Genomic DNA, 54,288 nt, shown 5'->3' with positions numbered 1-54,288 from the left:
ACCTCTTCTACGCCGACGACTTCGACGGCAACGGCTACCACGAGATCTTCTGGCTGTCCGGCCTGAAGAACACCGGCATGGCGCCCTGACACACCTGGGCGGCCCGCCCGGCAGCCAGGCAGGTAGGGCGAGGGCAGCGAGTCCTGCCCTGCCGAATCCGATAAGGGTGCAGTGAGCTTTTTCAGAGTGGCCTCTGATCGGGTGACGGCCGGTGTCCCGCAACGCACGAGGCTCCTGTGCCGTTGAGAGAGGTGTTCGACGTCTCAACTCAGTAGCACAGGAGCCTCGTTGGTTCCCTATCCTGCCGCACTCGACCTGCCTCACGCCCTGGTCGAGTGGGTATCCATGCTCATCATCACCCGTGAGGGTGACCGCCGCTGCAAGCTCCGACCTCACCAGCGTGCGCTCGTCGGCCTGGTCTACCTGCGCCGGCATGACACGCTCGCGCAGATCGCCGCCAGCTTCGGGAAATATCCGTCGGCACCGCCCACGCCTACGTCACGGCCGTCGTCGGCCACCTCTCCCCGCGGGCGCCTGGACTGCTGCGGATCCTGCGGGAAACCGATCCTGATCACATTCTGCTCGACGGGACGCTCGTCGAGTGCGACCGTGTCGGCGACAGCCGGGCTGACCTTTCCCACAAGCATCGCCGTCACGGCGTGAACGTGCAGGTCGTCGCCGGCCCCACCGGCAAGCTGCTGTGGGTCTCACCCGCGCTGCCCGGTCGCAGCCATGACCTGACCGCGGCCCGCACCCACCGCATCATCCGGATCTGCGAACGCCATGTCATTGTCAGGTCGATCCCTGTGGTGGTCGGGTGGCGGTGATGTGGACCTCGGTCGCGCCGAGAATGCGCCCGTTGGCTTGGATCTCGATACGGTGCGGTCCGGGGCGGATCGTGCGGACCGAGAGGTTCGCGAAGCGGTGCTGGCGTGAGAAGTGGACCGCCTGGCCCGCGGGGAGGTTGCGGACGGTCAGCTTGAACACCTTTCCCGCCTTGGGACCGCGCACCCCTTGGTAGTGGACCAGGTAGTCGATCGCCGCGGTTGCCGTGTCGGTGGCGTGCAGCGTGAAGGTGATGGTGGTCGCTTCCCCGACGGAGATGGTGGAAGGTGAGCAGGCGAGGTCGGTGATCTCGATCGGAGCCTGGTGATCGAATCCGAGGATCGCGAGCGCCTGTGGGTGTCCTCGTTTAACGAGGGTCCTCAGACCGTGGCGCACGACGAAGTCACCGTGCGTGCTGCTGCCAGACCACCGCCGGGCGGTCTCCAGGACTACTTCGGGGTGGTCCTTGCTGATGTCGTTGAGGTGGTTGGCCACGGACCGGCGCACGTAGAGAGACTCGTCGTCGGCGAGGGGCTCCAGGAGCGCCAGAGCGGGAGCCGGGTCGGCGATGAACCGCGGGATTCTCTGTGCCCAGGGCAGCCGGGGCCGTGTGCCCTCCGAGACGAGCCTGCGAACGTGTTCGTCCGGGTCGTTGGTCCAGGTCCTGAGCTGGTTCATCGTGTGCTCGTAGTGGGCGTCGACGAACGGGCGGATCGCGAACTCGGCGGTGTAGTGGGGGGTGAGCGCGGCCAGCAGCGGCAGCGCGACATCGGGCCGCTCCAGCATGACCGAGGCGACGTAGGCGTTGACGGGCATGGACGCCCACCCCCTCAGCCCCCCTCGGTCGAGGGCGGCACGGATCAGCCGGTCAGCCTCCTCGGGCCCGGCCGGCAGCGTCGCCGCGAGGGCCTGGGCGATCCAGTCGATCCGGGCCTTCAGCTCCAGGTCACCGAGGCCGGTACATGCCCGCTGCTCGAACGCCATCCGGTCGAAGGAGGCCGAGACCATCGCGAGGTCGCCCGCGAGACGCCTGATGAGATCCGGAGAGAGCTCATCCTTGAAATCGGCCATCTCATCCCCCGCTCACGGTCACGCCGAAGCCCCCGGCTGCCCGCCCCGTACGGCTTTCGGACGGCGGGGGGAAGGGCTCGGTGTACTCCTGCCGTACGTTCGGGCGCGGTGTGAATCTCGACCTGGGCATCATGGCCCTGAGTCTGCCACGCACCACTGACACCCGGCCGGGGCCGCATCCATCCTGAACTGCGACGACGCTGCGCTTCGCATAGCCTGCGGGGCATGAACGACACCCACGCAGCAGAACTGGAAGCTGAGGTCGTCGCTGCCAACCAGCTCCTCGCGGCCTGGTTCGGAACCGACGACGCAGACCCGGAGATCCTCGACCGCGTCGCCGCGACCCAGTCCGAGACGTTCACGATGCTGAGCATCGACCGCGTCCCCGTCACCAAGTCCCAGCTGCTGGACGGACTACGGCAAAAACGCAACTCCCAGCCCGGCCTCCGCATCGAGATCACCGACTTCGAGGTGCTGTTCGCCGAGGGCGACGTCAGGGGGATCCGCTGTATGGAGCGCCACCACCTCAACGGAGAGCGCAGCGATCGCTGGACGACCGCAGTGCTGACCGTCCAGGCGAACCAGCCCCGATTCCGCTGGCACGCACTGCACGAATCCGCAGCCGGCTGAGCAACACGCCGCGATGCCGGGACGGCCAGCGCCACGCGGATACCTGGAGAGGAACCAGGTCAGGGGAGGGATACGAGAGAGGCAGGAGGTGTGGGGTCGTGGATTTACTCACCTCCGCGTCGTTTCGGGCTATTCCGCCCGCTACGGCGCCTCTCTGCCCCGCGCCCTCGTCCAGCGTGCCGCCGAGCGCGGCATGTCGACGCTGGCGCTGACCGACCGGGACACCGTCGCTGGGACGGTCCGCTTCGCCGCAAGCGCAGCTACCGCCGGAATCCGGCCGATCCTGGGGGTCGACGTCGCCGTTGCCCCACTGCGCGCACCGGACCCGGCTGCCGGCCGGGCGCGGACGCCCGTGCGTGGAGGTGCGCACGTACTCGAGCCCCGGTTGCGGATCGCGCTGCTCGCTCAGACCGCGGCCGGCTGGGCGAGGCTGTGCCGTCTGGTGTCCGCCGCGCACGCCGAGAGCGGTGGCGGCCTGCCGGTGGTGTCCTGGACGGTCCGGGTCGCGGTGACCGGCAAGCATGGCGAGAGCGAGGCGACGCTGAGGCGGGTGCGGCACCTGTTCGTCAACCGCGCCAACATGCGCGCGGCCTTGCGGAAGCTGGTGAACGCCACCTTCGCCATCCGGGATGAGCTGTGGTGGGGCACCGGTACGGCGTGTGCCTCCGACAGCCGCAAGTTCGGCGCCTGGTCCAGCAACCTGATGACCGAGTGGCACCAGCGCTACCGGGGCCCCGGGGTGATGATCTACTGGCATATCGAGCGAAAGTCGGTCTGCATCTACTCCCAGCTCAAGTCATGTTCGGCCTCCGAGGTCGCCTCGATGATCGAGGGCGTGTTGCGGCACTGCACCGACATGGAGGTGGACCGGCAGTACACCGACACGCACGGTGCCTCCATCGTCGGGTTCGCCTTCGCCCACATGCTCGACTTCAAGCTGATGCCGCGACTGAAGAACATCGGCTCGGCGAAGCTGTACCGGTTGGCGGCCGGTCAGGACGAGCAGTGGCCGAACCTGGGCCCGGTGCTCTCCACCAAGACGATCGACTGGGACCTGATCGCCCAGCAGTACGACCAGATCGTGCAGTACACCGCCGCCCTGCGGCTGGGCACCGCCGAGGCCGAGCAGGTCCTGCGCCGCTTCACCCGTGGAGGGCCCAAGCACCCGACGCACCGGGCGATCGAGGAGCTGGGTCGGGCGGTGCGGACCTCGTTCGTATGCGACTACCTCGCGGACGTCGAGATGCGCCAAGAGATCCACGAGGGGTTGCAGGTGGTGGAGAACTGGAACTCCGCGAACAAGGACCTCTTCTACGGCAAGGATGGCGATCTGGCAGGTGCGGACAAGGAGTCCCAGGAGGTCAGCATGCTCGTGCTGCATCTGCTCCAGTCCGCTCTGGTGCACGTCAACACGCTGCTGATGCAGGAGACCCTGGCCGATCCGAAGTGGGCGGACAAACTCACCGACGCGGACCGCAGGGCGCTGTCGCCGCTGTTCTGGACCCATGTGAATCCGTACGGCAGGTTCGAGCTGGACATGAACAGCCGCCTCGATTTGGACCTGTCCATCCGGGCGGCGGTGCCCAGGCCGCGCACTCCACAGAGGGAAGCAGCAAGCACCCCGACGTGACGGTCCGGGCCTGGCCGGAACCGCGGTGAAGACGAATGAGCTGGTTGCCAGCGGCGGGTGGAGTAGGTGATGCGGAGGCGGCACGACACTCCTGCCTTCCGCCAAGGAACCCAGGGACCCGGTCAACCGGGCAGAGTGACGAGCCCCATCTCATAGGCGGTGATGACGAGCTGGACCCGGTCCCGGGCACCCAGTTTGGTGAGCAGGCGTGACACATGTGATTTGGCCGTGGCCACCGTGATGAAGAGGCCCTCCGCAATCTCGGTGTTCGACAGGCCGCGCCCGACCAGGGTCAGGACCTCCCGTTCCCGCTCGGTGATGCCCTCGACCGGCCTCGGGGATCGCTTCGGGGCGGCTTCGGGGCGCCCGGCGAACTCCGCGATCAGGCGGCGCGTGACACCCGGCGCGATCAGCGCGTCGCCGGCGGCGACCACGCGGATCGCCGCGAGGATGTCGTCGAGCGCCATGTCCTTGACCATGAAGCCGCTCGCTCCGGCCCGGAGCGCGCCGTAGACGTAGTCGTCCTCGTCGAAGGTGGTCAGGACGAGGACGCGGGTGGTCGCCGGGCCGTTGGTGATCAGGCGAGTGGCCTCGATCCCGTCCATTCCGGGCATCCGGATGTCCATCACCACGACGTCGGGGTGGATGTCCCCAGCCAGTTGGACCGCCTCGGCGCCGGTGGCGGCTTCACCGACGACCTCCAGGTCGGGGTGATCGGCCATGATCACGCGCAGGCCGGACCGCACCAGCGGCTGGTCGTCGACGAGCAGGACACGTACGGGACCGCCGGTCATCGGGCCTCCACCGGAATTCCGACGGGTTCGGGCAGCGGCAGCCGCGCCGCCACCCGGAAGCCGCCCTCCGGGCGCGGTCCGGCACTGATGCGGCCGTGCAGCAGGGCGACCCGCTCGCGCATGCCTACGATGCCGAAGCCGTGGGCCGGGCCGTCCTCGGTGGCGCCGCGCCCGTCGTCGACGATTTCCACGGACAGCTCCTCGTCCCCGTAGTTGACGGCCACCCGGCAGTGCCCGGTGCCCGCGTGGCGGACCACGTTGGTCAGCGCCTCCTGGACGATACGGTAGGCCGACAGGTCGATGTCGGCCGGCAGCGGGCGCTGTTCCCCGCTGCGGCGCACGTCGACCCGTACCCCGGCGTCCGCCGTCGTCGCCGCCAGCCGTTCGAGGTCCGCCAGACCGGGCGAGGGCGCGAGCGGTGCCCGCCCCGAAGCCCCCGCGTCCGGGTCGGCCTGACGGAGCGCCACCAGCGTGCGCCGGAGGCCCGACAAGGTCTCCCTGCTGGTGGCTTCGATGGCTTGCAGCGCCTCGTGGGCCTCCTCGGGCTGCGTCTGGATAACCCGGCTCCCCACCCCGGCCTGGATGGCGATGATGCCGATGCTGTGCGCGACCATGTCGTGCAACTCCCGGGCAATCCGCAGCCGTTCGGCGACGACGGCCTCGGCCACCTCCTGTGCGCGCAGCGCCACCGCGTGCTCGCGGCGCTCACGGATGAGCAGACCGGCCGTGCAGGCCGCGGCCATCGCCAGGAGGGCGATCACGAGGTTGACGGTCAGACCGTCCCCGTGCGCGAAGCCGCCGACGCACAGCACCTGGACGACGAGGGAGGTGGCCACGGCGACGGCCGAAGCCCGCCGTGCGCGGGTGGCGACGATGAACCCCAGGATGAGGTCCACCGCCAGGAACGGCAGGAACTGGTTCTGGTACGAAGCCGACAGGTCCACCGGGGCGGAGCTCGGGGGGCCCACCACCACGGCGATGGATCCGAAGAGCGCCATGGCCAGAGCCAGGATCGGCCCGCGTCGCAGGACGCCGACGAGCAGGCTCGCCGCCAGCAGTGCCCCGATGCCGTGGACCGTGCCCGAAGCCCGCGGCGCACCTCCTACGAGCAGACCCACCGCGAGGACGTAGAGGACACCCCCCACCCAGGCCATGACCTTCGTTCTCGTCATCGCAGATGTGCCCTCTCAAGGCGGTGCGCCCTCTCCAGAGGAAGGCCGCGCGGTGCGACGCGCGCGGGCGAGGCGGTGGTCGGTATGGCATCCATCCCGCGAGACTATCCAGCCCTGAGACCTGCGGCGTCCGCCCACGGGCGTCCGCCCACGGGCGAACACCCGGGCGCGCGATTGCCGCCTGCGGCCCCATGACCGGCCGGGGTCCCTCCCGGCAGTGTTGTCCACATGATCGAAGTACATGAACTCACCAAGCGCTACGGCGGCAAGACCGCCGTCGACCAGCTGTCCTTCACCGTGCGACCGGGCCAGGTCACCGGTTTCCTCGGTCCCAACGGAGCCGGCAAGTCCACCACCTTGAGGATGATCCTCGGCCTGGAGGCGCCCACCGGCGGCGCCGCCACCGTCAGCGGCATCCCCTTCCGCAGCCACCCGCGCGGACTGCGGCACGTCGGCGCCCTCCTCGACGCAGGCCAGGTCCACGGCGGACGCACCGCCGCGGCCCACCTGTCCGCCCTGGCCCGCAGCAACGGGATCTCCCTGCGCCGGGTGGAGGAGGTGCTGCACGAGGTGGGCCTGGCCGAGGCGGCGGGCCGCCGCATCGGCGGCTTCTCGCTCGGCATGAAGCAGCGTCTGGGGGTCGCCACCGCCCTGCTCGGCGACCCGCCGGTGCTGATGTTCGACGAGCCGGTCAACGGCATGGACCCCGAAGGCGTGCTCTGGATGCGCCGCCTCTTCCGGCGCCTCGCGGCCGAGGGCCGTACGGTCTTCCTCTCCAGCCACCTCATGTCGGAGATGGAGAACACCGCCGACCAGCTCGTCGTCATCGGCCGGGGCCGGCTCATCGCCGCCGAGTCGGTGCGGGAGTTCGCGGCCCGCGGCGCCGGCCTCGGCGTGGTGGTGGGCACGCGGCAGGCAGCCGAGCTGACGGCGGTGCTGACCGCCGCCGGCGCATCGGTCGAGCCGGAGGGGTCTGCGGGTACCGAGAAGCTCGTCGTGACCGGACTGCCGTCGGACCGGATCGCCGCGCTCGCCTTCGAGAACGGGATCCTGCTCAACGAACTCACAACCCGGGCGGCCTCATTGGAAGAGGCCTTCATGGAACTGACCGCCGACAGCGTCGAATACCAGGCAGGACAGCCCCGATGACCACACTCGCCCCTGCCCCCGCGACCACCTCGGCCGCCTCCCTCGCCGAGCCGCCCGCCCGCTTCCGCGACCTGATCGCCTCCGAGTGGATCAAGATACGGTCCCTGCGCTCCACCCCGTGGACCCTCGCGCTCATCACCCTGTTCGTCATCGGGTCCGCGGCCGTGGCCACGCTCTCCGACAAGGCCGCGGGCTCCGAACCCACCAGTTTCCTGGCCTACGACACCTTCTCCTCGCCCGGCTACATGACGCTGATGCTCGTCGCCGGAAGCATGGGCGCCCTCACCGTCGTCAGCGAGTTCAGCAGCGGCCTGATCCGCACCACCCTCGCGGCCGTCCCCGCCCGCGGCGCGGTCGTGCTGGCCAAGGCGGTCGTCACCGCCTTGCTGTGGACCGCGGTCGGCACGGCCGCCGCCATCGGCTCCTTCCTCGTCTCCCAGGCCATCCTGGACGGGCACGGTGCCGCCGTCCCGATCACCCACCCCGATGTGCTCCGCCCGCTGGTGGCATCCGCGCTGCTGGCTCCGGTGTGCGCCCTGACCGGCCTGGGCCTCGCCGTCCTGCTCCGCCATGCCGCCGCCACCATGCTCACCAGCGCCTTCACCCTGCTGATGCTGTCCACCATGTTCTCCGAGAGCAACCGCTGGTCCGCCGACATCAAACACACAATGATCTCCGCCGCCTGGACCCGCCTCGTCCAGACCTGGGAGCCCGATCCCGCATCCCTGGGCTACACCGCCACCCTCCCCGGCTGCTGGATCGTCTACGCGCTCTGGCCGCTGGCCGCGGTCGCCCTCGCGGTGATCGTCGTACGGCACCGCGACGTGTGAACGTGCCTCCGAGACGCGCGTATCGTGCCCCGGGGCACAGGGGCAAGGCCCTCGATGCTCACCTACCACACCGGGCGCTTCACCAAGGTGCCCCGGCTCGCCAAGCTCCTGCGCGTGCCCACCCCCGCCGACCGCGGACCCGGACAGCCGTGGCGCCCCGGCACCCTGGTTCCGCTCGCCCTCGCGCCGGACACCCCGAACGCCGACATCCGCATCGGGTACGCCCGGTGCTCGACGCTCACCCAGGAACTCCAGTCCCAGCTCGACGCCCTCGCGGGGCACGGCATCCCTCGCGACAAGGTGTTCTCCGAGAAGATCAGCACCCGCGTACGGGTCCGGCCCCAGTTCGAGGCCGCGCTCGCGCTCGCCCGCCAGATCAAGGCCCACGCCCCGCACTGCCGTGTCATCTTCACCGTCTACGAGATGAAGCGCCTGGGCCGCGACGCCGCCGAACTCACCGCGCTCGCCGACCACCTGACTGCCCACGGCCTAGTGCTGGAGATGCTCGCAGGGCCGCTGCCCGGGATGTACGACCCCAGCGGGCCCGGACGCCTGCTGTTCGCGTTCTTCGCGGCGATGGCGGAGACCGAACGGGAGAACATTCGGGAGTCGCCCCTCGAAGGGCTCGACGCGGCGGCCCGCAAGGGCAAGCACGGCGGCCGGCCGCCCGTCATCACCGACGACATGCTGCACACCGTGCTCCGGCGCCGTGCGAACGGCGAGTCGGTCGATCAGATCCAGTCCGACCTGATCATTCCCACCGGCAAGCGCAGGGGCCAGCCCCCCAGCGTCGCGAGCATCTACCGCGCGCTCGCGGGGCACGAGAAGACTCAGGCGTACCCGGAGGCCGTCGAGACGGCGCACGCCGACTTCGCCGCCCTTCAGCAGCGCGACCACAGCCCCAAGTAATTACTCAGCGCTCCAAGCCACCTGGCGGTAGCTATACGAGAACAGGGCCGTCTCCCTCGGGGCGACACCGCTCTTGATGGCCTTCTGACCAGACGCCCGCATCAGCCAGGGCCCTGACGCCATCTTCTCGATCAGGTGACCGTGATGCGCAGGACGTACTGCCTGCCGGCGCTGATCGCTTCGGCCTGCTCGATCAGGTCGTCGTGTGTGAACCCCAGCCGGACCTGGTCCGCCGCCCGGTGCAGTGGCTTTGTTCACGAGAGCGGGCGGCAGATGTTCACCACTTCGGGAGGCACCACTGGTGTGTGGGTGTTCGAATGGGCGGTTCCGGAGCGTGTGCCGACGATGTCTAGCAGTCGGCTAGAAGAGGCCGGCGCGCATGTGTCCGGTGAGGTTGTCGAGAATCTCCCGCAGCCATGGGATGCGGACGGCCGGAAGTCGGATCAGGGTGTGCTCAAAGATTCCGGAGTCGGCTCGGAACATGCAGTACGGGCGTGGCAGGGGCGGGTCGTCGCGGAGTACGCCGTCGGGCATGGTTCCCGAGGTCGGCAGGCGAAGGTGCGGTTGGGGGAAGGCCATCCACATCCATATCCCGAAGGGCAGCGGCACAGGATGTGCTGACGCCGGTCCGGCCGGGCGCCATGTTGCCCCCGTCTGTGGGTGCGTCGGCACGAGCATGATGTCAGCGTCCGGGCACGGTGCGGCCAGTCCAGGTCCGGCCAGGACGGCGCGTCGCCCCGGCTGGTCCGTGGGCAGCAGGGCGTCGAGGGCGCGTTGGAACATCTCCGTGGTCAAGCCGTGCGGGACGGTCACCGGTCGGCCGTCGGAGGCTGCCAGCAAGTGGGCCAAGGCCCGGCCGCCTGCTGCTTCCCACTGCGGGCTCCATGACCACCAATGGTCCAGCCCGCCGCCCGAGCCCCATCTGGTGATCGGCTCGACCGGGGGCGTGGCTTTCCCCTCCTTCAGAAGCTCCGCCCAGGAGAGGACTGCGGTTTCGCAGGTGGTACCGTCGATGGGGAGGCGGTGCACGGCATCCGGCGACAACCAGACCGCCTGCCAGAGCGAGCAGTCGTCGATCCGGCTCGCTACAGGCAGGCCACACGCCTCACAGGCCATGTTGGGGCCGTCACCCCAGTCGAGGCCGCAGCAGTATCCACCGGCCTTGTCCGGGACAAGTACGGTGCCGCGGGCATCCCCGGGGGCGATGACGACGGCGCCGGGTGCGCTGTCGGACAAGGCGAAGAGGGGGGCATAGATGCCGCGGGCCGCCGCCTCGTCCGGGTCAACGTCCTCCCACCTCCGCCATGGCGGCCCCCAGCGCTCGGGTTCCACGGCGAACGTGCCCGACTCCATCAGCACCGGGAGCTGGACCCCGTTCCCGAACTTCTGATGGGCATGGGCCGGCAGCGCGACCGGGGACAGCGGGATGGTCAACTCAGCGCCACACCCCGCACACACGAAAACGAACAAATATCCTCCGAGAAGAAGCGGGGGCATCGTCGCATCTCCAGGGCGGGCCGGCCAACGTGTTTTCATCCGCAGCGCGAGACCGCGCACCGCCACACCGCGCAGCATCCCGTTCGAATTCTCGACCTGCCGGGTGCCTCCCGAAGTGGTGAACATCCACTGCCCGTTCTCGTGAACAAAGCCAGTGCAGGAGCGGAAGGATGTCGGCGGCGGGCCAGCCGCGGTGTGAGTCAGCCAGCTGGATGAATGTCTGCTGGTAGGAAGCTCCGTAGGCGCTGGCGCTGTCCGTCAGCAGCCGGTCCAGGTCCGTGCTGCCGATGTTGATCTCACCCATGGGCTGCTCCCCTGCACAAGAGGCCCGGCCGCTCCAGGCCCACATTCACGACGCTACGGGCGGGGTCTGACAGTCGGGTCCACCCGGACTCGGAACGAGCCGGTTGAACTGATCGGCAAGGGCGCGTCAGGCCGTTACCTGGCGGGTGATCTTTCAGTGTGGGCCGTGATGTGTCCCCGTGCTCGTGGCGTTGATCCGCTCATGCGGCGATTCATCTCTCTGACGGCAGCGACACTCCTGGCCACAACACTGGTGCAGGCAGTCGCCGTGGCAGCACCGGCCCGCGGGGGCTACCGGTGCACAACGAGCTCACGGACGCTGGACATGCCGCAGTATTCCGGGCCCTGGCCGGATAACTTCACGTTCACCGTGACCATCTGTGCCCGGCGCAGCGGGAACGCCGTCACCGCGTACTCCTCCGTGCGGTGGCAGGCTCCCTACGCGGCACACCAGGTCAATACGTTCGATTCCGTCGGACTCCAGACGGAGATCAAGCGCTCCGTCCGTGGCACGGACCCCATCGTCTCGTCACGCGAATTCGATCTGCATGAGCGGATGGAGCGCGGCAGCGGCTCGTACACCACACCCGCGCTCACTCACCAGGTGAGCGGGCCGAGCCTGGGCGACGCCACCTTGTTCCTGAACTGGAACAACGACGGGAAGGGCGTGTACAGCTACTCCTTCGCGGCTTCGCCACTGGTGCCTATCCCCAACAGCGTCTTGCCCACCATCCGTCGTCGGGCGAGGCGAAGGGGTCGGGCCAGGTTTTGGTGATGTAGAGGTCGTCGAGCGGTTTCACCAGACGCCGCAGTTCACGCGCCGTCTTTCGCGGAAGAGCGTGCATGGCTGCTTCCAGAACGCCCCGCTCGTCGGTTGTGTAGAAGGGGTTGCACAAAGGGCAACCGCAACCGCCGGCGAGAGCACGACTGGGGCGGTGGGCTGTTCGCGACCACTGCTGCAAGGCCTGGGCTATCGCCCCAGGCCAGAGCCGATCGTGCTCGAGGCGGGAAACCGCTCCGGCAAGCTTGCCCGAGCCACGCGGCAGCCCAGGTGCTGGTGTTTCATGCGCCTGCCGCCTCCAGTGACGTCCGCAGGTGCGGACTTGGGACGGCCGACTACGCGGCATCGCCCTTTCTGATCTTGTTGTTCACGGGGCCAGCATGCCAGATCCGGGGACGGCTTCGCGCCCAGGATTAGGCGTCGGAACGGGTCGTCTCGCCAGTGCGCCGGGGCTTGGTTCCTTGCTTGTGGTGCGCGGGGCGGGTGTAGGACTCGGCGGTGGCGAGGACTCGTCCGACGTCGTAGCGGGTGGCGGGTTGTGGGTTCTTCGAGCCGAGCGGGCGGCCGTGCCTAGGAGGCGCTGCGCCTGATCAGCGGATACAGGGGGTCGGCCTGGGGATTGGGCCCCTCGGTGGTCAACTCCTCGGCGCGCTCCTGCCACCAGGAGGCGCGGCTTTCGTGTTCGTCGGCGAAGACGGGCTCGGCTTCGGCTAGTTCACGGTAGACAGCAACGAGCTGGTTGATCACTTCAACGCTGGCCGCGGTCGCCGGGTGGGCGGCGCCGGAGTCGTCGTCCGCGAAGTCCACCCCCGCCAGTACCTGCCAGGCAGCGTCTTGGTCCGCCTGCAGTTGCTTCAGCCGCGCGTGGAGCGGGTCACCCGCTTGCCGGCGGTGGTTCTCGTAGGTGTCCGAGCCCGGAAAGCGGGTGGCGTCCAGGGCATCGGTGACCGCGCGCTCGCGGTCGGGGTGGCGGTGGGCATACCAGGCGTCCAGGTCTGCTGCCAGGGCAGGCCCCGCGATGTCCTGGGTGTTGCGCCGCCCGGCCAGTACCCACTCGTCGACGGCCTCCGCCCTGGTGCGGTGATTCGGTGCGGGGTAGCGGTGGGGAGAGTGCTCGAGGTGGCGGTGAGCTACACCGCGTTCCCGCTCGGCCACAATCGCGGCTTTGATCCATTTTTCCAAGTGTCCGTGGAGGGCCACTGCGTCGTTGAGCAGGGCGCCGGGTTCGGGGTCGGTGGCGACAGGGACGAGCTCGGCAACGGCATCGGCGAGCTGGCGGGCCATCGCGGCCAGCTGGAGCCGGGACTCGTCACGCGGAGACAGGAGAGAACCTGCGGGGGACTGGGACTTGGCCATGTCGCCACGCTAGGACTGCTCACACGAGCGTGTCCGGAAAACCTCGCAATCCGGCCGGATCGCAGCATCCGCCCCAGGGCGCGGCTGCCTGGGGATCGGGCGCAGCCTCGCATTAATGCGCACGGGCAGGGCGGGGCGGCAGATTCTGCGGCTACAGCTGCTGATGGGGAACCGGCGGGCGGCTGAGTGCTGTGGCGCCATGTGGGGAGTGAGTCGGCTTCTCACCGGTGCCCCCTTGTGTCCGGGCGGGGGCAGAGCCTGGTTCTGTGGCTGAGGCGAGCGGGGCCGTAACGAGCGGGGCGGGCCGGGGCGCGGGAAGGTCGGTGAGGGTGCCGTGAGCGGTGATGTGGGCGGGGCCTGTGAGGGTGATGCGGCCGCTGGTGTGGACGGTGACATGGAGCTGTCCTCCGGGGAGGTCGACGCGGTAGTCGGCGGGGCGGCGCATCTGTGTGCGCAGGCGATGGGCGGCGACCGCCGCGCAGGCTCCGGTGCCGCAGGCCCTGGTCTCCCCGACCCGCGTTGGCTCGCCTGCGACCTCCTATCACGGGCCCGTTCCCTTCCTGAGCCGACGCGTCGAGACGACCGCGCCCGGCTACCCGCGCGACCGACTCCACGCCGTCCTCGACCTGGCCGACACCGTCCACAAGTGCGGCCACGACGACCAGGTCGTGAACTCCTCGACCAGGCCGAAGGACTCATCGGCACCGTCAGCTCCCACCGCATGGCCCACCGGTACCAAGCCCTTTCATCGACCGTCATCAAAGCGTGAAAGCCCGGTCCGGCATCCACAGCATTGCGGCGCCCGTGCTATCTCCGCACTCTGGACCGAACCGGCGAACTCGCATCCCCACAGACTGATGAAACGGCTCCCGGCCGAAACCGCGAAACGGACATCAATCCCCGGTCCTGGCCTGGATCCGCTGTTGTTCTGCGTCGTCCGGGTGGGTCGCGTCCTGGTGAAGGTCGGCGAAGTGCCGCACCATGGCGAGCAGTTCGTCGCGTGCGGCGATTCCCTCCGCGCCGGCTCGTGCCAGTGCTTCGTGCAGTGCCTGTCCGAGGGCTTCGCGTACGGCCGGCCATGCGCCGCTGAGGGGGCGGCCATCCTCGATCAGCCGGGCCAGCAGGTCCAGTCGGGTGTTGCTTTCTTCACGGATGCCGCGAAGAGGTGACGTCCGCAGCGCCTGCACCAGCTGGTAGTCGAGTTCGGCTGGGAGGATTACGGGCGTCGGTGCGGCCTCGTCGATGCGTTGGGCGAGCCCCTTGAGGAGTGCGGCACCGGCTGGTTCGAAGCAGTACGGCACCGCGTTTCGGATGTCCCTCAGGAGGTCGCCGAGGTCGGCCGTGGGCAGCGACAGGGTCATGCCCTCCCGTCCGGGGTCGGCGAAGGCCGCGGCGATGCGTTGCGGCTCTTCCCGCAGGCGTTGCTCGGTATGGTGCGGCCACTCGTGCCGAAGCGGCAACTCGAAGCCCTCACTGATCGCCGACGGCAGTCGACTGTATCCGTTCACGAAGTAGCCCAGGTATCTGATCGCCTTGTTGACGTGGTAATCAGAGGGCGGAAAGGCGGGGTCGCGGTAGGCCCGCACCACGCCGTCGGTCTCGCCGCTGTCGTAGACCACAGCGGTTTCGATGTGCCCGTTGGGGTGGGTGACCTCGATACGCCACGGGTCGCCGGGCACAACCCGGACCCTGGCCACCACCTCTTCGGCGTCCTCATCCATCAAGGTCGGGGTTCCGTTCAGGCGAGCTGTGTGCGCACGCGGTGCAAGTAGCTGAAGTCGTGGCGCTGCGCGGCGTTGGTGACCGGACGGATCTCGCGGGTCGCCACGTTGAGAGCATAGGCACCGACGGTGCCCAGGACCCAGCCCAGGTCGGGCACGAGGAGGGACCCTGCAGCCGCCGCACCCAGCGCGACTGCCGCGGTCACCGAGCGGTTGATCCACACTATGCGGGAGCCCTTGGCCGCGGCCTGGAAATCCTCCACCGCCTCCGTCAATTCACGGCGGAGCTGTGCAAGGACGTCGGCTGGATGCTCGTAGTCCCGCCGCAGGTCACCGAGCAGCCGGTGGACTGCCCGCATCAGCCGTATCCGCTCGTCCGTGTACCGTTCGCGGAAGGCGAGCACGTCGCCCGTTGATGTGCCGGGTACGGGCAGCGGGAGAAGCCGCCCGATCTCCACCTCCCAGGAGAGGCTGCGCGCCTGGCCCAGTGGCTGATGGGCGAGGCGATAAGCATCCTCCCGGTCCGTACAAGGGAAATAGGCTCGTCGTCCCGAAGCGCCGCCGTCCGGGGGTGACAGGGCCAGGTGGCGCGCGATGGTGCCGATGACCGTCTGCTGGACCTCCTGCGCCACCGCAACCGCGGAGAACGACTGGGGCAGCGGCTCCGCGAGTCCGAGCTGGATAAGCCGCCGGATCAGCAACTCGTTCACTTTACTCCGGTAGATGAAGCTGTCGGGCGGGGAAGCCGGCCGCGGCGGCTGCGGCCTGGAAGCCATGCGCTCCAGCTCACGTACCAGCACCGACGACGCGCCCCAGTCGCGCATCAGACGTGCATAGTCGGAGTCGCCCGAATACCCGGTCCAATCGCCGAAGACCACGGGCGAATACAGCTCCCGCTGCTGGAGTTCGAGCAACTCCGCAGAGACCGCCGCCTGGAACACCTCAGGATCACGCGGAACGACCGACGAGATCCCGTCCCAGTACAGCAGCGCCTGGTGCACGATCTCCACTGGCGGAACCACCAGCGGATAGTAGAGCAGGACGGCCATTGCGTCTCTCCCCAGGTACGACCTGATCGACGAGCCAACGGTACTGTCCGCCGTCACCAGGCAAGAGCCAGTCTGGCGCACAGATGGCGGCCCGTACATGCGTCGCTGCGGTCTCGCCACCGACCTGGGCCGACTCCTGGAGGCGCCACCCCCTGAAGCGCAGGACTACTTCCCGGGGGTGCACTCACCGCCGGCGAACCAACTCACGGACCGCCCCTGTCAGGGCTGTGTGGCGGTCTGCGGGGCGACATTCATCCGATTGCCGCCTCGCTGTACGCGAACGGCTGCGCGCCGACCGGGCCGTCGACGCCAGCATCATCTCCGCGGTTGCCGCCCTAGTCACAGGGAGCCGGAGTGGGCGGTCGTCGGATGTGGAGGTCGAGAGACGTTCGACCGAATTATTTCCACGTACAGGCCCCACGTTGTACACACGGTCCCTCTGGACTGTGTCCATCAGCAGTGCCCATGCGATCACTGGCCAGCCGGGAGGATCACCGTGGCAGCCAGCACCCCGGCCAGGGCACCGCCCATGAGGAACGGGCCGTAAGGCCGTGCACTGGCTTTCCGCGGGGCCATCAGGACCAGGCCGTACACGGCGGCGAGGACCTGCCCGGCGAGAGTGGCGAGAACGAGGGCGCCCCAGCCATACCAGCCGAGCACAGCCCCGCGTGGGAGCGACAGCTTGACGTCTCCGAACCCAAGACTGCGGGGACTGATCAGGAAAAGCGTGGAGTATCCGCCGCCGAGCGCGAGCGCGCCCTCCAGCGCCGTCATTAACGAGCCGGCCGCCGCGGGAGCCGAGCTTCTGGCGGTTGCGGGCGTGGTCGGCCTTGTCGGGGAGGGCGCAGCGGATTCCGCAGCGGCGCAAGTAGGCGCGGTTCTTGCGGGAGGCATACGACTTGTCCGCGCGGACCCGGTTGGGGCGGACGCGTCGCCGGCCCGGCCCGATGCGGGGCACGCGGACCTTGGCCAGGACGGGCTCGAACTGCGGTGAGTCCCCGCGCTGCCCGGCGGTCACCACGATCGCCATGGGCTTCTGGTCCTGCTCGACGGCCAGGTGCAGCTTGGTGGTGAACCCGCCGCGCGACCGTTCCGGTCCATTATCTCCGGGCTCTTCATGGACACCGCCTGGTGGTTCCTTCTGCAGGTCACCCTGCCTTCGGGCTCCGGCCGCGTGCTGGTGGGCACGGCAGACCGTGGAGTCGACGTTAGGTCCCACACGATCGCACTCTCTGCGTCGGTCAGGACTGGAGCCGGGTAAGGATGCGTGCCAGGTGCCGTTCCGCTGCCACGGACAAAACAGGTCGAGACCCGGCCCCACGGCCCGTAGTCGACAGGCACGTCTCGCCACGGAACACCGGTCCGGCTCCGGAACCATATGCCGTCGATCAGCTGTCGTCGCGGCCAGACAGGTGGCCGCGCCTTCGCCCCCAACAACGGCTCCAGCACTGCCCACTGCTAGTCCGTGAGATCTCCCCGACGCATGAACCGTGATCATTCACAGTCCAAGATCCAATTTCGATAGACGGCCTAATGCCGCATCAGGCGCCGTCTGTTTTGTCGACGACGGCCTCTCTGGCCCGGTCCGCCGCGCAGGGAAGCATCCACGCGGCAGACCGTCACGAGGTAAACGTTGTCAGCGCGCGGGTCAGTGCGGCGTCGTATTGCTCCGCGTCGAAGTGAAAAGCCGGAGGGCGCGCCTCGTTAACGGGCACCTGCCAGTCGCACCACTCCACGATCCCGCCGTGACGCTGCACGAACACGGACAGGTAGCCACAGCATCCACCCGTGCACTCGGGCTCACCCAGCTCTACACGTCGTCCCTCGCCGGTTGCCCACAGGGAATCCTGGCCATCGACCGGCAATACCTTCTCGGCAAACGGGGCCGCGGCCTCCCTCTCCGATCGCGGCTGCCAGCACTTCCTCGCCATCGATCCGGAAAGACAGCTGGGCAGCCCATCGGGGGCCTGGCGGCAACACGCTGATCTCAAGCCAATTGAACGCTCCTGGCGGGCCCCCCGGGGTGGTACTGGTGCGGCTGTGGCCTGTCGGGCGATCTTGAGACTGCCCGGACGGAAGCCCTGCGAGAAGGCAGGTTCACGGGACGACGCAAGGGCAGCTAGCTAGCCAGTAGGTTCATGCGCCGGGTCAGACCGGCAGGGCGGTGGGCGGCTACACCTGACCGGGCGGCAGCAGCACGGTGATGGTGTGAGACACGAGAACGACGGTGGTGTTGACCGTGTCGTGGATGACGGAGCCGACGGGATCGTTGATGCCGTCGGCTGCCTGGGCAGGGAAGGCGAAGGCTCCAAGAGCGACGGTGGCGAAGGCCGCAGTAGCGGCGATGTACTTGATCACGTCTCCATAACCGTCAGAAGGTACAACGGTTACGCCGTCCCATCCCATCCCGCACCGCCACCACACCAGGCCATCCAGCAACAACGTCGGCCCCATTTGCCAATAAGCGTGCCAATTTGCCAACTGAGCTGCGCGGTGGCCGGCGTCTTCCTCGACTCTCTCGGCAACCCGAACACGGTCCGCAACTACGGGATCAGAGTGGGCGAGACCACCGAACAGCTCGGCAGGGGTCGGCCGCTGGCATCCGTCGCGGACGACGAGATCGGCGAGGCCCTGGAACTGCGGTGGGCAGCTCCCCGGCGAACAAAAAGGCATCGAGTCCAGCGAGCGACTCGGGCGCCGCAGGTGGGTCATCGAGCGGAAACCGGTGATCGTCGCGACCATCGAAAGCTCACTCGCCGTTCCCGAGCCCCTCGTGGAGAAGATGGACAACGCAGATGTCGCCGACGGGGACGTCGGTGATCTCGCTGATGATCTCGGCGAGCGCGGCGGTGACGTCGGCTCGGGCGATGGTGGGCATGGCGGTGCTTCCTTCGACAGTGGGGAGATGGGCGGGGGGTGTCACAGGGTGCGGACGAGGCCGCCGTCACAGCGCAGGGCGACTCCGGTCACGTACGACGCAGGGGCGCTGCACAGGAACGCGGCGGCAGCGGCGAACCCGGCGGGGTGACCGTAGCGGCCGGCGGGCATCGCGGCGACCGATTCGCGTTCCACGTCCGCCACGGTGCGGCGCGTGCGGTGCGGTTCGGCGGAGAAGTACGCCTGAGCGGCAGTGAAGTGGGGCACCGCCAGGCCCACCCCGGCCCGTCGAGGTCCTGAAAGAGGCTGCGGGCCCGGCTTCCGCAAGCGCCGTACATCGCGGAGGTGATCCTTGCCAGGAACCCGTGCAGGAACAGGACGTGGCGCGGCGGCGCCTGGGGACGTATCGAGCTCGGCCACCCGGGTCATCTACGCCGTGCGCTCTGCGCTGCTGGGCCTCGATGTTCTCGGGGGTCATGGTGCCGACCTTGCGGGCCACGGCTTCGGCGTGCTCGGGGGAAGGCGCGAAGGGCCTCCTCCTACTAGGCGGGTGTCAGACCCGCGACCAGTTCTCCGGCCGGTGGATGCTCATGGGCCTGCCGTCCTTCCTGGACTGTTGCCCCGGCGCCCCCCTGTTGGCCTCGACCTGAGGCATAACGCGTCACCGCTGTTCTCGCGGCGACGGTAATGCGGTTGCCCTGCCGAATGGAGCAGCAGGGCAACCGCCGGAGAAGGGTCAGCGCCAGTCGAAGGAATAGCGGTTGGCCACCCGGTCGAACGATGCGTCGACCCGGCGTGGAGGAAGACTGAACTCCTCCTCCGCCCAACCGCACATCGCCACCGGGACACCCTCTTCCTGGAAGTCCGACTCGACATAGGACATCCGGTGGATGACTACGGTGGCAGGGGCGCCTCCCACGCTGTCCGACACCTCGGACGCGACCGCCGCGAGGCCGTCACGCAATCCCGTCTTGACGGCTTCGTCGAGTCCGGAAGCCGTTTCCTCGAAGGCGATCCACACAGGTACCTCGGCGGACACGCGCTCACCTTCCGAGGGCTCTGCGTGCACCACCTGCGCTGTGAGCGAGATCCTGACGCCCCAGGGCCCTTTGAGGAGCTTGTAGATATAGGTTCTGGGTTCTGTCATCAGTCGAATTTCAGCATAAGGAAGACCGTGGACGCGAAGTAGTTCTCCGTGCCCTTGGCCGTCGGTCGGGTGATGTAACTCAGGCCGTGGGTGGGTTTTCCGTCCCAGAGAAGACTGTACTTCTCCATGAACTCCGTCGCGGCGTCGTCCGACATGAGACCCAGGTGGGCCTGCGGGAACATGGCCAGGGCCACGTTGCTGACCGTGAACCGCATGATCTCGGAGCCCGGCTTGTTGGCCGCGTAGGCCACGGCTTCGGCCCGGCTCCCCCATGCATAGACGCCGGGGCCGAAGTGCGCCCGGTGCGGCTCGGTGGGGAACGGGTTGCCGCCGGCCCGGAGTCGAGCCGCGTCCGCCTTGTCCTGGACGGTGAAGAACTCCATCCCGCCGCACGCGATGTCCTTCACCGCGTCGTTTGCGCCGCCGCTGCGGGCGAGTCTGGCGATCCCCTTGCCCTTGGGCTTCGGCTTGTCGCGGTCGCAGTCCGGAATCTTCTTCTGCACCCGCTCGACGGCTTCCTCGACCTTCTTGAGCCGCTTCTTCGCCGCGGCGATCTTGTCGAGGAACTTATTGATGCCCCAGATGGCCTTCGTGATCTTCGGGAGCTTGCTGCCGATCTTGAGCAGCTTGCCGGGCCCGATGTTCTGGACGATCGCCCACAGGCACGTCGGGATGTCGGGGTCGTCGATGCAGGCCTTGATGTCCTCCAGGAAGAGCTCGACCAGGAGCTCGGCCCCGTTCTCCATCAAGTAGTCGATGAGATCCTTGCCCGCGAGGTCCTTGGCCTCCTTGTACTGCTCGGGAGTGAGGTTGAGCTCCTTGAGCGCCTGGTCCAGCTCCGACCCCGACGCGGACACGTCGTGGGTCTCCGACGCCTTCCGGGCGGCTTCCTCGCGCGCCTTGCGCTCCTGCTCGCGCTGGTACTGCTCGGCGTTCTTGGCCGCCTCGTCGGCCTCCTTGGCGTAGGTGTCGGCGTTCTTCGCTGCTGTCTCCGCCGACTTGGCGTGCTCCTCAGCGGAATCGGCCAGCCTGCTCGCGTCGGCGGCGTCCTTCTCCGCCTGCTTGGCCGCGCCCTGGGCGATGGCCGCTTGCTTCTCCGCCATGGTGTCGGCGCTGTTGGCGGCGGCTGCCTCGTTCTCCGCCCGGGTGGCGGCGTCGCCGGCACGCTGGGCGTCCGCCTCGGCAGCCGTGGCAGCGTTACGGGCCGCGTTCGCATCCCCGTATGCGTCATTGGCCGCCTGGCGGGCGTCACGGGCGTCCGCCTGCGCCTGAGCGTCTGCCTGGTTGGCGCGGGCTGCGGCCGCACGGGCCTGCGCTGCCTCCTCGGCCGCCTGGGCCGCCGACTTGAGGGCGGCGGCGGAGGAACGGGCCGCGTCCGCCGCCGAGCGCGCAGCGTTGGCCGCGGCCTTGAAGGCCGGTGCCACCTGGGCGTTGGCACGGCTGGCCGCCGCCTCGGCGGCTTCGGCGGCCTTGACCGCCTCGTTGGCCTTGGCCTCGGCCGACTTGACCTGCTCCGCGCCCATCTCCACAGCGGCCCTGGCCACCGTTGCGGCGAAGTCCGCGTCGAGGTCCTGGCCGGAGAAGGGAGCTGTCAGTTCGATGGCTGTGTTCGCCGGATCGGCGATACCCGCGGCCATCGAACGCGCCGACATCGATGCCTGCACCGCGACCGTGGCCTGGACCTGCGCCATCGCCGCCTCGCGGTTGGCGCCGTCCACTTCGTCCTTCGTACGGTTGGCCGCCTGCAGGGCACCATTGGCCTCGACTGCCGCGAGACCTGCCAGGCGGGCCGCCTCGTGCCCGGCCATGCCCGCACGGGCTTCCTGAGCTGTCGCCTCGGCAGCCTTGTGGTCGGCCCGCAGGGCGGCGGCGTGCGTGGCCGACGCCTCGTAAGCGGCCCTCGTCGCGGCCTGATTGGCTGCGGCAGCGGCGGCCTCCGCGTTGTTCGCCGCCTCGTTCGCCCGCGCGGCATGCGCGGACGCCTCGGCGGCCGCGGCCCGCGCACGGGCGGCGGCACCCTCGGCCGCGATGGCGGCGGAGCGCGACCGCGTGGCCGCACCGCTCGCCTCGTCGGCAGTGGTTCGGGCCCGCACGGCAGCCTGGCCCGCGGCATTGGCCGCGGTCCGCGCCTCGGTTGCCGCGGTCCGTGCGGCCGCGGCGTCCTGCGTGCCCTGGGCCGCAGCGGCGTACGCCTCGGTCGCCCGGGCCCGGGCCTCCTCGGCCTTGTGCTCGCGCTCGGCGTCGAACGCCTTGTTCCGCGCCTCGCGCGCCTTCTCCTCGTCGCCGCGAGCGGCTTCGTCCGCGGTGGCAGACTTGCCCTCCTGGACGGAGGCCCGCTCCCGCGCGGCAGCGGCCTCAGCAGCGGCCGCCTGGGCCTCCGCACGCTTGGCCGCGGCCGTACGAGCCTCGGCATCGGCCCGCGCCCGCGCCGCGGAGGCATTGTTCCGCTCGCGCTCCGCCCGCCCACGGGCTTCCGCGGCCAGAGTGCGCTCGTGCTCGGCGATTGCCCGCTGCTCCATGGCGATCTTCGCCTGGCGCTGTGCCTCAACGCGGGCCTCGCGGGTCTTCCTGGCTTGGTCCCAGGCTTCCTTCTCGGCCTTCTCTGCGTCGATGCGCGCCTGCCTGCTCTTCGTGGCGGCGTCATCGGCGACCTTCGCCTGACGACCGGCCGCTTCGGCCAGCTGCGCCGCGGCCTTCGCGTGCTCCTCGGCGTTCGCACGCCACTGCTTGGCCTGCTCCTCGTGCAACTCCGCCTGGTTTTCCGCCCCCAGGCCTGCCGCGTCGGCAGCCGTCGCCTCCACCGCGTGCTGAGCGGTCTGCGTGGCCTTGACCGCGGCAGCGGCCGCCGACGCGATGCCCGCGGCGACCTCCGCCCACTGCGCGCCGCGCGTCAGACCGGTCTCCACCAGGACGTCGGCCTGCGCCCTCGCGCGGCCTGCGGCGACCTGCGCCTGCTTGGCCGCCTCGTCCGCGTTCTTGACCTGCCGGGCGATCTCGGCCTTGACCGGGCCGTAGTCCGACGACCGCTTGCCGGCCCGGTCGGCAGCCAGCATCCGGTCGGCCTGGCGTGCCTGTGCGGCCGCCGAACTCATGGCGTTCGAGGCGTTCTTGAGGGCCTTGACCGCATCACCGTGGGCAGCGATCAGCTTCGTACGGGCCTCTGCGGCGCGCGCGGTGTTCTCCGCCAGCTTCCGCAACTTCTCGGCGGCCTCCTGGGCCTCCTTCTGGGCCTTCTCCTCGGCGGCCCGCCGCTCGGCATCCTTCTGCGCGGCGGCCTGATAGCCCTTCTCCAAGAACTCCGCGATCACCTTGTCGTCTTTGGTCGCGAGGGCCGCCAGAGCGGCTTTCTTGACCTCCGGACCGCCGGACGTCGCCAGCATCTCGACCCGCTTACGGTTCTCTTCCGCGCGCTTCTTGTCGTTCTGCCCGGTCTGCTTGTCCCGCTGCCGCGCGATCTCCGCGCCAAAGGCGATGAAGTCGGCCCGGTCCTGCCGCGACCCCTTCAGAACCCGGTCGATCTCCTGCTCCAAGAAGGAGCCGCCCGTGCCGCGCATCGCCTCGATCGTCCGACGGTTCTCGGCGTCCGCGGCGTCCTTCTTCTCCTTGGCGCGTTGACGGGCCTCGGCCTCGCCGTGCTCCAGAAACGCCCGGATCGCCTGCGGATCGGTGCTCTCCAGAGCCTTCTTGGCGGCCTCTCTCACCTCCTCTTCCTCGTCGAACTGCGCATAGATGTCGACCAGTTCACGATCACGTTCGTCACTCGCCTGCTCGGCCGCGGTCCTGGCGACAGCGGCCGGCGCGCCTGCCGTGCGCGGGGCCAGGGCCGACAGCGGCCGCGTCGCGGGCTGGTCGGTGGCGGCGACGGCCTGCTGCATCGTGCCGCCCAGCAGCGCCACGACGACCGCCGTGGTCACCGTCTTTCCCACCACCGCGCCCGCGGCGCCGCGTCTTCTTCCGCCCCATAGCCGTAATCTGCGCATAACGAGAAATCCTCCTGAAAAAAGGGAAAAAGAAGCCCCTGCCCGCACACACGGGCAGGGGCATGGGGGAGCGAGAGAAACCGCGGGGACCATCACGGGGCCCGGGCGACGGGTTACCCGGCCGACCGCGCCTCGTCAGCCCTTGACGCGGCTCTCTCCGTCCTGGGCTCGGTCGTACATGTCCTTCCAGAACGCCGCCGTACCGGCCGCGTCCGCCTGTTCCTTCGCCCAGGAATCCTGGTTGGCCTCGGCTGGCTCAGCGATGTGCTTCCAGAGGCTGTCGGCACTGTCATCCGCCAACCTGGCGATGTTCCGCCAGTTCTCGGCCTGCGCCCGTGCCGCCTCCTGCTCGCCCAGCCACCTCTGACGGGCCGTATCCGAGTGGTCGGCCACCGTCTTCCACGCCGCCTCCGCCTCGTCCCGCGCCTGCGCGGCGTCGGCCGCATCCTTCAACGCGGCCTCGGCAGCCACGGCCTTCTCCACCAACCGGGACAAGGTGTAGTGCCGTACGGTCTCAGCCTCCGCGCCCCTCAGCCGGTAACCCTCGAGATCCAGGGCCGCGCCCGACGCCCAGCCATACCCGAAGAACTCCGCGACGTCCGCATCGGTCGCCGACGGCCGCAACGCCCATCGAGCCGCGACCCTTACGTTCTCCCCCGGGTCCCGCTCGGCGACGTCCTGTACGAACTCCTTGTCATGGGCCGTGATGTCCCGCCGGTGCTGGGCATCCGCCTCCCGAACCGACCTGTCGCGCTTCTGAGCCTCGGCATATCCAGACTTGACGAAGAGCGCCCGGTCCACATCCGATCCCTTCACGGCGCGTTCCGCGGCCGCGTGCACTTCCGGGGCGAAGGTCGCGGTGTGAGTTCGTGCCACCCGCTCGCAGAACGCGCGGTTACGGCTCCGCGTCTCCTTCATCCGCTGCATGGCCAGCTCGAACCCACCGCCCGGCGCCAGCCACTCCGTGATCGCCTCGTCGCCGCGCGAGCTGCGCAGCGCGAGCCAGGCCGACACGCGGATCTCGGACGGCAGATTCGACATCGCCATCCTCAGAACGCGGTCCCGGGCCGCCTGGGCCGCTACGGACCTGACCGGCAAGGGCTGGTCGGCCGCCTCGTCGCCCGCAGCGGTGACCGTGGCCCGGGCCGGCCCGGCCTCGGCGACCACTCCCCCGCCCGCCAGCAATCCGGCCGTCAGGACGGGCACGAGCCACCGATGTGCGCGGACGGTCACTTGACCGCCTTGATCTGCCAGAGCTGGGCGTCGCTCTGGTTGCAGGACCACGACTGCGCGCCCACGCCGTTGGTCCGCACGCCGTTCAGGAAGCCGCCGTTGTTGATGTCCAGGCAGCGCCCGCTCGTGTGGGTGACCCGGAACTCGTAGCTCTTGTTGGTGAAGTCGACCAGGGCGGCCTGCCAGCGCATCTGCTTGCCCTCGGTGCAGTCCCACACCTGCACAGCGGCTCCGATCTGCGTACCGCTGTTCTCGACTTCGAGACACCTGCCGCTGCGCATCGACCGGAGTTCGAAGGAGGAGTTGTCCACGGGGATCATGCGCCACTGCTGGGTGTCGGTCCCGTCGCAGGTCCACTGGATGGCCTTCGCACCATTTTCAGCGACACCCAAGAGGTCCAGACACATGTCGCTGCCCACCAGCTGGAGGGTGACGATCGTCCCGGCGGACGCGGGTGCACCGGTGTTCGCCGAGGCGTGTGCGGTGGGCGCGCCGGCGGCCACCGCGGCAGCACCGGCACAAACGGCCAGCGCGCGACGGAGGAGTCTTGCCATCGTGATTCCGTTTCTTCTAGGTGGTGGGCGTCAGGCCGGCAGCAGGCGCCAGCGGGCGAGGTCACGGCCGCATTCCCAGATCATCGCGCGCGTGCCGTCCTCCTCGGGCTGCCAGAAATGGATGCTCAGGCAGCGGTCGGGAGCCGACATAGGCCTCAGCTCGTACAGGTCCTTGGCGACCTCGACGAGCATCACCCGCCAGCGCTGGCTGGAATCGTCGAAACACCACTGCTGACCGACCTCGATGTCAGAGTCGGCCAGGCATCGGCCACTGTGCTGGGCCTGCAGTTCGAAGGTCCCCGACCCGACGGGCTTCAGACTGAAGAGCTGGTGGTCCGCGTCAGCGTCGCAGGTGGACTGCACCGCGTAGGCGCCATTGCCGATGGCGCCGTCCTGGATGGTGAGGCACTTGCCGCTACGTTCGACCTGCAGCCGTATGTAGGACGGCGCACCGGCCGAGGCGTGGGACGTGGACGGATCCGCCTGGGCGGTGGTAGCGCTGCCGACCAGGGCGGCGACGCTGGCACCGACGGCCAGCGTGGCTCTGACGGTCCGGAACATGTGGAGTCCGTTCATCTCTGTGGAGGGTTCGGGAGCAGAAAGCAAGCAGAAGGCGCTCAGTCCGCGTACGGCTCGATGACCAGCCAGGTGGAGTCCCGGTCGAAGTCCGTGCCGGACTGGGTGTTCGCGTAGAGGCGCCCCTGGACGTTCCGCAGCCAGACACCCGGCTTACTCGCGAGCTCGAAGGACTTGCCGTACCCGTTGAAGCCCTTGCGCGGACACCAGGAGGCGTCCGCCCGGAACTCGGCACTGCCGTCGTCCCCGGCGACCAGCACGTTCTCGCCCTGGTGCTCGTTCCTCAGGTAGTACCCGGGCTTGCTCACCGACTCGAAGGAGAAGCAGCCGGGGTTGCTGGCCAACGCTGGCACGATGACCCAGGTGGCGTCCTCACGGTCGGCCTGCTTGAACCCGTGGCTCATCGGGGCAATGAACACCTTGTCGCCATCGGCGGCATTCCTGCGGATGTACCAGCCGATGTCGGTGACGTAGGACGACATGAAGGACTGCCGCCGGGCCCGGTGCTGGTTCTCGTCCTTCAGGAACGTGGCGACGTCCTCGTCCGTCCCGGCCAGCGCCCTCTTCGCGGCGGCCACCAGATTGGGGTTCACACCGCCGTTCTCCGCTGCGGCCTGGATGCGCCGGGCGAGCTGACGGTTCTCCTCGGCGATCTTCTTTCGGCGGTTCTCGTCGTCACGCTTGTACGCCTCGTCGGCCCCGGCGTCGATGTACTTCTTCCACGTGGCCGGGTCGGAGCTGAGCAGTGCCCGCTGGGCGGCCGCGAAGAGTTCGGTGCCCTTGACGTCGGCAGGGGCAGCACGTAGCAGTTCGCGGATGAAGTTGTCGTCGGGAAGGCCGAGCATGGCCTCACTCGGCGTCACGCGGAAGAGCGCCGCCACGTTCTTGCGGGCGGCCAGCTGCCGCTGGCGCTCGGCTTCCTGGCGGTTCTTCTCCTCGATCTCCTTGAGCTCGTTCGCCACGTCGCGCTTGTGGGCCTCACGGGCGCCGTTCACGATGAACTCGTGCCAGTCGGGCGCGTCACCTGCCAGCGCGCGGGCACCCGCCGACCGCACCTCCGGCCCCGAAGCCGAGTGCCTCACGATGGCGCGCACGAAGTTGTCATCGCTGAGCTCCAGCAGCTCCGGACTGCTTGGGATACCAACCGCCAGCAACGCCTGGGACTTGGCGAGCCTGGCCGCACGGTCGGCCTCCGCCTTGTCTCGCTCGCGCTTCTGGTCGGTCTTGCGCGCTTCACCGATGCCCGTCGTGATGAACCGCACGTGATCCTCGGACTTGGAGCTGAGCATCGCCTCCTCCGCGGCGGTACGCACCGTCGCCATGCGCTCGCCCGCGTCCCTGGCCTTCTGCCACAGCACGTGGATGAAGTCGTAGTCGCTGAGCAGGAGCACCTCCGACGGCGGATCGAAGTCGACCTTCGACGCCGCCTCGATACGCTGCTCGGCAGTTGTGCCCACGGCACCGGCCTGGGCACTCGTCTTCGCGGGCTGCTCGGCGGCGGTGGCCGGTACGACGGCTCCGGTCACGGCGGCCAGCGCGGTAGTGGCCACGATGCCGCGAGTGACGATCTTCCGCAAACGCGCGGAGGTGATGTGGCTGTTGTGCATGCTGTGTCAGAAACCCCTCTGGTCCCAATGCTGGGTGACCCGATATATGGAGAGTGGTCACGGCGAAGTAGGCACCTCACCAGTGGCCCACCGAGCGGAATTCGTAGTTCTCGGACGCGCGGTGAAATCAGCCCGCACGACCAGGACGCGTGATACTGCTTCCCGGAAGGCCTGACTGGCCGCTGAGCAATGTCTCGCCGATGAAAGAGCGCTTCAGCGCCTCACGGGGGTATCGAGTACTGCGGCCCGGACGTCGCCGGGGCCGTTGCCGACGTCGCTCGTGTTCCGAGCCGACAGGCCAGGACTCTGCCCGGTGAACGTGGCATGAGCGCGATTAATATTGGCAGGCGGCCGATTCTGCGTGGCCAGGGTCACGGCACTGACCTGCGGGAAACCCGAGTTCGGCTGCACTATCCGTGTGGCAACAGCCGCCACCGCACGCATGGACTCCCCGCTCAGGGTCATCCCCCATACCCCCGTCAACGAACTTCAGGACGGGCGCACACAGCATGAAGGGGCGCAACCGCCCCGCTCACCCCGTACCCCCCGTCAACCGGATGAACCAGTCGCCATGACCGTATCCGCCATATGTCGAGTAATGGTCTTCTTCAGGCCAGCGGAATCCACTATTCCAAATGGAACATGACAGCAGCTCGACCAAGCGGCAAGGCCGACGACCACAGCCCCACGAGCGGCAAAAGTCAGAATCAAGTGAAGGGAACGTAAAGTGAGTTGACCAACGGAGAGGCTCATGGCCGGAACCACCCGCCACTCGTCGCGCAGCCCCGAACCCAGCCTCAACACAGACACAGACAGCCAAGGCTGTCACTCCAGAGTGATGACTCCCCTACGGAACGAACCCACTCGCTTGGCTGGATCGGTCCAGTAATCGTCAGCAGGGAAACGCTCCCCCGCTAGACCGGCTGCGCACCGGCACCCGTGTCTCCTAGCGCTACGACCAGGAACGGAAGTCGACGACGACGCAACCAACCTGTCCGTCATCGGTGCGGCCGGTCCAGACGGGGTAGGCCCCGTCGCCCTGGCCGGCACGGAAGGCGATGAGGTTCGGCTCGGGCTCTGTGCCGGGGAGTTCCACGCTGAAATGGCTGTCGCTGTCGAGGGGTATGAAAAGGTCCTCGTCCAGCTGGCTTTCGATCACCGTCCTCGGGCAGCCGCCTACCGGGCCCTCGAACTCGTCCTGGACATCCAGACAGCCGGCGGGATCACCACCCGCGACCTCGCCCGGCGCACCGGCATCAGCATGGCCGACACCTCCTGGCTCCTGCACTGGCTGCGCGCCCAGTTCTTCATCAAAACCGTCAGCGGAGCCCACTTCGCCGGGCCCGTCCTGGAGATGGCCGCCCGCACCGACCATCATGAGCAGCTGATGCAGCAGGTCCTCGACAGCCTGCGTGATCAGATCGGCGCCATCGGTTTATCTGGCCAGATATACGGATGGCGAGATCGACGTGCTGCAGTCCTCCCACAGCACCACCGCTCCCCCGGTACGGCTCAAAGCGCCCTTCCCCCAGGCCGGCCATGCCAGCGCGGTGGGCAAAGCCCTCCTGGCCGACCTCGACTTCACCGCCCGGATGCAACACCTCGCCCGCTACGCACCCGTGCCGCTGACGGAGCGCACCATCACCAATCCGCGGTTACTCTTCGACGCCCTCGACCGCCACGGTAGCTGGACGGGGTTATGTGACCTGTGTGGGGGGCAGCCCCAAGGTGTCTCGGCTCTTCTCGGTCGCTGCCGGAGCCCATGCCGGCGGCGTCCACCGCGAGCCCCGAGCTTCCGCCGGCGGTGCAGCTCCCACAGACGAGACGTGACGGGCGTCGCGGCCACGTGCCCCTGCGGCCGCTCAGAGGTGGCCGTCCAGGAATTTACGTACCTCGGCGATGGTCATAGGCCCCGTGCCGTGCGCCACCGCCTCTCCCTCCTTCAGCAGGACGCAGGACGGGGCTCCGGTGATCCCGTATCGCTCGGTTGTGGCCGGACAACGCGTGATCTCGACGCGGACGGCCGTCAGGCGGCCCATGTAGTCGTCGGCGATGCTACCCACGACGAGGTCCATCACCCGGCAGGGCTCGATTGCCTTGGGCCATGTCCCGGCGAAGTACGCGAGGACCGGGACTCCGCTCATCCCGAGGATGAAATTGAACTCCGCGTCCTCACGGGGTCGGTGCACCCGCTTCGCCATGCAAGCTCCTGACCTCGCGTTCCGTCATTCCATCCCCCATCATCCCTCGCGCGGAGTGCCAGGCCGACACGGGCGGCCGTCCGGTTGACCTGTCGGAAGGCAGGCACGGGGCCTTCGCAGGACCACGGCGGTCCCCGGCGCGAGCGGGCCCGGTCCCCTGGGGACCCGGCGTGGCCGCCCCACGGTCACCCAGCTGCAGCCCGCCGCGCGTCCGTGGGTCAGTTCGTGCCAGGGCAGCGCCCTTCACGACGACATGAAAGCCGTTTCCAGAGCCTCGGAGTCCGGATCAACGACCAGATGCTCGATGAGCGCGTCGACAAGCGGGCCGGTGCGCATCGTCCACCGGATCCAGTCGAGCCGTATCCACCACCGCGCTTCTCAGGGACAGCGCCCCCGACGGGCTTCCCGAGGCCTTGTCTGGTCTTCACCCTCAACATCCGGTCTCAGCTGGCTCATACCGCTCTCCCCGGGGCCGTATGAGCCAGTAGATGACACGGAGAACGAGGCACGATTCCTGGCCGCGCGCGGACGCGGTCGTGGACGGTCGAAGTACGCGTCAGCTGACCCGAAGACCGACCGCGAGCGTCAGTTCAAGGACCCGGTGTGGCGATGCGAGATCCGGAAACAGCTCCCGCAGCTGCGACATCCGGTACCGGACGGTCTGGGGATGGACGAACAACGCCGCCGCCACCTCATCCCGCCTGCCCTGGTGCAGCAGCCACGCCCGCAACGTCTCCTCCAGCCGCCGCGCGGTCGCGACAGGCAAGGTCCGCAACGGTGCGAGGGCTCGGGCACGTAGGTCTGCGAACGCGTCCGCGTCGGCGCTCAGCACCAGCTCGGGCAGGTGTTCCTCGGTGTCGCGTATATCGGAGGACAGGGAGCGCGCGCGTGCGGCTCGTGCGTACGAGGCGGACGCACGAGTCCATGGCCGGGCCGGGCCGACCACGGCTGTGCGATCGGTCAGCTGCCGCAAGAGATGTGATCGGTCCGCATCGGGGACGAGCAGCACACCGGTGGCGTCCGGCTGATCGTCGAGGACGAGGGTGCTCGGGTCGAGCGTGCGGTAGGCGGGGTGGGCTTGCGCGGCGGGCAGCAGGACCGCGGTCAGCGAGGCCGGAGGCTGCCACCCGGCCCGTTGAGCAGAGGCCAGCAGCACGTCCGGGCTCGCGCCGACGAGGAGGTCGCGGGCCAGGTGTTCCAGGTGACGCTCGTGGGCCCTGCCCCGGGCGGCCAGTTCGTCGGCGTGGCCAGCGGCGCTCGCGGCGGAGAGCTCGTCGATGTAGGCGAAGGTCAGCTCGGCGAACTTGGCGACCTCGGCGGCGGGCAGACCTGCGGGCACGGCACCCGCTGCCAGGCATCGCCAGGCCACGCGGGCGCCGACCCGGTAGGCGCTGAGCAGGGCGTCCATCGAACGGCCGTCGCGCACCTCGCCCCGGCCCAGTTCGTAGGCTGCGTCACCGGCGTCACCGCCGGTGGCGTTTCCGCTCGCGAGGTCCAGGTAGTGCCCCAGGGCGGTGCGGACGGCTCGGCGGATGGTGGCGCCCATGTGGCCCGAAAGGGCGTTGGCGTAGGAAGGGACCTCGTCGATGATCGCCTGGACGACCTCGTCGGCGGTGGTCTTCAGCGCGGCCCGCAGTGCTGTGACCGTCGTCTCATCCAGGGTCAGTTCGCTGGCTCTTTGGATTGCATGGCTCATGTTTTTGTTCCCTGTGAACAATTCAGCCGACCAGATTCACGTCCTACGGTCAGGACTTTACGCCCTGAGGCGCAGCAAGCTGGAGTCATGACGAGCGCAGCCCTTCGCAGCAGGGCGTGGAAACTGCTGGAGATGGTCACGACGCCGCTGCTGCCGTCGGACTACCTCGACCTGGTCAGTCCGTTGCGTGCGGGCGCTGACCTGCGTGGGCGCATCGAGGCCGTGCACCCCGAGACGGGTGACGCCGCGACCATCGTGATCAGGCCGGGACGGGACTGGCGCGGCCACACAGCCGGTCAGTACGTGCGGATCGGAGTCGACATCAACGGGGTGCGCCTGTGGCGTGCCTACTCCATCACCTCACCGCCAAACCGCCAGGACGGCCGCCTGACGATCACCGTGAAGGCGATCCCGGACGGCAAGGTCAGCAATCACCTGGTCCGCAGGGCGAAACCAGGCACGCTGATCCAGCTCGACCAGCCGACCGGTGACTTCGTGCTGCCGCAGACCAAGCCCGCCAAGGTGCTCTACCTGACGGCCGGCAGCGGCATCACGCCCGTGATGGGCATGCTGCGCAACACCGAGCTCGACGACGTCGTCATGGTCCACTGCGCGCCACAGCCGCAGGATGTGATCTTCCGCAACGAACTGCACGACCTGGTCGCGGACGAGAAGCTGCGGCTCACCGAGGTGCACACCGACACACACGGCATGCTCGACATCGCCCGTCTCGACGAACTCGTGCCCGACTGGGCAGACCGCGAGACCTGGGCTTGCGGGCCCGCGGGCCTGCTCGACGCCGCCGAAAAGCACTGGAGCGAATACGGCGTACAAGAGCGCCTGCACACCGAACGCTTCCGCCCCAGCATCGTCGTCGCCGGCGACGGCGGCGAGGTCACGTTCAGCGCCTCCGGCAAGACCGTCGACGCGGACGGCGCCACGCCGTTGCTGGACATCGGTGAGGAGGCCGGCGTGCTCATGCCCTCCGGGTGCCGCATGGGCATCTGCTTCGGCTGCGTCTCGCCGCTCAAGGCGGGCGCCGTCCGCGACCTGCGCACCGGCGAGATCACCGAGGCAGAGCCGGGCGTCCTCATCCAGACCTGCGTGTCCGCCGCCGCGGGCCCCTGCGACATCGAACGGTAGGAGCACCTTGACCGCCATCGACCCCACCGCCCACCTGACCGCGGAGCAGATCGAGGAGCTCGGCCGCGAGCTGGACACGATCCGCGACCAGGTGATCGCCGACCGCGGCGAGAAGGACGCCGCCTACATCCGTAGGGTCATCTCGGCGCAGCGCAAGCTCGAGCTGGTCAGCCGGGGCGTGCTGCTGTTCTCGATCTTCCCGCCCGCATGGCTGATCGGCACCGCAGGGCTGTCCGTGGCGAAGATCATGGACAACATGGAGATCGGCCACAACGTCCTGCACGGCCAATGGGACTGGATGCGGGACCCGAAGATCCACTCCACCACCTGGGAGTGGGATCACGTCTCGCCGTCCGAGCAGTGGAAGCACTCGCACAACGAGCTGCACCACACGTACACCAACGTGATCGGCAAGGACAACGACCTCGGTTACGGCATCATGCGCGTTGACGAGGACCAGAAGTGGTACCCGTTCCACCTCGGCCAGCCTCTGTGGAACTTCCTCAACGCCTGCTTCTTCGAGTACGGCATCGCAGCGTACGACCTGGAGCTCGGCAATAACCTCAACAAGCGTCGCCGCAAGAACCCGGAGTTCCGCGCGCAGGCCAAGGCCGTGGGCCGCAAGATCCGCAAGCAGGTGCTCAAGGACTACGTGATCCACCCGCTGCTGTCGGGCCCGTCGTTCCTCACCACTCTCGGCGCCACGTTCACCGCGAACCTGGTCCGCAACATCTGGTCCCACTCGGTGATCATGTGCGGGCACTTCCCCGAGGGCGTGCAGGTCTTCGAGCGCCGGTCGATCAAGGGCGAGACGCGCGGCCAGTGGTACCTGCGCCAGATGATGGGCTCCGCGAACATCAGCGGCAGCAAGGCCATGCACTTCATGACCGGCAACCTCTCACACCAGATCGAGCACCACCTGTTCCCGGACCTGCCGAGCAACCGGTACGCCGAGGTCGCGGTGAAGGTGCGCGCGCTGTTCGAGAAGTACGAGCTGCAGTACGTCACCGGGCCGCTGCCCAAGCAAGTGTTCTCCGCGTGGCACAAGGTCTTCCGGCTTTCCCTGCCGAACAAGAAGCCCAAGGTCAAGACGCCGGACCGCGAGCAGGAGCTCGTCGCGGCCTGATTTTCGGTATGGGTTCAGATCTTTCGGCCATACCGGCGGCACCCCTGGATTCGGTGAGATCCGTTGCGGACGGGGGGCGGCCGCGACATCAGACCGTACGAGACGGGATCCGAGCAGCCCGGTGCCACAACCAGCCCGCATCATCCTCAACGTGGTCGACGGTCGGGAAACGGCGGAGGGGCTGGCATCGCTCCCTCGGACCGGATGTGCGGACTGGGAGATGCACCCAGGGACAGCCATGACGCGCAGCGCGCGTACCACTGGTGGTAGAGCCCGGCCATCAGCAGGAAACCGCAGGTAGGGGGTATGAACCCCGAGCGACCCGTTCCCGCAGCCCGAACACGCCGAACCCCTCGTTGTGCTGCGGGCCTCGACTCCCAGGAGCCCCCATACGACCACGAACCGTGACTCGGAAGCTTCCTTGTATCGGAAGGCCATCGGAAGGCCAGTTGAGAGGAGGCGCCCTCCCCCAAGGCAGACACTGGTCTTCGGAACGGCAGGGCAATTCCGTGGCGGGCCCGCCCCTGGTCCGCCTTCTCCGGCTCCGGGCCTTCCTCCCCGTACCTACCGAGCGGTTCCGCCCAGTCGGGGGTGCTGCTGGTGGCGGGTGTCGTCCTGTGGCGGGGTCGCAGGCGGACGGTCTGAGGGCGTTCGGCGCCGGTCGTTATCCGGCGATGCAGTCGACCTCGGGGTAGCGCGGCGAAGCCCCCCACAGCAGGTGCCCGGCATCCGGGCGGCCGCGCAGGTGGAGATCGAAGAAGGCCCGCACGGTCGCTCGTACGGCAGCCACCGCCCGGTCGGCGGGGATCGTGCCGGTCTGCAGCGTCTTGCGCACCGGCTCGGGGATTTGCGGGGCGATGGCCACGATGTCGGTGAAGCAGTTGTGGTCGGCGTCCGCGAGCCGCAGACAGCGGTGCCAGTCGCTCAGATGCGCCCAGAACGGCGGCCAGGACCCGTCTTTGTTCAGCCCGTCGTGGACCGCCGTGTCCATCAGCAGGAACGGCCGGTCGAGACCGTGCTCAACCACCGGCCCGTACAGCGCGCCGTCCAGATCGATGCCGGCCCGCACCCGCTCGTCCAGATACATCAGCGCCGCCGACGCGGCGCCGCCCCGGGAGTGCCCGAAAGCGCCGACCCGCGTGAGGTCCAGCATCCCGCGCAGCCCGGGTGGGAGCGGACGCCCCTCGACGTCGGGGTTGCCGCCCCGCTGCAGCACGGTCAGCTGGTCGAGGACGAACCGCAGATCGGCGGCGCGCACCGCGACCGCGGCCGTGCGGGCCTCGTGGCTCGCGTCGTCGGGGCGGTTGACGACCACGCGGCCGTCCGGGAACTCCACCTCGCCCGAGTCGTAGGGATGGTCGACCGCGACCACGACATAGCCCCAGGACGCCAGCTCCTCGATGACCAGCGTGTTGAACGTGCGGTCCGAGGCGTATCCCGGCGAGTGGAGCAGCAAGGGCCGGCGGCCGGGCCGGACCGGCGCGCGGTCCGCGCTGTGGGTTACCGGGAGCGCGTAGCCGTCCACCGCGCCTCCGAAGCGGGCCTTCAGGGCCCGCTCGGCACCAGACGGCAGCCAGGGCAGCATCGCGCGGCCACGCACGTCGGCGGCCGGGTACGTCACGGTCACCATCACCTCGCGCGGCTGCCCCGACCAGGGGTCGGTCCGCGACGGGTCGACCAGATGCAGCTCTACGGCGCCCACCGGCGCGGGACCGGTCGGCCCGGCCAGCCGGATGGGGATGAGACCGGCCGCCACTGCGGGCGTGGACACCGGCAGGGGAACGGCGGCTGCGGCGGCTACTGCGAGGCCACCGGCTATGAGGGAACGGCGATTCGGGCGTACGGGAGGCACTGCGCTCCTTCCGTGGCCGGCCCCGGGGCGCACAGCGAAAATGGTAAAGGAAACGCCATCGTCCGGCCTGCTTATCGTCAAGTCCCTCAAAGCCTAGACCACTTGGTGCCGGAAGCCCGATCATTTATCGGTTCTTACCGTTCACCTACCGGTGAACGCCGCCTTCGCCGCCGTCCCGACCAGTGCGATGCCTTCGCCCGGCTCCCGGCGCCGCTGCGGAAATGGCTGTGGGGCAAACACATCGGCGTCCGCATCACCCGCAAAGGCATCGAGGCCAGTGCACGCCTCGGCCGCCGCAGAAGGGTGATCGAACGCACCCTCTCGCGACTCTCGGGCTACCGCGGGCTCAGCCCACGCTACGCGCGCCAACCCCGCAACTACCTGGGCCTTTCTCGGCTTCGCCGCCGCACTGTGCTGCCACAAACGCCTCGTCCGCCTCACCATATGGGACACCGTCCAAACGGCCGTGACAGTCGATCAGGCCCTCTGTACCGTCGCGAGGACCGCGCCCGGCCGGGCGCGCGACGGGAGGGATCAGCAGATGATCCGCCGCGACAGCGTCTGGGTCCTACAAGGACGCCGACCCGACGCGGGGACTGTGCCACGCCCACCCGAACCGGGGCCTGCGCGACCACCCGGGCTGGGGGTGCGCTCTGCCCCGCACCGAGCGCCGACCCGCACCGAGCGCTGACCCGGCGCGCACCGCCGCGCAGAAGATCGCGGCCTCGACCACCGGACCCGCCCGGGTCGTCGAACCGGCCGGACTCCTCACCGCCGACGACCGGTGGTACCTCATCTCCTGATGCCGTACGCGACGGGCCGGCCGGGGTTTCCGGCTGGACCGGATCGCGGCCGCGGCTCCCAGTGGTGAGCGCTTCCACCGCACAACCTGGCCGGACTGTTGCTCCGCTCGGCCGCGGCCGTCGCGGTACGCACCACCGCGCTGGCCGCGCTCACGACTGGGCCGTGAGGTTCCGAAGCCGCCAACCCGCCTGGCCCTTCGGGCTGCCTGGGGCCGTGGAGCCGCAGTCGGCGGCCAACTTCCGCGTGGTCCAGACCTATTGACAGGTCTGGACCAATCCGCTTGAGTGCCCGGTGCCCCACTTCCCCCACACAAGGAGTGGCACATGCCCAAGCGCCGGATCTTCGCGATGCTGGCCTCGGCGGCCTCCGCCGTCGGCCTCCTCTCCCTCGTCCCGCTCGCCTCGCCCGCCCACGCGGCGAGCTGCGCCGCCCCCTACACGGCCTCCGCCGTCTACACCGGGGGCATGACCGCCTCGTACAACGGTCACAATTGGTCGGCCAAGTGGTGGACCCAGGGCGAGACACCCAGCACCGGCGGCTCGGGCGTCTGGGCCGACCAGGGTGGCTGTGGCGGCTCCACCACCCCGACCACCCCACCGACCAACCCCAGTGGGTTCGTCGTCTCCGAAGCCCAGTTCGACCAGATGTTCCCGAACAGGAACCCCTTCTACACCTACGCCGGACTGACCGCCGCACTCAGCGCCTACCCCGGCTTCACGAACACCGGCAGCGACACGGGCAAGAAACAGGAGGCCGCGGCCTTCCTCGCCAACGTCAGCCACGAGACCGGCGGACTGGTCTACATAGTCGAGCAGAACACCGCCAACTACCCGCACTACTGCGACACCACCCAGCCCTATGGGTGCCCGGCCGGTCAGGCCTCGTACTACGGGCGCGGCCCCATCCAGCTCAGCTGGAACTTCAACTACAAGGCGGCCGGCGACGCGCTCGGGATCGACCTCCTCCACAACCCCAACCTGGTGCAGACCGACTCCGCCGTTGCCTGGAAGACGGGCCTTTGGTACTGGAACACCCAGAACGGCCCCGGCACCATGACCGCGCACAACGCGATGGTCAACGGCGCGGGCTTCGGCGAGACGATCCGCAGCATCAACGGCTCACTGGAGTGCAACGGCAGGAACCCTGCCCAGGTGCAGAGCCGGATCAACGCCTACCGGAGCTTCACCTCGATCCTGGGTGTTCCGACCGGCTCCAACCTGTCCTGCTGACAGCGCCCAACAGGCGGCCGGGCCGACGGGTTCACACCCCGTCGCCCCGGCCGGGCAGCGCGGTCAGCGCACCCTTCCGTCCCACTGCCACTCCGTGCGCCGGGGCAGGCCGGGAAGCGGGGTGCGGCCCGTACACCACAGCAGGGTGTCGGACGGACAGTGCCCGGGCGGGGCGCCGGGGAAGAGGCGGGCGAGGACGGCCGCGCTGAGGTCGTCGGGCGCAGTCCAGGGCAGGCCGAGGGTGCGGGTGATGTCGTAGGTGTGGACGATCAGTTCGGTGATGCCCATGGCGGCGAATCCGGTGGCATCGGAGTGGCCCCAGGGGTGCCAGGCCCGTACCTCGGCAGGTGTGTCGCGGACGGTGGCGGCGAGGAGCGACGAGGCGATACCTAGGCCGTCCAGGCAGGCGGGGACGGGGGCCTGGGGATCGAGCGAGGCGAAGAGGGTGATGTAACGGTCGGCGGGGCGGGCGATGAGCAGTCCGGTGTAGCCGACCAGACCGAGGGCGAGATGGTCGAGGGTCTGACGGCAGGTCCAGTCGAGGCCGTCGGCGCGGCGCGACCAGTCCTGGCCGTCTCCCTTGACGAGGACGCCCAGGCAGTCGTCGGTGGCGGCGGCCAGGAGGTCCGTCCACGGCGCGGTGGCGAAGGGAGTCGTCGGGGCCGGTAGGGGGTGAGTGGTGGCTGTGGGGGTCATGGTCACTTGTCGTCCGCCGGGCTCTTCAGGACCTCGATCACGCTCGCGAAGCTGTCGGAGCCGTGGCCCGCCGCCTTGGTGCGCTGCATGGCGGACTTCAGGAGTTCGGGGAGGGCGTTGTCGATACCGCGGGCCGCCGCGGCATGGATGAGATGGTCGATGGCCGCGATCTGTACGTTGACGGTGGCGTCGTCACCCGGATAGCGGCCGGCGTCCACCTGGGGCGCGTAGGTGGTCAGGAAACCGGCCACGGTGCTCAGCCAGCGGATCGCGATCGGGGTGAAGGCCGCGGCCGGTGTCTTCTCCGCGCCGACCAGCGCGGTGCCGTGCAGCCAGCCGGTCATGGTGGACCACATCAGGCCGAGCAGGGCGGCGTCGTAGAGGGACGCCAGGCCCGGGTCGGCGCCCAGATACAAGGTGTCCCCCAGGGATGCCAAGGTGGGACGGTGGGTTTCGAAGACGGCGTGTGAACCGCTGTAGAGGAACATCATCTCCGGGTCGCCAACCCCCGGCGGGGTGGTCATGATGGCGCCGTCGAGGTAGTCGGCGGCGTGCGACCGGGTCCACGCGTCGGCCTCGTGGGCCTGCTCCGGGGAACCGGAGGTCAGGTTGACCAGCGTCTTGCCCGCGAGGGAACCCGCGACGGGGTCGAGGACGGTGTGCAGCGCCTGGTAGTCCAGTACGCAGACGATGGTGAGCGGGCTCGCCGCGATCGCCTCCCGAGGTGTCGCGGCCAGCCGGGCACCGCGCTCGACCAGCGCCTGCGCACGGTGGGCCGAGCGATTCCACACCGTGGTGCGGTGGCCCCGCTCCAGCAACACGGCGGCCAGTGCCGTGCCCATCGAGCCCAGGCCCATGACGGTTACCGCCGGACGGTCAGAATGCATGCCACAACTCCCTGTAGGTCCGCCTGCGGCGGTCGGTCACGTAGGACCAAGATCGCAGCGGGCGTCGGCCGAGCACAGTGACCCGGATGACGGCGTCCACCAAATTCCTGCCATACCCTTCGAGGTATGAACCCTGGTTCCGTAGCTGTGGTCGTGACCGAGGACATCGCACTCCCCTCGTGGGACCTGTACGAGCTGAGCATCCCCTGCACCGTCTTCGGCAAGCCGCAACCAGACCTGGCCGACCCCTGGTACGACCTGCGGCTGTGCAGTACAGGCCAGAGTCAGCAGGACGGTTCCGCGACGGTGAACGGGCTGTCGCTGCGAACCCGCTACGGGCTCGATGACCTCGTCGGCGCCGACACGGTCGTCGTGCCCTCGGTGCCCGATGACTGCGTCGAGGAGGGCAGACCCCTGCCGCCGACCCTGATCGCAGCCCTGCGCCGCGCCTACGACGCCGGGGCCCGTATGGTCTCCCTGTGCACCGGCGCCTTCGCCCTGGCCGAAGCGGGGCTCCTGGACGGAAGGCGGGCCACCGCCCACTGGATGCACACCGCTCAACTGGCCGAGCGCTACCCGAAGGTGGACGTCGACGACTCGGTGCTGTACGTGGATGACGGCGATGTGCTCACCAGTGCCGGACTCACCGCCGGACTCGACCTCTGCCTCCACCTGGTGCGCCGCGACCTGGGGGCCCACGTCGCGAACCAGCTGGCCCGCCGGATGGTGGTACCCGCCCACCGGCCCGGCGGCCAGGCCCAGTTCATCGACATGTCCGTTCCCACCACCGACGACACGAGCCTGGCGCCCGTCCTGGACTGGGCCCGTGCCCACCTGGACCAGCCCCTGACGGTCGAAGACCTGGCCCAGCGCGCGGCGATGAGCCCGCGAACCCTGTACCGACGCCTCCAGGCGGTCACCGGCACCACCCCCCTGCAGTGGCTCCTCAACCAGCGCCTGGGGCGGGCCCAAAGCCTGCTGGAGTCAACGGACTTGCCGATCGAGAAGGTCGGAGAGCTGAGCGGCCTCGGCACGGCGAACAACCTCCGCCACCACTTCCTCAAACAGATCGGAGTCTCACCGAGCCACTACCGGCGAGCCTTTCCGCGAGCGGAGCCCGTGCCGGCTTCGTCGGTTGATAGCCGGGAGCGGCGCGTCAAGACCAACGGCGCGACCGCCGCGCATGACTGACTTCGGCTCGTCAGGGTGATCATCGGTGAAGCCAGTGGCAGCAACTGTGGCGGCAGGACGGAGCTGACACGCTTGGTTCACGAGGCCCCTGTGGCGACCGGTGCCGCTGGTCCGCCCGGTGTCTGGAGAGACTTGCCGCGTCTCTGGGGGAAGGTCCGGCGCTCACGGCTGGATGGAGGATCAAGTGTGGACCGCGGCGCGGGCGGCCTGGGCAGAGGTAAACGAGCCCGGGCGGGCCTGCGGGGGTTACCTCTGCTTCGAGGACGAAGCCGGGTTTGATTGGCAGACCGCACAAGGGGCGCACTTGGGGTCGACGCGGATGACTCCGGTGGTGACGGTCAGCGGACGACGCTCGGGGCGACTGTCGGTAGCCGGGCTGATGGCGGTGCCGCCCGGCTCGCGGACCCGGCTGGGCCACCGGTCGCTCTCTCACCCGGCGGGACACAAGGGCAGGCGTCGCAGTATGAGCGAGCGCGACTCCCTTGCGCTGATCAATGGGGCCCACCAGCTCGTCAAGACGCCACAGCCGCGGTGGGTGGACCACTGGCCGCTGGTGTGGCCGCGTTCGACGCCGAAGGGGTCGCTCTTCTGGCGTTGGATTTGCCGGCCGGCAGCGAGAGTGATGGAGGCTATGGCGGTGCCGTGGTGGTCGGTTGCCAGGGCGGTGAGGGTGGTGGTGGCGGAGCCGTGCAGGGACTGGCGCATGACGGTGGCGCCGACGTTGCCGTAGTAGCGCTGGCAGTAGGACACGCCCCTGCGGCGCCGGTGCTCAGTTCGTTGTCGTCGAGGTAGAGGGTGTGGGCGCCCCGGGCCGAGGCGATTAGACGGCTGCCAGTGGCGTCGTAGACGTACCTCGTCTCATCGGCGAACGACCACTGTTGTCCGGAGCTGCCGTTGCAGGTGGCGAGCTGGAGGATGGCGCCGTCGTCTCTGTTGGCGCCCAGGACGTCCAGGCACAGGCCCGAGGCGGTGTGCTTGAGGGTGCCGCCGGGGGGTCTTGGTCCAGTTCTGGTTCGCGGCGCCGGTGCAGGCGGCGAGGGCGACCTGCGTGCCGGGGGGTGGTGCCGCCGCTGGTGGGCATCACACAGTTGGCGAGAATCTTCAGCGCACCCGTGGTGGCGCCGCTGGTGGTGGCGAGGTCGAGCTGGAAGCGCTGGGACTTCATGCCATGGCACGAGGACAGCTCCAGGTCGAGGTCGAGGCACTTGCCTGCCAAGCCGACGACCTGACCCTCGCCGTCCTTGCCGAAGCCCGATACCTTTTCGACCTTGCCGTCCCAGGTCCAGGCAAGGGTCTGGATGTCGCCTCCGTACATCCTGCTCGTGGTGTTGCCGGACTAGTCGTAGCCGAGGCTGGCAGCGCTGTCGATGGCCTTGCTGTTGCTGGTGATACCGGTGACGCGTGGGGCTGCTTGCGCACCCCCGAGCCGGGCGGGTCGATGCCGTAGGCGTAGGCGCTGGTGACGTCGCTCGTGGTGTCGACCTTGCCGCCGCTGATGGCGGGGGCAGCCTTGTGCTCGGCCAGCTTGGTGCGGTTGCCCAGCGCGTCGTAGCTGTAGGTCTGCCAGTAACCGTCGCCTGCGTCGGTGACGTTGGTCCCGGTCACCGCGCCGGAGGCGTCCTTGACGAGCGGGGCTCGCGTGGTCTGCCCGGAGGCGAGGCAGCCTGGGTTGGGGGAGGTCCAGGCCTCGGTGAGCTGTCCCATGGCGTCGTAGGTGAAGCACTGGCGGTCGGTGGTGAGGGGTGCGTCGGGTGCATCGGAGGTGGGGCGCCGCACACCAGTTCAAAGCCGGACCCCGCAGCGTGGCCGAATCACGCGCATTCATCTTGGGCTGCCTCACCCGCTGGAGGCTCTCCCCGCACGAGCCCGACGACGGCCATCTCGCCCACCACACTCAACTCGTCGTCAGCGAACTCATGACCAACGCCCTGCGCCATGCAAGCCCCACGGCACAATGCCTCACAACCCCCTTCTGGCTAACCCTGCACCTAGGTGTCTCCGACCTGATCTGCGCAGTCAGCGACCCCAGCCCCCCCCCGCCTCCTACCGCCCCCACGTCACGGCGGCCCCCCGCACGGGCTGCAGATCGTCGCCGCACTCAGCTCCGCCTGGGGGCGGGCCCCCCGCCACCGGGAAAGACCGTCTGGTCCCGCATCCCGCTCAGTCCCTGAACCTCACTGCCCTCCTCGCGGTCCCACAGGAGAGCCGCTTGGCCGGGAGCAACACTCGCGACGGGCTGCCCCGAGCCCGAACACCGCTTAGCCGCAACGCCCTTGGACGTCCCGGCGGGCGCCATTCAGGCCGTGTCTGGGCTGGCGAGGGGATGCTCACGAGGCGAGGGGGTGCCCTCAGCCGCTCGTGGTTGTGGGCGGGTGCCGACGTAAGACGATTCGTCGTTGGCGAGTTCTCGCCGAACGACGGACGCGAACGCCCCCACCCGGACTGCACGCCTCGCGACTAGGAGCTTGTCCCGAAGTACATCCACACTGTGCTGAGAACCGGTATTGACAGTGAAGAACCACTCCGTGCCAGCATCATCCATCGCATGCAGTTGGGCCAGCAGTACGTCAGCGGCCTCCGCGACACTCGCTGGCCCAGCGATCGCCGCTCGGCTGTGTGCCGCGGTCACCTCGGTCCACAGCGCCGCACTACCGTCGAACAGTTCCTGATCGGCGACTCCCCTGTCCAACTTGAGGTTCAACTGCCACCAGCGCATCCGATACTGGTGCGCTGCGTTGGCCAAGGCGTTGCATGCTTCACGCCGCAGGTCATCTCTGCGGCGCCGCTCCTCCACCTCACGCTGGGCTCGCGCCTGCCGACTGCTGAGGAAGGCGGTGAAGAGCCCACCGGCCAGCCCGCCGATCGTGCCGATGGAGGTACCGATCAGGGTTGCTGTAGTTCCGTCCATGCTGGGATTACACCAGTGGCGCGGCCCTGTGTGGACGGTCAGGTCGACCTCCAGCGTCACCGGGTGTGGCTGGGCGCCGCCGGTGAAGCGGACAGCTAACAGCGAACTGGCGAGAAGAAGATCGTCAACTCGCGGTCGGTAGCGAGAGGCGTAACCACTTGGTGTCAACAAGCAGGTTCCACCGACGAGAAGCCACCAGGCTGCCGAGCCTCACGGGTTCCGACTATGATCTTTTCGCTTCGGGACGACGAAAAACGTCGAGTTGTACCAGGTGCTTCGGACTCGGGCGCTGGGGGGCTGAGCAACGCTCCGGTGCCAGGGGAACGCCCGTTCTGCCTACGCGTACGAATACGAGCCTGATCCCGCTTCGCGCGCTGGTCGATGGTCAGCGACGACGCATGAGCTGGTCAGCATGGGTGGGACGAGGTCACGTACCACGGGTGGCAGGGAACGGCTGGATCCTGTCGCCGAGTCAGTCGCCGTCCACAGCGATCACGCTGCCGCCCATGCGGGCCGTACATGCTCCGAAGACGCGGGCGGATCGTGTCGAGCGGTTCGCCGGCTCCTTGCCGAAGCCCTCGCTGATCCTCGACACGGGATGCGGTCCGGGCCGCGACCTCGCAAGGTTCCGCACGTATGGGCAGGTGGTGCGCGGTGTCGACCTCAACCCGGCTTTCGTGACGATGGCCGATGTCCACGCCCTACCAGCGGTCTGCGGGTGGGTGGTGTATCCCGGGAAGATGCGCCATCCGGATGGCGGCGGCCTGACCGCCGGGCAGCATACCCGCCGCGAGCAAGTAGCTTCGAAACGGCCGTGTTACTCGCCCGAGGAGTACCCGTGCCGCAGGTCGCACGGCGGCTGCGGGTCTCCCGGACGTCTGCCTATGCGCGGCGGGCTCGGTGGCGGGACGGCGGCGTGGGGACCCTGCGGTCTGCGGGGCCGTCCGGGAGGCCTCGCAAATGAAGCCGGCCCGGCGGGCCCGGCTGGTATCCCGACAGGTCGTCGTCGGGGGTATGCCACGGCCTGCACCTCGGTGGCGGCGCCGCGGCGCCGTCGAACCGTGAGGAACGCCCCGCTGTCGCGCTCGCCGCGCCAGTTGGGCCCGACCGGGGTGTCCCGGCCGGACACGCAGCCCATCGCGGCGACGGCGACGGTCCCGGCCACGACGTTACGGCGCGCCGGGGCCCCGGCGGTACTGCGGTATCACGGTCTCCCCCGGCATGACGAACACACGGGCGCCCCGGCCCCGCCTCGGCAAACCGCCCCGGCCGGTGGGACCTTCTCCAGCCAGCCGCTATACCAGCGGTCGAAGGTCTCCGGGTTCTCTCGGGGTCCGGGCCCTGCTCGGAAACGGGCAAGGCGAGCAGGGAGAGGTCCGCCAGCAGGCGAGAACGAGGCAGGGGGCGCCCGTTTCTGCGTCAGCAGACGTGCTGCGGTCCTCCGCAGGGTCGGACCAGCAGGCCCGCACGCGAGGGCAGCGTCTGCCGCCCTCGGAAGAAGCGACCCCGACGGCGGGGAAACGCCGACTACTGTCAATCAATCAACCCGCCCTACGACGAAACGCTGAGGCGACATGCCAACCGAACCACGAGGAGGGACGCCCACCTGGGCCCGGGCTCTGGGGTGCCTCATCCTGATTCTCCTCGCTCTGGCGATCTGGTTCCTGGTGTCCTTCCGGCAGTCCGGCGCCATCCCTTGGTGAGGTCGCTGACCCGCCCGTGCACATCGCTAACATCCAAAGTCGCCGCGTGCACAGGCTGGAGCGGTGGAAAGGGGAACGTCAGCCACGCCGCGTGAACACGATGGCGCCCAGGACGTACGTTGCACCGCGCCGGTGCCCCAGATCACCACGCGGGCCGCTCTCTACAAGAACGGACACCTCGTCAACCAGCTCGCGCTGAGGACGCAGAGGAACACCGCTTCCGCGCAGAACAACGCGGCGGTACGGTGCAGCCCCGGCAAGTACCGCGGCGGGATGTACTTCAAGGTCGTCTTCCCGCCTGGCTACCGGCCGCCGACCGCCCCCTCCAATGGTTTCGGTCGGGAAGTGGCTCTCCACTGCTGACGCCGGGATACCGGTAGGGCGCCCCCGCGCGCTCTGTTGCGAGGGCGCCGCCGGGCCTCCGGGACCCCGAGCCCACCGGGCCATCCGGCCCACCGGCCCACACCGGACCCGGGAAGAGTCCGGCGTGCGCCCCATCACCGCGCGGATTGTGCGCCTGTGGGTGGCGGAGCTCGACCGCGCGGTCGGGGAGCCGGTCACTGACGCGGGCATTGGTCCGGCCGCCGGCGCGGGCGCCGCGCTGCGCCACTTCACCTCTGGCATGACACGGTGGACCGAGCCCGAGATGACCTCCCCGGCCGGTGGTACGGCCGTCCTCGAACCCTCCGAGGCCTCGAGGCGGACGAGATGGCCGACCGCTGCCTGCTGCTCGACCGGCTCGCCCGGGACGAGAGGAGTCTCCTTCTGGGTCCTCTCGACCCGAGCCGCCAGCAGTGGATCGGCGCCAGCCCGCACGAACTGGCGCCGCAGCGGCACCCCGCCCTGGCCCGGGAGCGGTTCAGCTCTCCGGGTGCCCAGCCCCCCTCTGCCAGGGCCGGGGATGGAGAGTCGACCCCTGGTCGAGGTACATCCGCCCCATGCCCGGCCCGCCGTCCCGTGCAGCGGTGGACGTGTACAGCCGCAGATGGAACGGCTTCGTACTGGGCGTACAGGACGTTCGGCGCGCCGTTCTGAAACGTCGCGTCGGTGCTGTGGCTGCGCTGGTGTTTCGCCGACTCACGCCTCGTAGAGGGCACGCCACCCCGCGCCCGGTAGAAGTCACGCCACTCCACCCCGCTGACAGATGGCGCGCCGGACACCGGCCCGGACCACGTGATGCCCTGCTGCTGCGACTCGGCGAGCATCGCGCGATCTCCAGAGGGAGGGCGGCCGACCTGCACCTGAGCGCCGCGCTCGGCCACTGGCTCATCGAGGACGATCTCGCCGACCTCCATCCCGGCTTCTCGACGAACTGCACGCCACACCGCACGTTCCAGTAGTCCCGGCGCGGCAGTCGCACCCATGGCCCCCGGGGCCGCCGCACGGGGGACGGGACAGAGCCAGGCGTACGTCCGGGCCCCACCGGTTCACGACCCTTGAGATGTCCTCCCCCTCGTCGCCCACTGGCCCGCCGTCATCCGCCAGATGACGTCCACTCCCACTTCGCCCGGAGCTGCCGCACCCTGGGGTGCTGGTCTGCGCTCCACCTCGGTGAATCCCGCACGCCGGGCAACGGCTCCGCTGGCGGGATTGGCGGCATCGTGATGGATCTCCAGGCGGTCGATGCCCCCGAGCTGGAAGCCCTGGCGGGCAAGAGCCGTGACGGTCATCGTGGCCAGCCCCCGGCCGGTCCAACGAGGGTGGAGCCAGTAGCCGATGTCGAGGCCGCCGGCCCCGATGCGACGCATGAGGCCGCAACTGCCGATCACCGTGGCCTCTGCTGTGATCGCATACCCGAAGGCCTGCCCGGTCTCCCACTCCTCCTGGCAGCGGGCCAGGAAATCGGAGGTATGACCTCTGCTGGTGTCGGCTGCCCAGGGCATCCACGGCAGCAAATGGTCCAGGGACTCGGAGATCGCCCGCTCCAGGGCGTCGAGATCGCTCCTGCGCCGCCGGCGCAGCTCCACCTGGCCACAACTGAGGTTCTCGGCGGGCTCGTCCATGCACGGGATGCTCCCGCAGGCCGACCGGGACCGACAACGCAATATTGACCGGCGTCCTCGTCGGCGGGGCGGGGGCGGGGGCCGTCAACGCAGCATCCGTCCGCCGCCGCCCGTCGAGCTGTTCCAACAGTGCTGCGCCGAGGCCGGAATGCGTTCTCAGGTTGGCCACAGGGACACTTGAGCTGATCGACAGTGCATCGGATCGTGACCTGCGTCGCAGAAGCGCAAGGATGGTGAGGCGAGAGGCACTCCCGATGCCCCAAGCTCCCTGTGAGACGAAAGTTGAGGCATCGCACGGAGCGAGGAACCACCAATTTGAGCCCCCCACACACACACGAGGGTCGCCCGGGAGCCGACGATGTTTGAGTACGAGATGTACAAGGTGAACCAGGGCAAGCTGCTGCGCCAGGCGGACACCCAGCACCTGGTCCACCAGGCACGCCTCGCCCGCCGGATGCGGCGGCCCGCGGAGCACGAAGGCGAAGGGCGGGTGAGCCACCCGCGTGCTTTGCGCAGCCGCTTCACACACGCCGCCTGAGCACCGCGCGCTCACCCAGGGACCTGCCCGACACACGGTGACCAGCGCAGTATTCGAGCTGGAGGAGCACTAGGGTCAGTTTCGTGCCTCTACCGAGACGCCGATTCCGGCTGTGCGTGGCAGTGCTGATCGTCAGCCTCCTGATCGCACTGAACAGCCTCACGGCCTGCACTTCGGGCAGCAGCGACAGTCCGAGCGAGACGGATGCTTCCGGTGGTTTGAGCGAGACCGACACCTCCAGCGGTCCTCCAGAGGAGACTTCGGGTGCCGACCTGGCCACTTCCGGCGGTGCGGTGAGTGGCGGTGTGGCGGAAGGGAGCGGTTCGGACCAAGTCGTCTTCCAGCGCAAAGCCGAGCGAGACAGGGCAGGGCTGTTCGAAGGGCAACTGGGGTACGATCCGCCCTCGCCCGTGGACGTCGGTGACACCACCGAACTGACGGTCACGCTCGCTGCCCTCGGCGGCGACCAACCCAAGCCAGACCACATCGTGGCGCGCCGCAGCCTCTTGGTGGGCGGTGTGCAGGGCGCCGAGCTCACCGCCCCGGACGGGGACGTCGACATCCAGCTCAACGGCTCCAACCACCAACTGCTCACGCGCGACAACGCTGTCGCATGGCAGTGGAACCTCACCCCACGAACTCCAGGGCGCCACCGGTTGAACCTCGTCGTCGAGACCTACCAGGGTGCAACCACCAACGTGCTGGCACGGACAACACCCCCCATTGCCCTCGAACTGACCGCGAAGACCACCCTCGCGTACCGGGTGGGCGAGATGAAGGAATGGATCATCGCTGTCGGCGCGGTCATCGCAGCTGCCGGCGTCATCCTCGCGTTCTTCCGCCGCCCGGTGTTCGCACTGTTCGCCAGGATCACAAGCCGCCCACCCAAGAATCCGGACCACAGCTGAACAGCCCCAACCAGCGGTGGCGACAGACTTGCCCGCCTGGCTGGAAGTCTGCGGAGTCAGCCAGCACCTGGGTCCGCCGTACTGCGCCCGCCTCCACGAACTCGTCCGTCGGCCCTTCCATCCCGCCCGGGAGACGATGACGACCGCCATTTTCGGCTGTGCCGCGATCTGAGCGGAACGGGGCCCACACGGCGGACGTGCGGCCCAATGGATACCGAGGGCTGAACGGCAGTCCCACGTGAACATGCCTGCGCCCCTGAATGAGGATCACGGTCCTGTGGGCGCGACCGCGCACAGATCGTCCTCGTCGGCTGGAATCAGACGGCCAGGACAGGGACGGTCACAGGGACGGCACGGGCGGCCGTCATTGCCGTGCGTGCCTGGCTCCAGCTTCCGAAGGTAAGTTCCCAATCTCGATGTCAAGGCGAAAGCAGCGTTGTTGCACGCTCGGTGTGTCAGTGAGGCATGCCAGGATTTGACCATGTCAGGTACTGATAAGGCTCGTGGTCTGGACGTTCTTCGTGCGGACATTCCCATCTACACCCTCACCTTCGCCAAAGGCTTGTCTCCCACCGAGTTGCTGGGACGCATGGGGGCGGATCCCGAGACCGTGGCGCTCCGCGACTCGGTGGACCTAGTGGACGAATTCGGTGACACCTTGCTCGACGAGGACGAGCCGGTGGTTACAACTGGAAGCGACGGCCTGTGGACCTGGGCGTGGGAGCAGGGCGGCATGCACGGACTGGACGAGGGAGTGCTGTCCAGGGTCTCCCATGGGACGGAGGCCGTGGCGCTGCACTACAACGAGAAGCCGATGTACTGGTTCAAGTACGCGGTCGAGGGCGGCATCGTCGTCGACTTCCACACCCTTGAGCCGCTCGACCCGACCGGCCTGGACCCCCACCGGCTTGAGGCATTCATGCGCCCCCTCGGCCTCGTTCCGAGGGAGTCGGCTCCAATACACAGCGTCCTGGCTCTCGCAGAAGATGCCTTCGGGCTCCGGGTGACGTCGGCCGCGGAGAGAGAGGAACGCTGGAGCGGCAGCTTGCTGCCCCTGCCCCCGGAGGAATGACGCTCAGCTGCGCTTCACGCACGACGGCGCGGCTTGGAAGGCAACTGTGTCCCGGATCATGGCCCACAGAACGTTGACGCGGCGCCGGGCGAGGGCGAGGACGGCTTGCTTGTGCCCCTTGCCCTCCTTCCTCTTTCAGTCGTAGTACGCCTTCGAGATCGGGCACCAGAACACGCTGACCCGAGCAGAGAGGAAGAGCGCGCGTTGGAGACCGCGGTGGTAGCGGCGGGGCCTGCGCAGGTTGACACTGACTTCCCCGGAATCCCAGGTGTCGGCGTACGGACTTTTCTCCCCAGTTGCGTACGGACGAACGTCCCCAGCTCTGACCGCAGGCAGCGGCAGCACGGCAGAGGATCTCGGTTGAGATCGATGCCCCGACCAGGGACACTCGCCCGATGAGTCACAGCGCATTGTCTGAATCGATCGAGCGAGGGTGGGACGAGCCCTGGTATCGGGTCCGCATGGCGGACTTCCAGGCGTCGTTCCTGCCCAGCGACGACGAGGACTTGGACGAGGTCTGCAACGTCGATGTCTTCGTGGCTTTGAAGGATGGATCTCGTTGGACCGCGACCGTGTTCACCGTCGCGGAAGTCGAACGCCTGATGAAACTCTGGGTAGGGACCGGCGAGGCCCTCGGGGGCCGGTACTTCTGGGTCTCGGACGGCCTGATCGTCAGGGATCCCGGCATCGACAACATGACCGACGTGATCGCCGGACTGATCGAGAACGGCGAGTTCTCCGAGATCTTTCAGCGGGTGATCAACGACTGATTCAAGTGCTCGGCCGCCGCGGAGCGACGTGGCGTCGGACGACGGTCTTGGTGCGGTCGTAGACGATCGTCATCGGGACGCCGCCGAAGTGGGGGAAGGCCCGGCGGTGGCAGTCGAAGAACATCTGCGGGTCCTGGCTGGTGGTGAAGCAGCAGAACGGGTCTCGTGAGTACGACAGCGTCATGTGGAAGGAAATGGACCTTCGGGATGCCCATGTGGGCGAGGATCCTGCCCTCGTCGCACCAGTCCACCTGGCCTGGGCGCCGGGAATCACCTCGAACCGGCGGTGCATGCCGACGAGTTCCTTCGGCATGATGCCGAGCTCCTCGGCGATCCGAGGCCGGGCTTCCTGAACGTATAGCTTGACGCGCTGGTAGTTGCCGGTAAACCCGTACTCCGCCACCAGCCGCCCGTGGATCACCGCGGCCTTCATCAAGATCTCGGCCCGCAGCATCGAATCGACCAGCGGAGCGAACTCGTCGATCACCCTCGCCTTCGACCGCCCGTTCGGTGAACGGCGCGGCGGGGTCGCCGGACCCGGAGCCGACAGATACTTGCGGACCGTCTTCCGGTCCAGCCCCGTCTCTCGGGCCACCTCCGACAGGCTGATCGCCCCGGACTCCAACAGACCCCGGAAGCGCCGCAATTCCAACCAACGATGCGGATCCAGGACCCCGCCGACCGCCTTCCGCCACCTCTCAACGACCAAGCAGCAGAGTGCCGAGCAGCAGGTCTCAACGCATGAGCAACTGTCCCTTTTCATCCGTACGCGGTTGGGGACGTTCACGTGTACGCCGACACGCGGCCACCGCAGCGTTCAGGAAAGGCACGATCGACACGTGGACAGCCTCAGCGCCTGCAACACCGTCGACGATGACCCCCTGGCCCCTTTTCCCCCTCCACCCGACCGAGATCGGCATCGGCTACGCCCGCGTCAGCACCCGAGGACAGAACCTCGAGCGGCAGATCGACGCTCTCACCCTCACGGGCTGCCGATGCATCTTCCCCAAGCAGAAGCCCGGGAACGTGCCTGCGTCCGTGCCCCAAGCAACGCCGCAGGTCGCGATGCTCGCCCACGCCTTCCTCGCCGTCACCGCAGCCACCGAACGCCGCGACCGGCCGACTCTCGACAGCCTGATTCCCTTGACCGGCAACGAGATCCAGCACCTGTTCGCCGCCATGGTCAGCCCGGTCCACGACCTCGCACACCGCCTGCGCTGGTCACACTGGCGACGCCGACACCAAGCCTGCGCCCGAGCCTGCCACTACCGGCGACAAGCAACGGTCCAGCCATAGAGGATCGTGTCCCTTGACCCGTGGCGATATTGAGATGTCGCCAGGTCGGTGCCGGTGCATACTTCCTCACCGTGGAAATCATGACAGGCGAGCTGCGGCGACTTCGATCTGGACTAGGGGCCGAGGATGACGAGGAGCCCCAGCCGTTTCTCGTGCGCCTCCGGTTCACTGCAGAGGACCCAGCCCAGGTCGTCGACAACGCGCGTGCGGTGCTGACATGTGTGGTCGCCCAGACGGGCGACTGGCCGACGGATGAGCTTTGGCCGCAGCTGTTGCCGACCTGGTTCATCCAGCGGTGCGCGCCCGAAACCCCGGAACCGGAGCGTGGCGAGCCCTTCGACGTTGAGGCGTGGCTGCGTCAGTGGCGGGCAATGACGCCAGAGCAGAGAGCGGCCGTCGATCAGGGGCCCTGGACGCTCTCGGGATGGCTGTACTACTTCGACCCGACTGAGGAAGGAATGGGAGACGATCGCAGCTGGTGGTGGTGGCACGCAGGAACCGACGAGTCAGGCGGCTGGGTGCAGGTGGCCACCACCGGCTGGCCCTTCGGAAGCGGTTCGCTGTCCTGGCTGATTGAGGCCAGTGGGGGCGCGGATCTCGTCTACGGGTCGTGAACAGCGACTCGCCGTGATCGCGAACTACGGCTGGAGTACTAGTACTCCAGCAGGATTTCACTGTCTGACCTGTGGGTTTTGACTGGGCGGCTGGAGTGTAGCGGGCTGGGGCAAGGTCAGGGACGGTCTCACGGAGGCCGCCCTTCGAACGTGCGACAACACCGCCGGTAATGACAGCGACGAAGGGCAAGGTCTCCTCGTGCTGACCGAGCGTTCTGTCGCGCAGTGGGACCTGGAGATCGACGATCTTTTCGTCAGCATCGGCCATCGTTTTGGCCGGGTGGAGCTTCGGCGTCGGATGCGTGACTACGTACGCGGGTTGCTGGCCCCGGTCGCCCGGAAGAACAGCTGGCCGAGCAGGCGGGCCACGCCACTCCCGACGGTCTTCAGCACTTGCTGGCCGGCGCAAAGTGGGAGCCCGACGACATCCGAGATGACCTGCAGCAATACGTCGCTGACAGGCTCGGCGAGGACGACGGTGTCCTGATCATCGAGGACACCGGATTCATCAAGAAGGGCACCACTTCCGCCGGGGTCCAGCGCCAATACGCCGGCACCGCCGGCCGCACCGACAACTGCCAGGTAGCCCTCGACTTTCTTGTTCTGCGGCTTCTCGCGGCCGTAGTCGGTGGTGATGGGCGCGGGCATCCCGGAGGTCCAAAGCCCGTCGACCACGCCCTTGGTGAGGGTCTTGGTCAGGGCGATGGAGGAGCCAGCGAGGTCGCGGCCCATGTCGCGCAGGTTGGCGGCCGCCCGGTATCCCCCGCCGTTCAGGACGTCGTGCAGCTGGGTTCGGGCGGCCGACGTGATGATGCGGACGAAGTCCTTCGCGCGCTCGATGGCCCACTGCCGATCGGCCTCGATCGTCAGATCATCCGCGTGCTCGGCGATGAGCGCGAACAGCCCCTCCTCGAATGCGGGCGATGCGCCCATGATCACGAAATCCACGGGCCGAGGTCCCCTCCCGCGGCTGAACAACCATGACGGGTTCACAAACCCGCAGGACAAGATCACCGGCGTGCCCGCCGATGCGGCTCCAGCAAGTCCCAGGCATCCGGACAGCGCCGTGCGGGTACTGCGTAGGCAGGGGCGCTGGGATGCCGGTGCGACCACGGGCCTTCATCCCAACTCCACGCGGGAGGATACCGGGACACCGCCCTTGATCGGAACCCTCGTCGCGCCTCGCCTTGCACGAGCAGGCGGAGGCGCGACGCTTGGTGGCCAGCAGCACGGGCATGCGTTGGCTCGGGCATGCGTGGGCGGCGAATAACGGTCACTCGTGACGGCGGTCGGGGAGCTGGAGTTCGGGGGCCGTGCCGGTAGTCAGACCGAGGGCGACGGCGGTGAGAGTGAACACGGCCGCAGCAGGGGTGAGTCGATGGATCATGCGCATGTGGGGGTCTCCGTCACGTCGGGCCCACGGCAGGGATCCCGGGGCACCTGACGGCATGACACCACCGTGGTGGTCTATACGAGTAGAACCAGCGCGTGAACAGACGCGACCTGCGCAATCCCTGCCCGCCGATGGTCTGCCGCTGACCGGACCTTCAGCTCCCCTTGGTGGACGACAAGGAAAGCCATCAACGACGAAGGCGCCCGCGCTCACTCACGCGGAGGCCGTCGCGCACATCAGACTCATGCTCTTCGGCAATGAGCCGAAGAGGTTCGGCCCATTGATCCGCAAGTATTACGTCGACGCAGCCGTGGGCTGCCCCGCGGTCTCCCACCCGAGAGTGGCCAGTAGCTTTTGGGGCGAGCGGCCCGTAGTCGTGAACCGCCTGGAGCGGAGCGTCGTCGTCGGCACGAACTGCGCCCAGGTGGCACCCCTATGAAGGCTGGGCAGCCCCCGTGGGTGGGTGCAGCGCGATCAGGCGCTCGGAAGGCGGACATCAGCGACGACGTTTGCGGTCCATGTCCCGGGCTCGTGGTCTGGCTCCCAGCTCACGTGAACGTCAGCTTC

47 protein-coding genes and 11 pseudogenes are annotated in these 54,288 nt (G+C 68.6%); 26 read left to right on the top strand and 32 right to left on the bottom strand.

The features are described 5' to 3' along the window. Nucleotides 1-288: 288 nt before the first annotated feature. Nucleotides 289-812 (top strand): annotated as a pseudogene (locus ACZ4MU_RS33460) (transposase family protein); the annotation flags it as partial. Here the strand turns inward: ACZ4MU_RS33460 and ACZ4MU_RS33455 are convergent. Next, on the bottom strand, nucleotides 793-1,896 hold the full coding sequence (locus ACZ4MU_RS33455) for a DNA alkylation repair protein (RefSeq protein ID WP_467883295.1): 1,104 nt from the start codon (nucleotides 1,894-1,896) through the stop codon (nucleotides 793-795). The pseudogene ACZ4MU_RS33460 and the gene ACZ4MU_RS33455 sit on opposite strands and share 20 nt — an antisense overlap. Nucleotides 1,897-2,121: 225 nt before the next feature. Between ACZ4MU_RS33455 and ACZ4MU_RS33450 the strand changes: the two genes are divergently transcribed. The 3 genes and pseudogenes from ACZ4MU_RS33450 (at nucleotide 2,122) to ACZ4MU_RS33440 (ending at nucleotide 4,156) form a co-directional block, all read left to right on the top strand. Then, nucleotides 2,122-2,526, top strand: coding sequence for a hypothetical protein (locus tag ACZ4MU_RS33450; RefSeq protein WP_467883294.1), 405 nt, complete (start codon nucleotides 2,122-2,124; stop codon nucleotides 2,524-2,526). An 88-nt stretch (nucleotides 2,527-2,614) separates the two neighbouring features. Continuing rightward, nucleotides 2,615-3,019, top strand: a pseudogene (locus ACZ4MU_RS33445) (PHP domain-containing protein); the annotation flags it as partial. Beyond that, on the top strand, nucleotides 3,008-4,156 hold the full coding sequence (locus tag ACZ4MU_RS33440) for a transposase (RefSeq protein ID WP_467883301.1): 1,149 nt from the start codon (nucleotides 3,008-3,010) through the stop codon (nucleotides 4,154-4,156). The pseudogene ACZ4MU_RS33445 and the gene ACZ4MU_RS33440, both read left to right, overlap by 12 nt. 122 nt (nucleotides 4,157-4,278) lie before the next feature. Here ACZ4MU_RS33440 and ACZ4MU_RS33435 read toward each other — a convergent pair whose 3' ends face one another. After that, on the bottom strand, nucleotides 4,279-4,950 hold the full coding sequence (locus tag ACZ4MU_RS33435; protein WP_467883293.1) for a response regulator: 672 nt from the start codon (nucleotides 4,948-4,950) through the stop codon (nucleotides 4,279-4,281). Then, nucleotides 4,947-6,122: a sensor histidine kinase gene (locus ACZ4MU_RS33430; RefSeq protein ID WP_467883292.1), complete on the bottom strand. Its 1,176-nt coding sequence runs from the start codon at nucleotides 6,120-6,122 to the stop codon at nucleotides 4,947-4,949. Before ACZ4MU_RS33430 ends, ACZ4MU_RS33435 begins: the two co-directional genes overlap by 4 nt. A gap of 228 nt (nucleotides 6,123-6,350) precedes the next feature. On the opposite strand from ACZ4MU_RS33430, the gene ACZ4MU_RS33425 reads away from it, so the two are divergent. From ACZ4MU_RS33425 to ACZ4MU_RS33415, 3 genes are read left to right on the top strand one after another with little or no spacing between them, the layout of a single operon-like run. Beyond that, on the top strand, nucleotides 6,351-7,271 hold the full coding sequence (locus ACZ4MU_RS33425; RefSeq protein ID WP_467883291.1) for an ABC transporter ATP-binding protein: 921 nt from the start codon (nucleotides 6,351-6,353) through the stop codon (nucleotides 7,269-7,271). Continuing rightward, entirely contained in the window at nucleotides 7,268-8,101 is an 834-nt protein-coding gene (locus ACZ4MU_RS33420) for an ABC transporter permease (RefSeq protein WP_467883290.1), read from the top strand. The genes ACZ4MU_RS33425 and ACZ4MU_RS33420 overlap by 4 nt, the downstream gene beginning before the upstream one ends. Before the next feature lie 54 nt (nucleotides 8,102-8,155). Further along, a complete protein-coding gene (locus ACZ4MU_RS33415) occupies nucleotides 8,156-9,010 on the top strand; it encodes a recombinase family protein (protein ID WP_467883289.1) in 855 nt (284 codons plus the stop codon). Between the two features lie 360 nt (nucleotides 9,011-9,370). On the opposite strand, the gene ACZ4MU_RS33410 is transcribed toward ACZ4MU_RS33415, so the two are convergent. Continuing rightward, nucleotides 9,371-10,480 (bottom strand): hypothetical protein, encoded by a 1,110-nt coding sequence (locus ACZ4MU_RS33410; RefSeq protein ID WP_467883300.1) that lies wholly within the window; start codon nucleotides 10,478-10,480, stop codon nucleotides 9,371-9,373. A gap of 655 nt (nucleotides 10,481-11,135) precedes the next feature. Here ACZ4MU_RS33410 and ACZ4MU_RS33405 point away from each other — a divergent pair. Next, complete coding sequence (locus ACZ4MU_RS33405; protein WP_467883288.1) at nucleotides 11,136-11,585, top strand: hypothetical protein; 450 nt, start codon at nucleotides 11,136-11,138, stop codon at nucleotides 11,583-11,585. Between the two features lie 576 nt (nucleotides 11,586-12,161). Here ACZ4MU_RS33405 and ACZ4MU_RS33400 read toward each other — a convergent pair. The 17 genes and pseudogenes from ACZ4MU_RS33400 to ACZ4MU_RS33320 form a co-directional block, all read right to left on the bottom strand. Beyond that, the gene (locus ACZ4MU_RS33400; RefSeq protein ID WP_467883287.1) at nucleotides 12,162-12,947 is read right to left on the bottom strand and encodes a hypothetical protein; all 786 of its coding nucleotides are present in this window, start codon (nucleotides 12,945-12,947) and stop codon (nucleotides 12,162-12,164) included. Nucleotides 12,948-13,098: 151 nt separating this feature from the next. Continuing rightward, a pseudogene (locus ACZ4MU_RS33395) lies at nucleotides 13,099-13,446 on the bottom strand (hypothetical protein); the annotation flags it as partial. Nucleotides 13,447-13,840: 394 nt separating this feature from the next. Beyond that, nucleotides 13,841-14,668 (bottom strand): hypothetical protein, encoded by an 828-nt coding sequence (locus ACZ4MU_RS33390; protein ID WP_467883286.1) that lies wholly within the window; start codon nucleotides 14,666-14,668, stop codon nucleotides 13,841-13,843. Nucleotides 14,669-14,685: 17 nt separating this feature from the next. Further along, complete coding sequence (locus ACZ4MU_RS33385) at nucleotides 14,686-15,717, bottom strand: hypothetical protein (RefSeq protein WP_467883285.1); 1,032 nt, start codon at nucleotides 15,715-15,717, stop codon at nucleotides 14,686-14,688. A gap of 471 nt (nucleotides 15,718-16,188) precedes the next feature. Beyond that, on the bottom strand, nucleotides 16,189-16,491 hold the full coding sequence (locus tag ACZ4MU_RS33380) for an A24 family peptidase (protein WP_467883284.1): 303 nt from the start codon (nucleotides 16,489-16,491) through the stop codon (nucleotides 16,189-16,191). A gap of 82 nt (nucleotides 16,492-16,573) precedes the next feature. Further along, a pseudogene (locus ACZ4MU_RS33375) lies at nucleotides 16,574-17,095 on the bottom strand (transposase); the annotation flags it as partial. Then, a pseudogene (locus ACZ4MU_RS33370) lies at nucleotides 17,068-17,166 on the bottom strand (IS5 family transposase); the annotation flags it as partial. The pseudogenes ACZ4MU_RS33375 and ACZ4MU_RS33370, both read right to left, overlap by 28 nt. Before the next feature lie 723 nt (nucleotides 17,167-17,889). Next, complete coding sequence (locus ACZ4MU_RS33365) at nucleotides 17,890-18,459, bottom strand: hypothetical protein (RefSeq protein WP_467883283.1); 570 nt, start codon at nucleotides 18,457-18,459, stop codon at nucleotides 17,890-17,892. 7 nt (nucleotides 18,460-18,466) lie between these two features. Then, on the bottom strand, nucleotides 18,467-18,595 hold the full coding sequence (locus tag ACZ4MU_RS33360) for a hypothetical protein (protein ID WP_467883282.1): 129 nt from the start codon (nucleotides 18,593-18,595) through the stop codon (nucleotides 18,467-18,469). A gap of 41 nt (nucleotides 18,596-18,636) precedes the next feature. Then, the gene (locus ACZ4MU_RS33355; RefSeq protein ID WP_467883281.1) at nucleotides 18,637-18,861 is read right to left on the bottom strand and encodes an SDR family oxidoreductase; all 225 of its coding nucleotides are present in this window, start codon (nucleotides 18,859-18,861) and stop codon (nucleotides 18,637-18,639) included. Between the two features lie 469 nt (nucleotides 18,862-19,330). Beyond that, nucleotides 19,331-19,741, bottom strand: coding sequence for a hypothetical protein (locus ACZ4MU_RS33350; protein ID WP_467883280.1), 411 nt, complete (start codon nucleotides 19,739-19,741; stop codon nucleotides 19,331-19,333). Further along, complete coding sequence (locus tag ACZ4MU_RS33345; protein ID WP_467883279.1) at nucleotides 19,741-23,655, bottom strand: hypothetical protein; 3,915 nt, start codon at nucleotides 23,653-23,655, stop codon at nucleotides 19,741-19,743. Before ACZ4MU_RS33345 ends, ACZ4MU_RS33350 begins: the two co-directional genes overlap by 1 nt. Nucleotides 23,656-23,856: 201 nt before the next feature. Further along, nucleotides 23,857-24,762: a hypothetical protein gene (locus tag ACZ4MU_RS33340; RefSeq protein ID WP_467883278.1), complete on the bottom strand. Its 906-nt coding sequence runs from the start codon at nucleotides 24,760-24,762 to the stop codon at nucleotides 23,857-23,859. Between the two features lie 188 nt (nucleotides 24,763-24,950). After that, a complete protein-coding gene (locus ACZ4MU_RS33335; RefSeq protein ID WP_467883277.1) occupies nucleotides 24,951-25,508 on the bottom strand; it encodes an RICIN domain-containing protein in 558 nt (185 codons plus the stop codon). Between the two features lie 30 nt (nucleotides 25,509-25,538). Next, nucleotides 25,539-26,084, bottom strand: a complete 546-nt coding sequence (locus tag ACZ4MU_RS33330) for an RICIN domain-containing protein (RefSeq protein ID WP_467883276.1) — start codon at nucleotides 26,082-26,084, stop codon at nucleotides 25,539-25,541. Between the two features lie 41 nt (nucleotides 26,085-26,125). Then, nucleotides 26,126-27,691, bottom strand: a complete 1,566-nt coding sequence (locus ACZ4MU_RS33325) for an AbfB domain-containing protein (RefSeq protein ID WP_467883275.1) — start codon at nucleotides 27,689-27,691, stop codon at nucleotides 26,126-26,128. Between the two features lie 952 nt (nucleotides 27,692-28,643). Then, nucleotides 28,644-29,069, bottom strand: a complete 426-nt coding sequence (locus ACZ4MU_RS33320; protein WP_467883274.1) for a DUF4241 domain-containing protein — start codon at nucleotides 29,067-29,069, stop codon at nucleotides 28,644-28,646. 34 nt (nucleotides 29,070-29,103) lie between these two features. Between ACZ4MU_RS33320 and ACZ4MU_RS33315 the strand changes: the two are divergent. Continuing rightward, a pseudogene (locus tag ACZ4MU_RS33315) lies at nucleotides 29,104-29,358 on the top strand (IclR family transcriptional regulator domain-containing protein); the annotation flags it as partial. A gap of 195 nt (nucleotides 29,359-29,553) precedes the next feature. Here the strand turns inward: ACZ4MU_RS33315 and ACZ4MU_RS33310 are convergent. Then, nucleotides 29,554-29,892: a thioredoxin family protein gene (locus tag ACZ4MU_RS33310; RefSeq protein WP_467883273.1), complete on the bottom strand. Its 339-nt coding sequence runs from the start codon at nucleotides 29,890-29,892 to the stop codon at nucleotides 29,554-29,556. A gap of 556 nt (nucleotides 29,893-30,448) precedes the next feature. Further along, complete coding sequence (locus tag ACZ4MU_RS33305; protein ID WP_467883272.1) at nucleotides 30,449-31,588, bottom strand: PucR-like N-terminal domain-containing protein; 1,140 nt, start codon at nucleotides 31,586-31,588, stop codon at nucleotides 30,449-30,451. A gap of 132 nt (nucleotides 31,589-31,720) precedes the next feature. On the opposite strand from ACZ4MU_RS33305, the gene ACZ4MU_RS33300 reads away from it, so the two are divergent. Both ACZ4MU_RS33300 and ACZ4MU_RS33295 read left to right on the top strand, forming a co-directional pair. Then, complete coding sequence (locus tag ACZ4MU_RS33300) at nucleotides 31,721-32,731, top strand: ferredoxin reductase (RefSeq protein WP_467883299.1); 1,011 nt, start codon at nucleotides 31,721-31,723, stop codon at nucleotides 32,729-32,731. A 7-nt stretch (nucleotides 32,732-32,738) separates the two neighbouring features. After that, entirely contained in the window at nucleotides 32,739-33,857 is a 1,119-nt protein-coding gene (locus ACZ4MU_RS33295; protein WP_467883271.1) for a fatty acid desaturase family protein, read from the top strand. A 664-nt stretch (nucleotides 33,858-34,521) separates the two neighbouring features. Here ACZ4MU_RS33295 and ACZ4MU_RS33290 read toward each other — a convergent pair. Beyond that, complete coding sequence (locus tag ACZ4MU_RS33290; protein ID WP_467883270.1) at nucleotides 34,522-35,628, bottom strand: alpha/beta hydrolase family protein; 1,107 nt, start codon at nucleotides 35,626-35,628, stop codon at nucleotides 34,522-34,524. Nucleotides 35,629-35,922: 294 nt separating this feature from the next. Between ACZ4MU_RS33290 and ACZ4MU_RS33285 the strand changes: the two are divergent. Both ACZ4MU_RS33285 and ACZ4MU_RS33280 read left to right on the top strand, forming a co-directional pair. After that, nucleotides 35,923-36,151, top strand: a pseudogene (locus ACZ4MU_RS33285) (IS5/IS1182 family transposase); the annotation flags it as partial. A gap of 709 nt (nucleotides 36,152-36,860) precedes the next feature. Further along, nucleotides 36,861-37,742, top strand: coding sequence for a glycoside hydrolase family 19 protein (locus ACZ4MU_RS33280; protein ID WP_467883298.1), 882 nt, complete (start codon nucleotides 36,861-36,863; stop codon nucleotides 37,740-37,742). Between the two features lie 63 nt (nucleotides 37,743-37,805). Here the strand turns inward: ACZ4MU_RS33280 and ACZ4MU_RS33275 are convergent, their stop codons facing one another. Both ACZ4MU_RS33275 and ACZ4MU_RS33270 read right to left on the bottom strand, forming a co-directional pair. Further along, on the bottom strand, nucleotides 37,806-38,438 hold the full coding sequence (locus tag ACZ4MU_RS33275; protein WP_467883269.1) for a maleylpyruvate isomerase N-terminal domain-containing protein: 633 nt from the start codon (nucleotides 38,436-38,438) through the stop codon (nucleotides 37,806-37,808). A 2-nt stretch (nucleotides 38,439-38,440) separates the two neighbouring features. Continuing rightward, nucleotides 38,441-39,325, bottom strand: a complete 885-nt coding sequence (locus ACZ4MU_RS33270) for an NAD(P)-dependent oxidoreductase (RefSeq protein WP_467883268.1) — start codon at nucleotides 39,323-39,325, stop codon at nucleotides 38,441-38,443. Between the two features lie 147 nt (nucleotides 39,326-39,472). On the opposite strand from ACZ4MU_RS33270, the gene ACZ4MU_RS33265 reads away from it, so the two are divergent. Beyond that, the gene (locus tag ACZ4MU_RS33265) at nucleotides 39,473-40,516 is read left to right on the top strand and encodes a GlxA family transcriptional regulator (RefSeq protein WP_467883297.1); all 1,044 of its coding nucleotides are present in this window, start codon (nucleotides 39,473-39,475) and stop codon (nucleotides 40,514-40,516) included. 32 nt (nucleotides 40,517-40,548) lie between these two features. Then, nucleotides 40,549-41,039 (top strand): annotated as a pseudogene (locus ACZ4MU_RS33260) (IS630 family transposase); the annotation flags it as partial. Between the two features lie 106 nt (nucleotides 41,040-41,145). On the opposite strand, the gene ACZ4MU_RS33255 reads toward ACZ4MU_RS33260, so the two are convergent. Next, entirely contained in the window at nucleotides 41,146-41,691 is a 546-nt protein-coding gene (locus ACZ4MU_RS33255; protein ID WP_467883267.1) for a ricin-type beta-trefoil lectin domain protein, read from the bottom strand. 567 nt (nucleotides 41,692-42,258) lie between these two features. Between ACZ4MU_RS33255 and ACZ4MU_RS33250 the strand changes: the two genes are divergently transcribed. Continuing rightward, a complete protein-coding gene (locus ACZ4MU_RS33250) occupies nucleotides 42,259-42,687 on the top strand; it encodes an ATP-binding protein (protein ID WP_467883266.1) in 429 nt (142 codons plus the stop codon). Between the two features lie 125 nt (nucleotides 42,688-42,812). Here ACZ4MU_RS33250 and ACZ4MU_RS33245 read toward each other — a convergent pair whose 3' ends face one another. Together ACZ4MU_RS33245 and ACZ4MU_RS33240 are read right to left on the bottom strand one after the other, a co-directional pair. Then, complete coding sequence (locus tag ACZ4MU_RS33245) at nucleotides 42,813-43,484, bottom strand: hypothetical protein (protein WP_467883265.1); 672 nt, start codon at nucleotides 43,482-43,484, stop codon at nucleotides 42,813-42,815. A gap of 412 nt (nucleotides 43,485-43,896) precedes the next feature. Next, nucleotides 43,897-44,019, bottom strand: coding sequence for a hypothetical protein (locus tag ACZ4MU_RS33240; protein WP_467883264.1), 123 nt, complete (start codon nucleotides 44,017-44,019; stop codon nucleotides 43,897-43,899). A gap of 3 nt (nucleotides 44,020-44,022) precedes the next feature. On the opposite strand from ACZ4MU_RS33240, the gene ACZ4MU_RS33235 reads away from it, so the two are divergent. The 3 genes from ACZ4MU_RS33235 to ACZ4MU_RS33225 all read left to right on the top strand — a co-directional run bounded on the left by ACZ4MU_RS33235 (nucleotide 44,023) and on the right by ACZ4MU_RS33225 (nucleotide 46,467). Further along, complete coding sequence (locus tag ACZ4MU_RS33235) at nucleotides 44,023-44,388, top strand: helix-turn-helix domain-containing protein (RefSeq protein WP_467883263.1); 366 nt, start codon at nucleotides 44,023-44,025, stop codon at nucleotides 44,386-44,388. A gap of 871 nt (nucleotides 44,389-45,259) precedes the next feature. Further along, nucleotides 45,260-45,490 carry a hypothetical protein gene (locus ACZ4MU_RS33230; RefSeq protein ID WP_467883262.1) on the top strand — a complete coding sequence of 77 codons (231 nt, stop codon included), beginning with the start codon at nucleotides 45,260-45,262 and terminating at the stop codon, nucleotides 45,488-45,490. 602 nt (nucleotides 45,491-46,092) lie between these two features. Next, a complete protein-coding gene (locus tag ACZ4MU_RS33225) occupies nucleotides 46,093-46,467 on the top strand; it encodes a hypothetical protein (RefSeq protein WP_467883261.1) in 375 nt (124 codons plus the stop codon). Between the two features lie 87 nt (nucleotides 46,468-46,554). On the opposite strand, the gene ACZ4MU_RS33220 is transcribed toward ACZ4MU_RS33225, so the two are convergent. Beyond that, a complete protein-coding gene (locus tag ACZ4MU_RS33220) occupies nucleotides 46,555-47,130 on the bottom strand; it encodes a GNAT family N-acetyltransferase (protein WP_467883260.1) in 576 nt (191 codons plus the stop codon). A 358-nt stretch (nucleotides 47,131-47,488) separates the two neighbouring features. Between ACZ4MU_RS33220 and ACZ4MU_RS33215 the strand changes: the two genes are divergently transcribed. From ACZ4MU_RS33215 to ACZ4MU_RS33205, 3 genes are all read left to right on the top strand, one after another. After that, nucleotides 47,489-47,668: a hypothetical protein gene (locus tag ACZ4MU_RS33215; protein ID WP_467883259.1), complete on the top strand. Its 180-nt coding sequence runs from the start codon at nucleotides 47,489-47,491 to the stop codon at nucleotides 47,666-47,668. A 116-nt stretch (nucleotides 47,669-47,784) separates the two neighbouring features. Further along, nucleotides 47,785-48,576: a hypothetical protein gene (locus ACZ4MU_RS33210; protein WP_467883258.1), complete on the top strand. Its 792-nt coding sequence runs from the start codon at nucleotides 47,785-47,787 to the stop codon at nucleotides 48,574-48,576. A gap of 481 nt (nucleotides 48,577-49,057) precedes the next feature. Then, nucleotides 49,058-49,648 (top strand): DUF6461 domain-containing protein, encoded by a 591-nt coding sequence (locus tag ACZ4MU_RS33205; protein ID WP_467883257.1) that lies wholly within the window; start codon nucleotides 49,058-49,060, stop codon nucleotides 49,646-49,648. 3 nt (nucleotides 49,649-49,651) lie between these two features. Here the strand turns inward: ACZ4MU_RS33205 and ACZ4MU_RS33200 are convergent. Then, a pseudogene (locus ACZ4MU_RS33200) lies at nucleotides 49,652-49,912 on the bottom strand (IS110 family transposase); the annotation flags it as partial. Between the two features lie 131 nt (nucleotides 49,913-50,043). On the opposite strand from ACZ4MU_RS33200, the gene ACZ4MU_RS33195 reads away from it, so the two are divergent. After that, complete coding sequence (locus ACZ4MU_RS33195; RefSeq protein ID WP_467883256.1) at nucleotides 50,044-50,418, top strand: hypothetical protein; 375 nt, start codon at nucleotides 50,044-50,046, stop codon at nucleotides 50,416-50,418. A 1-nt stretch (nucleotide 50,419) separates the two neighbouring features. Here ACZ4MU_RS33195 and ACZ4MU_RS33190 read toward each other — a convergent pair whose 3' ends face one another. Beyond that, nucleotides 50,420-50,905, bottom strand: coding sequence for a DDE-type integrase/transposase/recombinase (locus ACZ4MU_RS33190; RefSeq protein ID WP_467883255.1), 486 nt, complete (start codon nucleotides 50,903-50,905; stop codon nucleotides 50,420-50,422). A 572-nt stretch (nucleotides 50,906-51,477) separates the two neighbouring features. Here ACZ4MU_RS33190 and ACZ4MU_RS33185 point away from each other — a divergent pair. The 3 genes and pseudogenes from ACZ4MU_RS33185 to ACZ4MU_RS33175 all read left to right on the top strand — a co-directional run. Next, a pseudogene (locus ACZ4MU_RS33185) lies at nucleotides 51,478-51,714 on the top strand (IS701 family transposase); the annotation flags it as partial. Nucleotides 51,715-51,794: 80 nt separating this feature from the next. Continuing rightward, nucleotides 51,795-52,328, top strand: coding sequence for a hypothetical protein (locus ACZ4MU_RS33180; RefSeq protein WP_467883296.1), 534 nt, complete (start codon nucleotides 51,795-51,797; stop codon nucleotides 52,326-52,328). Nucleotides 52,329-52,560: 232 nt separating this feature from the next. Next, a pseudogene (locus tag ACZ4MU_RS33175) lies at nucleotides 52,561-52,919 on the top strand (transposase); the annotation flags it as partial. Between the last annotated feature and the right edge of the window lie 1,369 nt (nucleotides 52,920-54,288).

It is taken from the genome of Streptomyces sp. NPDC026377 (genome assembly GCF_055567715.1).
Note: the sequence above shows the minus strand (reverse complement) of the source record. Positions and strands in the feature narration are given on the sequence as shown.

Excerpts from the sequence above, each read along its gene's own strand:
- ACZ4MU_RS33455 (WP_467883295.1), bottom strand. The coding sequence starts at position 1,896 with ATGGCCGATTTCAAGGATGAGCTCTCTCCGGATCTCATCAGGCGTCTC.
- ACZ4MU_RS33180 (WP_467883296.1), top strand. The coding sequence starts at position 51,795 with ATGACAGGCGAGCTGCGGCGACTTCGATCTGGACTAGGGGCCGAGGAT.
- ACZ4MU_RS33425 (WP_467883291.1), top strand. The coding sequence starts at position 6,351 with ATGATCGAAGTACATGAACTCACCAAGCGCTACGGCGGCAAGACCGCC.
- ACZ4MU_RS33220 (WP_467883260.1), bottom strand. The coding sequence starts at position 47,130 with ATGGACGAGCCCGCCGAGAACCTCAGTTGTGGCCAGGTGGAGCTGCGC.
- ACZ4MU_RS33435 (WP_467883293.1), bottom strand. The coding sequence starts at position 4,950 with ATGACCGGCGGTCCCGTACGTGTCCTGCTCGTCGACGACCAGCCGCTG.
- ACZ4MU_RS33205 (WP_467883257.1), top strand. The coding sequence starts at position 49,058 with ATGTCAGGTACTGATAAGGCTCGTGGTCTGGACGTTCTTCGTGCGGAC.
- ACZ4MU_RS33330 (WP_467883276.1), bottom strand. The coding sequence starts at position 26,084 with ATGAACGGACTCCACATGTTCCGGACCGTCAGAGCCACGCTGGCCGTC.
- ACZ4MU_RS33360 (WP_467883282.1), bottom strand. The coding sequence starts at position 18,595 with ATGCCCACCATCGCCCGAGCCGACGTCACCGCCGCGCTCGCCGAGATC.
- ACZ4MU_RS33275 (WP_467883269.1), bottom strand. The coding sequence starts at position 38,438 with ATGACCCCCACAGCCACCACTCACCCCCTACCGGCCCCGACGACTCCC.
- ACZ4MU_RS33280 (WP_467883298.1), top strand. The coding sequence starts at position 36,861 with ATGCTGGCCTCGGCGGCCTCCGCCGTCGGCCTCCTCTCCCTCGTCCCG.
- ACZ4MU_RS33335 (WP_467883277.1), bottom strand. The coding sequence starts at position 25,508 with ATGGCAAGACTCCTCCGTCGCGCGCTGGCCGTTTGTGCCGGTGCTGCC.
- ACZ4MU_RS33400 (WP_467883287.1), bottom strand. The coding sequence starts at position 12,947 with ATGGCCAAGTCCCAGTCCCCCGCAGGTTCTCTCCTGTCTCCGCGTGAC.
- ACZ4MU_RS33270 (WP_467883268.1), bottom strand. The coding sequence starts at position 39,325 with ATGCATTCTGACCGTCCGGCGGTAACCGTCATGGGCCTGGGCTCGATG.
- ACZ4MU_RS33420 (WP_467883290.1), top strand. The coding sequence starts at position 7,268 with ATGACCACACTCGCCCCTGCCCCCGCGACCACCTCGGCCGCCTCCCTC.
- ACZ4MU_RS33235 (WP_467883263.1), top strand. The coding sequence starts at position 44,023 with ATGCGGTCCGGGCCGCGACCTCGCAAGGTTCCGCACGTATGGGCAGGT.
- ACZ4MU_RS33450 (WP_467883294.1), top strand. The coding sequence starts at position 2,122 with ATGAACGACACCCACGCAGCAGAACTGGAAGCTGAGGTCGTCGCTGCC.
- ACZ4MU_RS33415 (WP_467883289.1), top strand. The coding sequence starts at position 8,156 with ATGCTCACCTACCACACCGGGCGCTTCACCAAGGTGCCCCGGCTCGCC.
- ACZ4MU_RS33325 (WP_467883275.1), bottom strand. The coding sequence starts at position 27,691 with ATGCACAACAGCCACATCACCTCCGCGCGTTTGCGGAAGATCGTCACT.
- ACZ4MU_RS33405 (WP_467883288.1), top strand. The coding sequence starts at position 11,136 with ATGCCGCAGTATTCCGGGCCCTGGCCGGATAACTTCACGTTCACCGTG.
- ACZ4MU_RS33300 (WP_467883299.1), top strand. The coding sequence starts at position 31,721 with ATGGTCACGACGCCGCTGCTGCCGTCGGACTACCTCGACCTGGTCAGT.
- ACZ4MU_RS33305 (WP_467883272.1), bottom strand. The coding sequence starts at position 31,588 with ATGAGCCATGCAATCCAAAGAGCCAGCGAACTGACCCTGGATGAGACG.
- ACZ4MU_RS33310 (WP_467883273.1), bottom strand. The coding sequence starts at position 29,892 with ATGGCGAAGCGGGTGCACCGACCCCGTGAGGACGCGGAGTTCAATTTC.
- ACZ4MU_RS33215 (WP_467883259.1), top strand. The coding sequence starts at position 47,489 with ATGTTTGAGTACGAGATGTACAAGGTGAACCAGGGCAAGCTGCTGCGC.
- ACZ4MU_RS33430 (WP_467883292.1), bottom strand. The coding sequence starts at position 6,122 with ATGACGAGAACGAAGGTCATGGCCTGGGTGGGGGGTGTCCTCTACGTC.
- ACZ4MU_RS33365 (WP_467883283.1), bottom strand. The coding sequence starts at position 18,459 with ATGGTCGCGACGATCACCGGTTTCCGCTCGATGACCCACCTGCGGCGC.
- ACZ4MU_RS33390 (WP_467883286.1), bottom strand. The coding sequence starts at position 14,668 with ATGGATGAGGACGCCGAAGAGGTGGTGGCCAGGGTCCGGGTTGTGCCC.
- ACZ4MU_RS33340 (WP_467883278.1), bottom strand. The coding sequence starts at position 24,762 with ATGTCGAATCTGCCGTCCGAGATCCGCGTGTCGGCCTGGCTCGCGCTG.
- ACZ4MU_RS33320 (WP_467883274.1), bottom strand. The coding sequence starts at position 29,069 with ATGATGGTCGGTGCGGGCGGCCATCTCCAGGACGGGCCCGGCGAAGTG.
- ACZ4MU_RS33385 (WP_467883285.1), bottom strand. The coding sequence starts at position 15,717 with ATGGCCGTCCTGCTCTACTATCCGCTGGTGGTTCCGCCAGTGGAGATC.
- ACZ4MU_RS33350 (WP_467883280.1), bottom strand. The coding sequence starts at position 19,741 with ATGACAGAACCCAGAACCTATATCTACAAGCTCCTCAAAGGGCCCTGG.
- ACZ4MU_RS33380 (WP_467883284.1), bottom strand. The coding sequence starts at position 16,491 with ATGACGGCGCTGGAGGGCGCGCTCGCGCTCGGCGGCGGATACTCCACG.
- ACZ4MU_RS33195 (WP_467883256.1), top strand. The coding sequence starts at position 50,044 with ATGAGTCACAGCGCATTGTCTGAATCGATCGAGCGAGGGTGGGACGAG.